At 71.9% G+C, this 54,502-nt stretch carries 56 protein-coding genes (2 of these 56 cut by a window edge); 26 read left to right on the top strand and 30 right to left on the bottom strand.

The window, feature by feature from the left end; all coding sequences use genetic code 11:
• On the bottom strand, positions 1-3,420 hold the 5' end (the start) of the coding sequence (locus ACZ6YG_RS33995) for an SDR family NAD(P)-dependent oxidoreductase (RefSeq protein ID WP_466020262.1). 4,083 nt of this gene lie to the left of the window's left edge; the window shows 3,420 of its 7,503 coding nt (coding positions 1-3,420); it begins with the start codon at positions 3,418-3,420; its stop codon lies off the left edge, out of view.
• A gap of 243 nt (positions 3,421-3,663) precedes the next feature.
• Here ACZ6YG_RS33995 and ACZ6YG_RS33990 point away from each other — a divergent pair, with 243 nt between their 5' ends.
• The gene (locus tag ACZ6YG_RS33990; RefSeq protein WP_148035249.1) at positions 3,664-4,266 is read left to right on the top strand and encodes a DUF6230 family protein; all 603 of its coding nucleotides are present in this window, start codon (positions 3,664-3,666) and stop codon (positions 4,264-4,266) included.
• Between the two features lie 2 nt (positions 4,267-4,268).
• Positions 4,269-5,081, top strand: coding sequence for a DUF6114 domain-containing protein (locus tag ACZ6YG_RS33985; RefSeq protein WP_466020261.1), 813 nt, complete (start codon positions 4,269-4,271; stop codon positions 5,079-5,081).
• Here ACZ6YG_RS33985 and ACZ6YG_RS33980 read toward each other — a convergent pair.
• The 3 genes from ACZ6YG_RS33980 to ACZ6YG_RS33970 all read right to left on the bottom strand — a co-directional run bounded on the left by ACZ6YG_RS33980 (position 5,074) and on the right by ACZ6YG_RS33970 (position 6,348).
• Complete coding sequence (locus ACZ6YG_RS33980) at positions 5,074-5,454, bottom strand: DMT family transporter (protein WP_148035247.1); 381 nt, start codon at positions 5,452-5,454, stop codon at positions 5,074-5,076. The two genes, ACZ6YG_RS33985 and ACZ6YG_RS33980, sit on opposite strands and share 8 nt — an antisense overlap.
• Before the next feature lie 44 nt (positions 5,455-5,498).
• The gene (locus ACZ6YG_RS33975; protein WP_148035246.1) at positions 5,499-5,819 is read right to left on the bottom strand and encodes a DMT family transporter; all 321 of its coding nucleotides are present in this window, start codon (positions 5,817-5,819) and stop codon (positions 5,499-5,501) included.
• Positions 5,820-5,892: 73 nt separating this feature from the next.
• A complete protein-coding gene (locus tag ACZ6YG_RS33970; RefSeq protein WP_246640452.1) occupies positions 5,893-6,348 on the bottom strand; it encodes a MarR family winged helix-turn-helix transcriptional regulator in 456 nt (151 codons plus the stop codon).
• Positions 6,349-6,691: 343 nt separating this feature from the next.
• Between ACZ6YG_RS33970 and ACZ6YG_RS33965 the strand changes: the two genes are divergently transcribed.
• On the top strand, positions 6,692-6,988 hold the full coding sequence (locus ACZ6YG_RS33965) for a hypothetical protein (RefSeq protein WP_466020260.1): 297 nt from the start codon (positions 6,692-6,694) through the stop codon (positions 6,986-6,988).
• 44 nt (positions 6,989-7,032) lie between these two features.
• Here the strand turns inward: ACZ6YG_RS33965 and ACZ6YG_RS33960 are convergent, their stop codons facing one another.
• The gene (locus tag ACZ6YG_RS33960) at positions 7,033-8,121 is read right to left on the bottom strand and encodes a CU044_5270 family protein (protein ID WP_466020336.1); all 1,089 of its coding nucleotides are present in this window, start codon (positions 8,119-8,121) and stop codon (positions 7,033-7,035) included.
• A gap of 5 nt (positions 8,122-8,126) precedes the next feature.
• Positions 8,127-8,492 (bottom strand): RNA polymerase sigma factor, encoded by a 366-nt coding sequence (locus ACZ6YG_RS33955; protein WP_466020259.1) that lies wholly within the window; start codon positions 8,490-8,492, stop codon positions 8,127-8,129.
• Between the two features lie 586 nt (positions 8,493-9,078).
• Between ACZ6YG_RS33955 and ACZ6YG_RS33950 the strand changes: the two genes are divergently transcribed.
• Positions 9,079-11,955: an SCO7613 C-terminal domain-containing membrane protein gene (locus ACZ6YG_RS33950; protein WP_466020258.1), complete on the top strand. Its 2,877-nt coding sequence runs from the start codon at positions 9,079-9,081 to the stop codon at positions 11,953-11,955.
• A gap of 1 nt (position 11,956) precedes the next feature.
• On the opposite strand, the gene ACZ6YG_RS33945 is transcribed toward ACZ6YG_RS33950, so the two are convergent.
• The 7 genes from ACZ6YG_RS33945 to ACZ6YG_RS33915 form a co-directional block, all read right to left on the bottom strand.
• Entirely contained in the window at positions 11,957-13,675 is a 1,719-nt protein-coding gene (locus ACZ6YG_RS33945; RefSeq protein WP_466020257.1) for a CocE/NonD family hydrolase, read from the bottom strand.
• Positions 13,676-13,683: 8 nt separating this feature from the next.
• Positions 13,684-14,604: an MBL fold metallo-hydrolase gene (locus tag ACZ6YG_RS33940; RefSeq protein WP_466020256.1), complete on the bottom strand. Its 921-nt coding sequence runs from the start codon at positions 14,602-14,604 to the stop codon at positions 13,684-13,686.
• Positions 14,601-15,506, bottom strand: coding sequence for an alpha/beta hydrolase (locus ACZ6YG_RS33935; protein WP_148035240.1), 906 nt, complete (start codon positions 15,504-15,506; stop codon positions 14,601-14,603). Before ACZ6YG_RS33935 ends, ACZ6YG_RS33940 begins: the two co-directional genes overlap by 4 nt.
• A 19-nt stretch (positions 15,507-15,525) precedes the next feature.
• Positions 15,526-16,644: an FAD-dependent monooxygenase gene (locus ACZ6YG_RS33930; RefSeq protein ID WP_466020255.1), complete on the bottom strand. Its 1,119-nt coding sequence runs from the start codon at positions 16,642-16,644 to the stop codon at positions 15,526-15,528.
• Between the two features lie 14 nt (positions 16,645-16,658).
• Positions 16,659-17,612, bottom strand: coding sequence for a phosphotriesterase family protein (locus ACZ6YG_RS33925; RefSeq protein ID WP_148035238.1), 954 nt, complete (start codon positions 17,610-17,612; stop codon positions 16,659-16,661).
• A 36-nt stretch (positions 17,613-17,648) separates the two neighbouring features.
• On the bottom strand, positions 17,649-18,623 hold the full coding sequence (locus ACZ6YG_RS33920; RefSeq protein ID WP_466020254.1) for a phosphotriesterase family protein: 975 nt from the start codon (positions 18,621-18,623) through the stop codon (positions 17,649-17,651).
• Between the two features lie 120 nt (positions 18,624-18,743).
• Positions 18,744-20,333, bottom strand: coding sequence for an MFS transporter (locus ACZ6YG_RS33915; RefSeq protein WP_148035236.1), 1,590 nt, complete (start codon positions 20,331-20,333; stop codon positions 18,744-18,746).
• Positions 20,334-20,523: 190 nt separating this feature from the next.
• On the opposite strand from ACZ6YG_RS33915, the gene ACZ6YG_RS33910 reads away from it, so the two are divergent.
• The 6 genes from ACZ6YG_RS33910 to ACZ6YG_RS33885 all read left to right on the top strand — a co-directional run bounded on the left by ACZ6YG_RS33910 (position 20,524) and on the right by ACZ6YG_RS33885 (position 23,561).
• Positions 20,524-21,138, top strand: coding sequence for a TetR/AcrR family transcriptional regulator (locus ACZ6YG_RS33910; RefSeq protein WP_466020253.1), 615 nt, complete (start codon positions 20,524-20,526; stop codon positions 21,136-21,138).
• 9 nt (positions 21,139-21,147) lie between these two features.
• A complete protein-coding gene (locus ACZ6YG_RS33905) occupies positions 21,148-21,516 on the top strand; it encodes a hypothetical protein (RefSeq protein WP_466020252.1) in 369 nt (122 codons plus the stop codon).
• A gap of 83 nt (positions 21,517-21,599) precedes the next feature.
• On the top strand, positions 21,600-22,043 hold the full coding sequence (locus ACZ6YG_RS33900) for an SRPBCC family protein (RefSeq protein WP_148035233.1): 444 nt from the start codon (positions 21,600-21,602) through the stop codon (positions 22,041-22,043).
• Positions 22,040-22,381, top strand: a complete 342-nt coding sequence (locus ACZ6YG_RS33895; RefSeq protein WP_148035232.1) for an ArsR/SmtB family transcription factor — start codon at positions 22,040-22,042, stop codon at positions 22,379-22,381. The genes ACZ6YG_RS33900 and ACZ6YG_RS33895 overlap by 4 nt, the downstream gene beginning before the upstream one ends.
• A gap of 19 nt (positions 22,382-22,400) precedes the next feature.
• A complete protein-coding gene (locus ACZ6YG_RS33890) occupies positions 22,401-22,832 on the top strand; it encodes an SRPBCC family protein (RefSeq protein WP_466020251.1) in 432 nt (143 codons plus the stop codon).
• Between the two features lie 168 nt (positions 22,833-23,000).
• Positions 23,001-23,561 (top strand): fasciclin domain-containing protein, encoded by a 561-nt coding sequence (locus tag ACZ6YG_RS33885; protein WP_466020250.1) that lies wholly within the window; start codon positions 23,001-23,003, stop codon positions 23,559-23,561.
• Between the two features lie 52 nt (positions 23,562-23,613).
• Here the strand turns inward: ACZ6YG_RS33885 and ACZ6YG_RS33880 are convergent, their stop codons facing one another.
• Entirely contained in the window at positions 23,614-24,267 is a 654-nt protein-coding gene (locus ACZ6YG_RS33880) for a DUF998 domain-containing protein (RefSeq protein WP_466020249.1), read from the bottom strand.
• Positions 24,268-24,553: 286 nt separating this feature from the next.
• On the opposite strand from ACZ6YG_RS33880, the gene helR reads away from it, so the two are divergent.
• From helR to ACZ6YG_RS33865, 3 genes are all read left to right on the top strand, one after another.
• Positions 24,554-26,722 (top strand): RNA polymerase recycling motor ATPase HelR, encoded by a 2,169-nt coding sequence (gene helR, locus ACZ6YG_RS33875; protein ID WP_466020248.1) that lies wholly within the window; start codon positions 24,554-24,556, stop codon positions 26,720-26,722.
• A gap of 134 nt (positions 26,723-26,856) precedes the next feature.
• Complete coding sequence (locus ACZ6YG_RS33870) at positions 26,857-27,411, top strand: dihydrofolate reductase family protein (RefSeq protein WP_219546733.1); 555 nt, start codon at positions 26,857-26,859, stop codon at positions 27,409-27,411.
• Positions 27,412-27,469: 58 nt separating this feature from the next.
• Complete coding sequence (locus ACZ6YG_RS33865; RefSeq protein ID WP_219546732.1) at positions 27,470-27,760, top strand: DUF3817 domain-containing protein; 291 nt, start codon at positions 27,470-27,472, stop codon at positions 27,758-27,760.
• 10 nt (positions 27,761-27,770) lie between these two features.
• Here ACZ6YG_RS33865 and ACZ6YG_RS33860 read toward each other — a convergent pair whose 3' ends face one another.
• The 6 genes from ACZ6YG_RS33860 to ACZ6YG_RS33835 form a co-directional block, all read right to left on the bottom strand.
• The gene (locus ACZ6YG_RS33860) at positions 27,771-29,630 is read right to left on the bottom strand and encodes a glucuronyl esterase domain-containing protein (protein WP_466020247.1); all 1,860 of its coding nucleotides are present in this window, start codon (positions 29,628-29,630) and stop codon (positions 27,771-27,773) included.
• A 141-nt stretch (positions 29,631-29,771) separates the two neighbouring features.
• Complete coding sequence (locus ACZ6YG_RS33855; RefSeq protein WP_271275654.1) at positions 29,772-30,455, bottom strand: ABC transporter ATP-binding protein; 684 nt, start codon at positions 30,453-30,455, stop codon at positions 29,772-29,774.
• Positions 30,439-31,167 (bottom strand): ABC transporter ATP-binding protein, encoded by a 729-nt coding sequence (locus tag ACZ6YG_RS33850; protein ID WP_219546762.1) that lies wholly within the window; start codon positions 31,165-31,167, stop codon positions 30,439-30,441. Before ACZ6YG_RS33850 ends, ACZ6YG_RS33855 begins: the two co-directional genes overlap by 17 nt.
• The gene (locus tag ACZ6YG_RS33845; protein ID WP_222709219.1) at positions 31,164-32,141 is read right to left on the bottom strand and encodes a branched-chain amino acid ABC transporter permease; all 978 of its coding nucleotides are present in this window, start codon (positions 32,139-32,141) and stop codon (positions 31,164-31,166) included. Before ACZ6YG_RS33845 ends, ACZ6YG_RS33850 begins: the two co-directional genes overlap by 4 nt.
• Positions 32,138-33,082, bottom strand: a complete 945-nt coding sequence (locus tag ACZ6YG_RS33840; protein ID WP_219546730.1) for a branched-chain amino acid ABC transporter permease — start codon at positions 33,080-33,082, stop codon at positions 32,138-32,140. Before ACZ6YG_RS33840 ends, ACZ6YG_RS33845 begins: the two co-directional genes overlap by 4 nt.
• Positions 33,079-34,311 (bottom strand): ABC transporter substrate-binding protein, encoded by a 1,233-nt coding sequence (locus ACZ6YG_RS33835; protein ID WP_271275658.1) that lies wholly within the window; start codon positions 34,309-34,311, stop codon positions 33,079-33,081. Before ACZ6YG_RS33835 ends, ACZ6YG_RS33840 begins: the two co-directional genes overlap by 4 nt.
• Before the next feature lie 275 nt (positions 34,312-34,586).
• Between ACZ6YG_RS33835 and ACZ6YG_RS33830 the strand changes: the two genes are divergently transcribed.
• Genes ACZ6YG_RS33830 through ACZ6YG_RS33820 form a run of 3 tightly spaced genes read left to right on the top strand, consistent with a single transcriptional unit; the run spans position 34,587 to position 37,026 of the window.
• Positions 34,587-35,750 (top strand): NAD-dependent epimerase/dehydratase family protein, encoded by a 1,164-nt coding sequence (locus tag ACZ6YG_RS33830; protein WP_466020246.1) that lies wholly within the window; start codon positions 34,587-34,589, stop codon positions 35,748-35,750.
• Positions 35,747-36,493 carry a class I SAM-dependent methyltransferase gene (locus tag ACZ6YG_RS33825; RefSeq protein WP_271275660.1) on the top strand — a complete coding sequence of 249 codons (747 nt, stop codon included), beginning with the start codon at positions 35,747-35,749 and terminating at the stop codon, positions 36,491-36,493. Before ACZ6YG_RS33830 ends, ACZ6YG_RS33825 begins: the two co-directional genes overlap by 4 nt.
• Positions 36,490-37,026, top strand: a complete 537-nt coding sequence (locus ACZ6YG_RS33820) for a GtrA family protein (protein ID WP_148035218.1) — start codon at positions 36,490-36,492, stop codon at positions 37,024-37,026. The genes ACZ6YG_RS33825 and ACZ6YG_RS33820 overlap by 4 nt, the downstream gene beginning before the upstream one ends.
• Here the strand turns inward: ACZ6YG_RS33820 and ACZ6YG_RS33815 are convergent.
• Both ACZ6YG_RS33815 and ACZ6YG_RS33810 read right to left on the bottom strand, forming a co-directional pair.
• Positions 36,909-37,748 carry a glycosyltransferase family 2 protein gene (locus ACZ6YG_RS33815; RefSeq protein WP_271275661.1) on the bottom strand — a complete coding sequence of 280 codons (840 nt, stop codon included), beginning with the start codon at positions 37,746-37,748 and terminating at the stop codon, positions 36,909-36,911. The genes ACZ6YG_RS33820 and ACZ6YG_RS33815 overlap by 118 nt on opposite strands.
• Positions 37,749-37,783: 35 nt before the next feature.
• A complete protein-coding gene (locus tag ACZ6YG_RS33810) occupies positions 37,784-38,701 on the bottom strand; it encodes an NAD-dependent epimerase/dehydratase family protein (RefSeq protein WP_364229706.1) in 918 nt (305 codons plus the stop codon).
• A gap of 172 nt (positions 38,702-38,873) precedes the next feature.
• Here ACZ6YG_RS33810 and ACZ6YG_RS33805 point away from each other — a divergent pair, with 172 nt between their 5' ends.
• Complete coding sequence (locus ACZ6YG_RS33805; RefSeq protein ID WP_364229708.1) at positions 38,874-40,097, top strand: hypothetical protein; 1,224 nt, start codon at positions 38,874-38,876, stop codon at positions 40,095-40,097.
• Between the two features lie 11 nt (positions 40,098-40,108).
• Here the strand turns inward: ACZ6YG_RS33805 and ACZ6YG_RS33800 are convergent, their stop codons facing one another.
• From ACZ6YG_RS33800 to ACZ6YG_RS33785, 4 genes are all read right to left on the bottom strand, one after another.
• The gene (locus ACZ6YG_RS33800) at positions 40,109-40,909 is read right to left on the bottom strand and encodes a hypothetical protein (RefSeq protein WP_466020245.1); all 801 of its coding nucleotides are present in this window, start codon (positions 40,907-40,909) and stop codon (positions 40,109-40,111) included.
• A gap of 108 nt (positions 40,910-41,017) precedes the next feature.
• Positions 41,018-41,998, bottom strand: coding sequence for a MarR family winged helix-turn-helix transcriptional regulator (locus ACZ6YG_RS33795; protein ID WP_466020244.1), 981 nt, complete (start codon positions 41,996-41,998; stop codon positions 41,018-41,020).
• A gap of 112 nt (positions 41,999-42,110) precedes the next feature.
• Positions 42,111-42,857, bottom strand: coding sequence for an SDR family oxidoreductase (locus ACZ6YG_RS33790; RefSeq protein WP_148035212.1), 747 nt, complete (start codon positions 42,855-42,857; stop codon positions 42,111-42,113).
• Positions 42,858-42,951: 94 nt separating this feature from the next.
• Positions 42,952-43,080: a hypothetical protein gene (locus tag ACZ6YG_RS33785; protein ID WP_466020243.1), complete on the bottom strand. Its 129-nt coding sequence runs from the start codon at positions 43,078-43,080 to the stop codon at positions 42,952-42,954.
• A 164-nt stretch (positions 43,081-43,244) separates the two neighbouring features.
• Here ACZ6YG_RS33785 and ACZ6YG_RS33780 point away from each other — a divergent pair, with 164 nt between their 5' ends.
• The 4 genes from ACZ6YG_RS33780 to ACZ6YG_RS33765 all read left to right on the top strand — a co-directional run bounded on the left by ACZ6YG_RS33780 (position 43,245) and on the right by ACZ6YG_RS33765 (position 47,041).
• Entirely contained in the window at positions 43,245-44,363 is a 1,119-nt protein-coding gene (locus tag ACZ6YG_RS33780; RefSeq protein WP_219546723.1) for a sensor histidine kinase, read from the top strand.
• Entirely contained in the window at positions 44,356-45,477 is a 1,122-nt protein-coding gene (locus tag ACZ6YG_RS33775) for a hypothetical protein (RefSeq protein WP_219546722.1), read from the top strand. The genes ACZ6YG_RS33780 and ACZ6YG_RS33775 overlap by 8 nt, the downstream gene beginning before the upstream one ends.
• Positions 45,447-46,148: a response regulator gene (locus tag ACZ6YG_RS33770; RefSeq protein WP_219546721.1), complete on the top strand. Its 702-nt coding sequence runs from the start codon at positions 45,447-45,449 to the stop codon at positions 46,146-46,148. The genes ACZ6YG_RS33775 and ACZ6YG_RS33770 overlap by 31 nt, the downstream gene beginning before the upstream one ends.
• Before the next feature lie 77 nt (positions 46,149-46,225).
• On the top strand, positions 46,226-47,041 hold the full coding sequence (locus ACZ6YG_RS33765; protein WP_148035208.1) for an AfsR/SARP family transcriptional regulator: 816 nt from the start codon (positions 46,226-46,228) through the stop codon (positions 47,039-47,041).
• A gap of 75 nt (positions 47,042-47,116) precedes the next feature.
• Here ACZ6YG_RS33765 and ACZ6YG_RS33760 read toward each other — a convergent pair whose 3' ends face one another.
• Both ACZ6YG_RS33760 and ACZ6YG_RS33755 read right to left on the bottom strand, forming a co-directional pair.
• The gene (locus ACZ6YG_RS33760; RefSeq protein ID WP_466020242.1) at positions 47,117-47,854 is read right to left on the bottom strand and encodes a class I SAM-dependent methyltransferase; all 738 of its coding nucleotides are present in this window, start codon (positions 47,852-47,854) and stop codon (positions 47,117-47,119) included.
• 44 nt (positions 47,855-47,898) lie between these two features.
• Positions 47,899-48,636: an SDR family oxidoreductase gene (locus tag ACZ6YG_RS33755; RefSeq protein ID WP_466020241.1), complete on the bottom strand. Its 738-nt coding sequence runs from the start codon at positions 48,634-48,636 to the stop codon at positions 47,899-47,901.
• Positions 48,637-48,705: 69 nt separating this feature from the next.
• Here ACZ6YG_RS33755 and sigJ point away from each other — a divergent pair, with 69 nt between their 5' ends.
• The 4 genes from sigJ (at position 48,706) to ACZ6YG_RS33735 (ending at position 53,269) form a co-directional block, all read left to right on the top strand.
• Positions 48,706-49,581: an RNA polymerase sigma factor SigJ gene (gene sigJ / locus ACZ6YG_RS33750; protein WP_466020240.1), complete on the top strand. Its 876-nt coding sequence runs from the start codon at positions 48,706-48,708 to the stop codon at positions 49,579-49,581.
• Between the two features lie 75 nt (positions 49,582-49,656).
• On the top strand, positions 49,657-50,700 hold the full coding sequence (locus ACZ6YG_RS33745; RefSeq protein ID WP_148035205.1) for an iron ABC transporter substrate-binding protein: 1,044 nt from the start codon (positions 49,657-49,659) through the stop codon (positions 50,698-50,700).
• A 2-nt stretch (positions 50,701-50,702) separates the two neighbouring features.
• The gene (locus tag ACZ6YG_RS33740) at positions 50,703-52,238 is read left to right on the top strand and encodes an ABC transporter permease (RefSeq protein ID WP_466020239.1); all 1,536 of its coding nucleotides are present in this window, start codon (positions 50,703-50,705) and stop codon (positions 52,236-52,238) included.
• Positions 52,235-53,269: an ABC transporter ATP-binding protein gene (locus tag ACZ6YG_RS33735; RefSeq protein WP_466020238.1), complete on the top strand. Its 1,035-nt coding sequence runs from the start codon at positions 52,235-52,237 to the stop codon at positions 53,267-53,269. The genes ACZ6YG_RS33740 and ACZ6YG_RS33735 overlap by 4 nt, the downstream gene beginning before the upstream one ends.
• Here the strand turns inward: ACZ6YG_RS33735 and ACZ6YG_RS33730 are convergent.
• Positions 53,254-53,730, bottom strand: a complete 477-nt coding sequence (locus ACZ6YG_RS33730; protein WP_219546713.1) for a hypothetical protein — start codon at positions 53,728-53,730, stop codon at positions 53,254-53,256. The two genes, ACZ6YG_RS33735 and ACZ6YG_RS33730, sit on opposite strands and share 16 nt — an antisense overlap.
• Positions 53,731-53,874: 144 nt before the next feature.
• Here ACZ6YG_RS33730 and ACZ6YG_RS33725 point away from each other — a divergent pair, with 144 nt between their 5' ends.
• A complete protein-coding gene (locus ACZ6YG_RS33725) occupies positions 53,875-54,456 on the top strand; it encodes a hypothetical protein (RefSeq protein ID WP_466020237.1) in 582 nt (193 codons plus the stop codon).
• Positions 54,457-54,487: 31 nt separating this feature from the next.
• On the opposite strand, the gene ACZ6YG_RS33720 is transcribed toward ACZ6YG_RS33725, so the two are convergent.
• Positions 54,488-54,502, bottom strand: partial view of a hypothetical protein gene (locus tag ACZ6YG_RS33720; RefSeq protein WP_466020236.1) — the final stretch only. Its footprint extends 330 nt past the window's final position; 15 of the gene's 345 nt are visible here — the last part of the coding sequence; its start codon lies off the right edge, out of view; the stop codon is at positions 54,488-54,490.

The raw sequence follows: 54,502 nt of genomic DNA, 5'->3' as shown, positions 1-54,502 counted from the left end.
GGAACGTTCCCGTACATGCAGGAAACCTTCCGGAGCCGGCCTGCCCCAGAGCCGGACCGACCCGATCGCGGCAGGCATATAACCCGTGCCACCGACCAGCGCGTCCACCAGCCACAGCACGCCCGCCTGAAGGGCGCTGTCGAACAGCACGGGATGCGCCTGGTAGCGCTCGTCCCGCTGGTCAGGGCACGTGTACGCGCCCAGCACCTCGCCCGGGGCCCGCCACAACCCCGTCAGCACCCGGAACGCCGGACCCCACACCATGCGCCCCTCGGCGGCCCGCGCGTAGTAGGCGGGCACGTCCACGGGCTCGGCGACGCGGGCGCGCAGCTCCGCCAGGTCGAGCGGCGCCGGGGCCGGGCGCAGCAGCGGCCGGACCCGCGCCCGGAAGTGCTCGCGCGGATGCTGCCCGCGCCGCGTCGTGCTCGCCACCGTGATCGTGCCCGTCTCGGCGGACAGCGACGTCTGCGCGCAGACCGGCTCCGCGCCCGGCCACGGCACCACCAGTGCGCGGGTGATGCTCACCCGGTCCACCTCGATCGCCTCGCCGGCGTCCGGGATCGCCTGCCGGCCCGCCGCCAGCGCCATCTCCACGTAGCCGGTCGCGGGCATCACGGCGGCCCCGCCCGCCCGGTGGTCGGTCACCCAGGGCACCCGGACCTGGTCGATCTCCCCGTACCAGGAAGGGTCGAGCGCGGGCAGCCGCTGGCCCAGCAACGGGTGCGTGATCTCGGGGTCGCCGATCGTGCGCACCCAGGTCAGCGGGCCGCCCAGCCAGTGCCGCTGCCGCTGCCACGGATACGCGGGCAGCGACCGTACGAGGCCCGGCCGCGGGAAGTAGCGGTCCCAGTCGACGTCACCCCCGGCCGCGACGACCGCCGCCACCGCCGAGCCGACGGCGGCGCTCGCGGCGGTCTCCTCCACAGCGCCACGCCGCAGCGTCGGCACCACGGCGGCGCGGACGCGGGCGGCGGCCGCGACGCGGCGCAGGTACGACTGCAGCACCGGGTGCGGGCCCACCTCCACCAGCACGTCGAACCCGTCGGCGAGCACCCGCTCGACCGCCGCCGAGAAGCGCACGGGCCGCCGCACGTTGCGCCACCAGTACGTCGCGTCGAGCTCCTCGCCGGTCAGCGGCTCGCCGGTCACGGTCGACACCATGGGGATCCGCGTCCGCGACGGCCTCAGGTCGGCCAGCGCCGCGCGGAGCGGCTCGCGCACCCCGTCCATGGCCGCGCCGTGGAACGGATAGTCCACGTCCAGCTCGCGGAAGAACACCTCGCGCGCCGCCAGATCCTCGCCCAGCCTTCCGAGCGCCGCCCCTGGCCCCGCGACCGTGACGTCGCGGTCGGAGTTGACCGCGGCCACCTCCACCCCGGGGTAACCGGCCAGGAGTTGCCGGGCCTCGGCCTCGGGCAGCCCGACCGCCGCCATCCGGCCCTGCCCACGCGTCGCGGCCTGCGCCAGGCCGCGCTCGGCGATCACCTGCGCGGCCTGGGCGGGCGACAGTGCCCCGGCGACGTATGCGGCGGCCACCTCGCCGACACTGTGACCGAGCACCGCCCCCGCCCGCACGCCCGCCGCCTCCAGCATCCCGGCGAGCCCGGCCTGGACGGCGAAGAGCAGCGGCTGGGCCCGCTCGGTCGCCGACAGCCGCCACCGGTCCGCGGGCAGCGTCAGCTCCTCCAGCACCGACCAGCCCAGCCGGGTCGCCAGCTCGTCGTCCACGGCCTCGACGGCCTTACGGAAGGCAGGATCACTCAACAGGCCGGCGCCCATCCCGGCCCACTGCGAGCCGTTGCCGCAGAACACCAGCGCCACCCGGCCCCGCTCCACCGCCTCCCCGATCACCGGCGACGAACCGTACAGACCGGACAGGCTGCCCGCCGCCTCCGCCGCGGACGCGGCGAGCACCACGGCGCGGTGCCGGTGCAGGCCGCGCCGCCGGGTGGCGGTGTAGGCCACGTCGTAGAAGTCACCCTCGTCCACCGACGCCAGGTGCGCGGCCGCCCGCGCGACGGCCTCCGGCAGCGCGCCCGCGGCCCGGGCCGACACGACGACAGGCACCGGCGCGGCCCCCGCCGGCCGCGCCGGTGCCGCTCGGAGGGGCGGTGCGGCCACCGCCACGTGCACGTTCGCGCCCCCGAACCCGAACGAGTTCACCCCCACCACCGCCCGGCCGCCCGTCTCGGGCAGCGGGCGCGGCCGGGTGACGACGCTCAGCCCGAGCCCGTCGAAGTCGATGGCCGGGTTGAGCGTCGAGGCGTGCAGCGACGCCGGGATCGTCCCGTGCCGCAGCACCAGCAGCGCCTTGAACAGCCCCGGCATGCCCGAGGCCGGCTCCAGGTGCCCCAGGTTCGTCTTCACCGAGCCGATCGGCAGCGGGCCGCCCGACCGCGCCGTGCCCAGCGCCCGCCCTAGCGCCCCGCACTCGGCCGGGTCGCCGGCCTGGGTGCCGGTGCCGTGCGCCTCCACGTACGCGACCTCGTCCGGGCTGATCCCGGCCTCCCGGTACACCTGCCGCAGCAGCGCCTCCTGCGCCTCGGTACGGGGCAGCGCCAGCCCCATCGTGCGGCCGTCGTTGTTGGCGGCGGCGCCCAAGATGACACCGTGGATCCGGTCGCTGTCGGCGAGCGCCTCCTCCAGCCGTTTGAGCACGACCACGCCGCCGCCCTCCGACCGGACGAACCCGTCGGCGTCGGCCGAGAAGGCCCGGCACCGCCCGGTCGGCGACAGCATCGACGCCTGGCTGAACCCGACGAACCCGGTCGGGCTCAGCAGCACGTTCACGCCCCCGGCCAGCGCCGTCCGCGTGGAGCCGTCGGCCAGCGCCCGGCAGGCGCGCTCCACCGCCTGCAGCGCCGACGAGCAGGCGGTGTCGATGCTCATGCTCGGCCCGCGCAGGTCGAAGGCGTACGAGAGCCGGTTGGCCGCGATCGACAACGCCATGCCCGACATCGAGTAGGGGCCGATCCCGCCGGGCTCCAGCGCCTGCAGCACCCCGTACGAAGGATCGGAGACGCCGACGAACACCCCCGTGTCGGTCCCCGCCAGGCGTGCCGGGTCGATGCCTGCGTCGTCGAGCGCCTCGGCGGCCATCTCCAGGAGCAGCCGCTGCTGCGGGTCCATCGAGGCCGCCTCCTTGGGCGAGATCCCGAAGTAGGCGGCGTCGAATCCGGTGAGGTCGTCGAGGAAGCCGCCCGCCCGCGTGTAGCTGCGGTCGGGGCGCGGGAGGGACTCGTCGACGTACCGCTCGGCCTCGAACCGGTCCGGCGGCACGGTGCCGACCAGGTCGTCACCGCGCAGCAGGGCCTGCCACAGTCCGTCGAGGTCGCGGATGCCGCCGGGAAGCCGGCAGCCCACGCCCACGATCGCCACCGCTCGCCCCGGCCACGTCCGCTCGTTCCCGCCTGCGCTCATATGCCACCTTTCCTGTTCGTCGGCGACACCCATGGCATCACAGCCGTACGTGGTCGAACAGCGACTGTTCGTGTTCCTTGCTGGTAAGCGTCATGCCTCCTGTTAAGGGATGGTGTGGTGCGCCGCGGAAACGTAAGGAATGTTGCCGAGAGTAGTCAACATTATGCAAAGAGTCCCTATACTGGGCCCGCCGGTTCACTCGTTCCGGCTTCCCCGTCCCGCGCCCGAGCGAAGGTGAGCGCCATGTCAGCCGAGACGCGGCTCGGCCGCACGCGGTGGCGGCGCTTCGCCGCGGTGCTCGTCCCCGCGCTGGCGGCGGCCGCGATACTCGTCGGCGTGACCGGCGAAGGGGGCGTCGCGGCGTCGTTCGCGCTGTCCGGCGAGCGGTTCAAGATCTCGGCCGACCGGCTCGTGGGCAAGGGATTCGCCCAGTACGGAGACGTGGCGTCGACCGCCGAGGGGCGGCGCCCGGTCCTCGTCTCGGTGATCGGCCGGGCGCGGATCACAGGCCTGTGCCAGTCGGCGCTCGTGCGCACCCCGGTCGGCCCGGTCACGTTCCTGGTCAGGGCGGGCGACGGGGAGCGGCCCGTGGAGGCCGCGAACCTCGTGATCGACCTCCACCAGCTCTCCGGCGACGTCACGTTCGGCGACATCGAGATCGGCCGCGACGCCGCCACCCTCGACGCCCCCGCCGGTCTGGGCGGCCGTCCGGGCGACATCGGCCAGCAGGCGGCCACCGTGCGCATCACCGGCCTGCGGCAGACCGCCTACGCCGTCAACGCCGGCACCTTCCGGCTCAACGGGCTGCGGCTCAGCTTCGAGCCCGGCGACCACGAGTGCTTCTGACCATGCCTGACACCCGATTCCGCCGGTGGCGGCGTACCCGTCCCTTCTGGGGCGGGCTGTGGGTGGCCGCCGGTGGGGCCGTCATCCTGCTGGCGCCGCTCGCGCCGCTCCCGCTCCTGGTCCGGCAGGGGGTCGCCGGGATCTCCGGCTATCTGGCGGGGCTGCTTCTCGTCGCGGCCGGCCTGCTGAGCTGGTGGCAGCACGGGCAGCGGGTGTTCCTCGGGGTCGCCGCCATCGCGCTGTCACTCGGCTCCTTCGTCACGTCCAACCTCGGCGGTCTCGGCCTCGGCATGCTCGCCGGGCTCACGGGTGGCGCGCTCCTGTGCGCCTGGAGCCCCGACGGCCGCCCCGCCCGCCGGCGGGAGGAACCGCTGCGCGCGATCGCGGCCGTCCCGGTGGCTCTCGTTCTCGCCCTGCCGGCCCCCCGCCCCTCCGGGCCCGCCGATTCCGGGCTCGAAGCCGCGCGGCTCACCCTGTGGGGCGGCCGGTTCGAAGGAGTGGTGAGCCGGCCCGCCGGTCCCCGTCTCAAGCTGTCCATGTCCGCCGTCGAGATCGAGGACGGCCTGCACCGGACGCGTGGTTCCGATGCGGCCGTCCACCAGCGGTTCTCCCGGCTGCGGCTGTCGGGCGGTGTCGTCATGTACGTGACCCGGCTGCGTGCCCGGGTCGGCGGCGTCGCCCTCACGTTCACTCCCGAGCTGCCGCCGCCCGCGCTGCCGCTGCCGTCCATGACCGTCACGGACGTCGAGGCCGACCGGCTCCTCGTCCGTGCGGCCCGCGCCCGGATCGAAGGGCTGACGCAGCGGGTCAGCTGACTCCGGCCGCCGTCTTCTCGGGCCTGTCCTCCAGGGCGGGACTGTCGGCGAGCTTGAGCCACACCACCCCGGCGATGATCACGGCCAGCCAGAAGGCGCGCGCCGGGGTCAGCACCTCGTCGAAGAACACCGGGCCCAGGAGCGCCGCGCCGACGGCCCCGATGCCGGCCCACACGGCGTAGCCGATGCCGACGTCGATGCCCTTCAGGGCGACGCTGAGGCAGAACAGGGTGAGAAGGAAGAACACGACGGCGACGACCGACCAGCCCGGACGGGTGAAGCCTTCGCTGCCGTTCACGGTGAGGGCGTAGCCGACCTCGAACACTCCTGCCAGGAGCAGGACGAGCCAGGAGACGGTCTTGCTGGGGGTCATGCGAGAAATCCTTCCGGGTGTGGTGTTGATGGGACGCGCGGAGGTCATGCGCCACCGCTGAGCTGCAGGCCGATGACACCGGCGATGACGACGACGATGCCCAGGAGCTTCTTCCAGGTCAGCTGCTGGCCGAGCAGCAGGGCGCCGACGATGACGATCCCGACCCCGGCGATCGACGTCCACAGGGCGTAGCCGACGCCGACGTCGAAGGTCAGCAGCGCGAGGCTGAGGAAGAACGTGGCGATCCCGCCGGTGACGAGCGTGGCGACGGTCCACCACAGGTCGGTGAATCCCTTCGCGTTGCTCGCGCTGATCGCGACCGCGATCTCGAAGACGATGGCGATCGCCAGATAGAGCCAGCTCATGATGTTCCTTATCTCTCTGCATGTACATACATATTTGTACGCGTGCGCATCTCGCCGCGCCGGGCGCCGTCGCTCACGGGGTGACGACGTCCGCGATCTGTCGTAGTGCGGTGCCGAGCAGGCGGACGTCCACGTGGGGCGCCTCCGCCGACGCGCTGGCCAGGAGTTCGCCGATGCGCTCGTCGTAGGACGCCCGCACCTCACGCGCGAGCGCCTCACCTTCCGGGGTGAGGACCGCATAGACCCCGCGGCCGTCGTCGGCGCAGACGTCGCGCCGTGCGACGCCCTTGCTCTCCAGCCGGCTGACCAGCCGGGTGGCCGAGCTCTGGTTCAGGCCGATCTTCTGCGCGAGATCGTTGACCCGCAGCTCCTTGTCCGGCGCCTGCGTGAGATGGGCCAGCGCCCGATACTCCGTCAGCCCGATCCGATGCACATCCACGAGCCACTTGCCCAGAGCCGTGTCGATCGCGGACGTGAACGCCGCGACCTGGGACCACTGCGACCCGAGACCATCTATCTGCATGTGCATGCACTTACCGTAGCGCGACACCTGGCGCCGGCGCAAGCCGCGTGTCCCCCGTGCGAGCTACCGGCGGATGTCCACCGAGCGGTGACGATTCCGGGGCCGGCGTTGCGGTGTCCGGCCGCTTCCCGCTCCACTTGCATCGCAGGGGCATCCGTGCTGACCGCACTCTGCGCCACCGTGGTCCGTGCGGGGCTCGCCGGCCGCGACAGCGACACGGTGGAGAACCGGGACCCGTTCGCCCCCGCCACCCAGACCGGCCCGCTCTCCGGAACCCAGAAGATCGAGGTCGCGGGCCGGTCGGTGTCCTGTTCGGGGGACCCGCGAGCTGCGCGCCCAGAACCTAGCGGTGTTCCAGGGCCAGAACCCGGAGAAGCTCGTCATCCCCGACGGGAAGGTCCGTCCAGCAGGGGTGGAGGTGATCGAGCACGGTCAGCCGTACTTCGCGGCCGTCCCCGAGTACGGGCCGCGCCTGGAGAAGGCGTGGGTCGCCGGACAACGCGAGTGGCTCACGCTGTCCGGCGACAGCAAGCTGACCACGGCCGAGAAGAGCGGACACCACATCTATGCCGACCGGCCTGATATCGCTGTACGGGCGATCGAGCGCGTCCCCTCCCAGGCCGCACGCGCGGCGAGCGGCGGGTGACCGCCACCCAGGACCGCCGTTCAGGCCGCTCGCGGCGTGGCGTACTACGGGTGTTCGTTCGTCCAGCCCGTCTCCAGGATGGTGTGGGTGCTCCAGACCGTTCCCGGCTCCAGTCCGGCCTGGAGGCCGCCCGGTTTGACGACCACGCTTTCGCGCGCCAGCGCGCGGCCGGACTTCTCGTCGATGATCAGCCGGACCTGCACCACGCCCTTGGCGGTGTCACCGGGCTTGCGCTGGGAGATGTCCGCGATGGCGATCGCGGTGCCCGGGCGCCCGGCGGCGTCGGTGACCCCGCCGAGTGAGGTGACCGACGGCAGGTCAGCAAGCATCCGGAAGGCCGCCGCGAGCACCTCCGGGCTCACCGGCATGTCGGTGATCAACCCTTCGGTCACCCGGAACAGCCAGGCGTCCTCCGCCATCGGAGCGCCGGACTCGGTGTCCTTGCCCTCGTAGAAACGGAGCAGGTCAGCCTTGAGCGCAGCCGGATCGGTCGGCAGGCTCCGCAGGTCGGCCATGGTGACGTTGCGGCCGAGCCAGAAGATCTCCTGGCCCCGCGTGTGACCGGTGCGCGGCCGCTCCGCGCTCTCCTGGATCGGGATCCGCTTGCGGCCCGCGAAGGTCAGCTCTCGCGGTGATCCCGCCTTCTCCCAGGCGGCCCGGTCGGCGTCGGTCGCGGGCTTGACGCCCAGGGCGCGGGTGGAGCCCCACTGTTCGTCCGCGCCCACCCAGCTCTCGGTCTCCTGCTCTATGGAGATCACGAAGCCTTCGTTGACCGGATGGAGACTGCGGGAGCGGCTGGAGACGTGCCAGTAGTCTCCGGCGGCGGCGGGCCGGCGCTCCGCGCTGGTCGCGGCCACGAGCAGCACCTCCCTCGCCGACAGCGTAACCGGCTGCGCCGCGACGTCCGGCGCTCCCGGAGACACGACCGGGGCCGAACCGACGGCCAGCGCGACCGCGGTCACGGCGGCCGCCGCCGCGCCCGCCAGGCCCAGGCCCCAGGTCAGCGACTTCCTGCCGCGGCGCGGCACCCGCGTGGGCTGGGCGAAGGCGTGGGCCAGCTCGGCCTGCCGGGTGCGCGGGTCCACCGGCCCGCCGGTCAGGTGGGCCGGGCGGGCGGCACGCAGCTCTTCCATCGGGTTCACGACAACTCCTCGACGAGCCGGGGCTGGGACAGCAGGGGGGATTCGAGCTCGGTGCGCAGGCGTTTTCTCGCCCGGTGCAGCCGGACCCGGAAGGCGGGCACCGAGCAGCCGAGCACCTTGGCGGCGTCTTTCGGACTCAGGCCCTGCCAGGCGACGAGAATGAGGATCTCGCGTTCGTCCTGGCTGAGTCTGGCCATGGCCTTGAGCACGCCCAGGCGTTCGGCCACGTGGTCGGCCACGTCGGCGGTGATCCACGCGCGCATCTCGCGCTGGATCCCCTCACGCCTGGCCTCGGCCCTGATGGTGTCGCGGAGCACGTTGCGCGCCACACCCAGCAGCCATGGCAGGGCGTTCCGCGGCATCTGGTCGAACTTGCGCCAGGCGATGCGAACGTCTCGCTCACCACCTCGTCGGCCACCTGCCGGCCGGCGCGGCTGACCACGTAGGCCCATACGCGTTGTCGGCATTCGTCGTAGATGGTGGTGAAGCGCTCTCGATCGCTCGTCACCGCCCCAACCCCTCACGTGTCCCGGAACTGTTCACAGGAGGAAGTGGTCCGAGACCATCAGAAATTACAAGCCGACCGGCGATCCCGTCAGATCCGGCCCTGGGCACCTTGGACGCGTGACAGTGGTTCGCAAGGAGGCCAGTGTGAGATATGGGTCATCTCGACACCCCTGAAGCGGAGTATCGGTGCATCAAAGCATGACATGTCCGGACTGTGGGGCACCGCTGCCCGGCTCCGGCTCCGGCTCCGGTTCCGGTTCCGGCTCCGGCTCCGGCTCCGGTTCCGGTTCCGGCTCCGGCTCCGGCTCCGGTTCCGGTTCCGGCTCCGGTTCCGGTTCCGGCTCCGGTTCCGGGTCCGGCTCCGGTTCCGGTTCCGGGTCCTGGTCCGCGTCCGGCTCCGGGCCCCAGAAGCCGGTGTCCAGGTCCAGGTCCCGGGAGCCGGTGTCCAGGTGCCCGAGGTGCGGCCTGACCCTTCAGGGACCCGCCGCGTACGAGCTCTGGCAGGTGGACCAGGCTCTCGCCGGGCTGCAGGACCAGCAGGCGCAGCTGCGGGCCCGCCGCACGGACCTGCTCGGCATCCTCCGCACCGGCGCAGGCAAAGGCACCGGCACCGGCACAGGCACCGGCACCGGCACAGGCACCGGCACCGGCACAGGCACAGGCACCGGCACCGGCACAGGCACAGGCACCGGCACCGGCACAGGTGCAGGTGCAGGCGCTGATGCTGGCGTGGCGGGTCAGGCCGTCGGGGACGCGGCGCCGCCGGCGTACGGCGGCGCGCCGCATGCTGGCGTGCTCCCGCCGCACGGCGGCACGCCGTACGTCGGAGTGCTCCCGCCGCACGCTGGCGCGCCGCACGCTGGCGTGGTCCCGCCGTACGGTGGTGTGCCGCATGCTGGTGTGGTCCCGCCGTACGGCGGTGCGCCGCGCGCTGGTGTGGTGTCGCCGTATCCGGCGGTGGGTTACGCGGGCGGGGGGCCTGGTGCTGCGCCGCGGGAGGTCTCGCAGGCTGCTGCGAAGAACGTCCTGCTCATTCTCGGGGGCCTGCTGCTGACGGTGGCGGCGGTGGTGTTCACCGTGGTGAGCTGGGGGTGGCTGGGGATCGGCGGGCGCGCGGCCGTGCTGGCCGGGTTCACCGCGTTGGTCATGGTCGCGCCGGTCGTGCTGATGCGGCGCGGGCTCACCGCGACGGCCGAGACCGTGGCCGGGTTCGCGGTCGCGTTGCTGCTGCTCGACGGGTACGCGGCCAGACAGGCGGGATTCCTCGGGGCCGACGCCCTCGACGCGTCGCATTACACGGCGGGGGTGCTCGGGGGCACCGCGCTCATCCTGGTGGCCTACGCCCGGGTCACCCGGCTGACTGGGTCGGGCCCGCGGAGCGGGGTGGCCTACGCGCGGGTCACCCGGCTCCGCGGGCCCGGTCCGGTTGCCGTGGTGCTGGCGCAGCCGGTGCTGACGCTGCTGGCCGGGAGCCTGCCGGGGACCTGGCTGGTCGCCGCGCTGGTGGCCACCGCGGCGCTGGACGCGGCCCTGGTCGGTCACGTCCGGGGAGCGGTGCGGGTGACGGCCGCCCTGGCCGGCAGCGGGGTCGCCGCGGTCGCCCTGCTGGGTGGTACGACGTACGCGCTGGGGGCTCCGTCCGTCGGTCAGGCTCTGGTGGGGGTGGGGCCGCTGGTGGCGCTGGCTCTGCTGGGCGGGTTCGTGATCTGGCTGCTGGCCAGGCAGGGCGACGTCGAGGGGGAGACCTGGGCCGCCGTGGTCACCGCCGGGACCGCGCTCACGCTGATCGCCGTGGTGGCCGCGCCCGCGCAGGCGGCGCTGGCCGGTCCGGGCGCGGGCTGGCGCTCCCTGGCCTATCTCGTGCCGGCGCTCGCGGTGGTGCTCGCCGCCACGTGGCTGCCCTGGCGGAGGGTACGGGTCGCGGGCATGACCACCGGTTGGCTGGTGGCGTTGCTGGTCACGCTGACGCTGCTGCCCCGGCTCGTGGCCACCCTGGGGTCGCCGCTCCCGTGGCTGGACGTGTTCTGGACGGGCACGTGGGGCGGACCGCAGTGGCAGCCGTTCGCGACGGCGTCGCCCGCGGACGTGGTGGTGCTGGGCACGGTGGCCGCCGCCCTCCTGGTCACGGCCGTGTGGGGCACGGGCGGCCAGCCGGTGATGGAGGTGCTTCCCGGCACTGCTGGGCGGGCGGTGCCTCGTGGCGAAAGCGAAAGCGAAAGCGAAAGCGAGGGCAAGGGCAAGGGCGAGGGCGAAGGCAAGGGCGAAGGCGAAGGCGAGGGCGAGGGCAAGGGCAAGGGCCAGGGCAAGGGCGAAGGCGAGGGTAGGGGCGGGGGCGAGTGGCCGGTGCGGGTGGCGGCGTGTGGGGCGCTGGTGGTCGGGGCGCTCATGGTCGCCGTCGCGCCCCAGGCCTTCGCGATGCCCTACCCGGCTGCGGTGGCGGTCCAGGTGGCGCTGGCCGTCGCGCTGGCGGTCGCCGCCACGCTGGGCCGGGCGCCGTGGTGGGCCGGGGCGTGCGCGCTCGTCGCCGGGGCGGCCTCGACGCGGGCGGCGGCGTACGCGTTCGGCAGCGAGCCGGCGACGCTGATCGTGCTGCCGGTCCTGGCGTCGGCGGCCGCCGTCATGGCGCTGGCGGGCAGGACGAAGGAGCTCCGGGTCTGGGCGCCGGCCTTCGCCGCGCTGTTCCTCGGGCTGGAGGCGGTGGCGGCGGGGCTTTCGCTGGGCGTGCGCGTCCTGGTCGCGGCGAGCATGGGATTCGCCGTGGCCGGTGTGCTGGCGCTGCTCTGGTCGCTGCGGGCGGGCCAGGGCGGCGCGCGCGGTCTCAGGTACACCGGCGCCGTCCTGCTGTTGCTGGCCTCGTGGCTGCGGCTGGGGGCGGACGAGGTCACCGTCGTCGAGGCGTACACGGTGCCGTGCTCGCTGGTCCTGCTGGGGTCCGGCTGGTGGCGGCGGCGTGGCGCACCGGTCGGGTCCTGGGCGGCGTACGGCGCGGGCCTCTCCTTCACGATGCTGCCCAGCCTGGTCGCGGTCTACGCGGACGCCGAATGGCGGCGCTCGCTGGCCCTCGGCGTGGTGGCGCTGGTGGTGCTGGTCGCCGGGGCCAGGTTCCGGTTGCGGGCGCCCACGGTGATCGGAGCCGTCGTGCTCGCCGGTGTCGCGGTGCGGGAGCTGGCACCGTACGTGTCGGAGATGCTCCTCGTGGTGCCGCGCTGGGCGCCGATCGCCGTGGGCGGGCTGCTGCTCGTGGTGGTCGGGGCGACGTACGAGGCCCGCATGCGGGACCTGCGCAAGGTGCGTGACACCTTGAGGGCGATGGACTGACCTACCCGTGCCGCTTGGTGAAAGGCAGGACGAGCCGGGACGGGTGGGCCGCGTCGCGGTAGATCTTGTGCGTGACGGGACGGCCCACCGGCAGGTGGAAGGCGTCCGGCGGCAGCAGCGCGTTGTGCGCGTCGGCCAGTGGTTCGTCGTTGGACAGCTCCACCAGCAGCCGGTGGCCGGGGCGGAACGTCGCCGCGAACGGGTAGAGCCGCAGGACGTACTCCTCGATCTCGCCGGGCTTCACGGGCACGGCGCGGGTGTGCGGGTGGTACGGGTTGCCCTCGGTGGTCCGGTCGTCCAGCTCACGGTGCGACGCCTTGAGGAAGCCCGTGGTGATCAGTTGCCGGCCGCCGTCCGGGGCGACGTCCCACAGCCGCATGATGAAGTTCGTGTCATCCTGGTCGATCTTGGCGAACAGGTGCGCCGCGCCGGTGCCGATGAGCTCCACGGGCTCCTCGAACGGCTCGGTGCTCCAGCTGACGATCTCCACCTTGTCGGTCACCGTGAGGGGCGCCTGGTAGAAGCCGTCCGGGGCGGCGTGCTCGGCGCCCATCAGCTCGGGCTCGGGGGAGAGCTTGTGGCGCGGGCGCAGGTAGAGCGGCCTGTAGTCGATCTCCTTCGGCGGCCACTGCGCCGCGGTGACCACCTCGCGCGAGCCCTCCACGAAGACGCTGACGGCGGGTTCGTCCATGATGCCGTTGTCGATGCCCTTGAGCCAGTAGTCGTACCACCGGAACATCTTGTCGTGCTCCTCGATCCAGGGGCGCGACTGCATCGGCGGGTAGGAGCCGATGTCGAGCTTCTTGGGGCCCTTCAGCACGTCGAACAGCTCGATGTGGCCGTCGACGGTCCAGCCGCGTCCCTGGTCGATCTGCAGGTAGACCGGGATGTCGATGTTCTCGGCCAGCTTGACGGGGTTGCGCTCCTCGTACCACTCGCCGTCGAGGTCGTTCATCACGATGTCGAACCAGAACTCGCGGTTCTTCGGGTATCTCAGCACGTGCACGAGGTTCGGCCACGCGGCGACGTCCGGGTCCCGCAGGCGCTCGTCCACGAGTGCCCTGAGCTCCTCGGGGGAGTGGACCTCCTGCATGCGGGACCGTACGTCGGTGTGGGCGATGCCGGAGTCGCCGCCGCGTCCCTCGCGGGCGGCCCTGGGCATGAACCACATGATGCCGCCGTGGTAGGTGGTCTCGTAGAAGTCGAAGTGGCCGCCGCTGACGAAGATCGCCTTCAGGTGCGGCGGTCGCTCGGCCGCGGCGTACACCTGCATCGACCCGAAGTACGAGATGCCGATCATGCCGACGTTCCCGTCGCACCACGGCTGCGCGGCGACCCATTCGACGACGTCGTACAGGTCCTGGCCCTGGGGGACGCCGCCGGCGTTGTAGTTGCCGATCATCACGCCGCCGGAGTCGCCGGTGCCGCGCATGTCGCCGATGACGTGGACGTAGTCCTCCTTGACGACGCGCGCGATGTCGCCGGCCTCGATGCAGCCGTCCCACATCGGGCTGGGGCGGCGCTGCGGCGGCGTGGTGAGCGCGAGGGCCTGCAGCTCCTTGCCGTAGGCGCTCATCGCGATCAGGGCAGGGCGCGGCCGGTCCTCCGTGCCGTGGTAGGCGTCGGCGGCGAGGGTGACCCCGTCGCGCATCGGCACCCGCAGGTCCTTGCGTACGGCGATCGCCTGCCCGCCTGCGTGGATCGTCTGGAAGTCAGCCATGAGATGTCCTAGTCCTGGTCGAGGTGCGTGCGGTAGCCGTGCATCGACGTGAAGAACGGCGACGGCTCCAGCGCCGGGTCGCCGGTGTAGCCGAGGCTCTCGGCGACGGGCGCGAACGGCGAGTACGGCGAGTCCGTCTCCCGCGGGCCGTCCAGGAGGCAGCGGCGGGCCGCCTCACCCACCCGCGCCTCGATGTCCAGGCTCTGCTGGAGCGCCTCTCGGGCCTGCCCTTCGTCGAGCTCGACGCCGTACGGGGTGCCGTCCGCGCGCCGGTACGGGTGACCGAGGTAGAGGTGGCGCGGCCGGATCTCGTCGCGCAGGAAGCGCAGGCTCTCGCGGTACGCGGCCGGGTCCGTGAAGCCGGGGAAGCCGTTGGCGGCCCCGTGGACCTGGACGGCGTCGCCGACGAACACCCGGCCGCCGGCCTCGTAGGCCACCGATCCGGGCGTGTGGCCGGGGATCGCGTGGACGGAGACGGTGACGTCGCCGCCGAGCGAGAGGGTTTCACCACCCTGGACCAGCACGTGCGGCTCCAGTTCGCCGGAGATGACCGCGTCGGCGGCGGCCGTCACCTTGGCCTCGCCCTCCGGGTCGTTCAGGTAGCGGCCCCGGCCCCGGAGGTACTCGTCCACGTGCGCCCGGCGCGCGCGCAGCATCGGGGCGTCGGCCTCGTGGATGACCACCCGCGCGCGGCGGCCGGTCAGCTCCCACAGGGCGTGGGCGCCGCCGACGTGGTCGATGTGCCCGTGGGTCAGCAGGATCCAGCGCACGTCCTCGATGCGCCGCCCGATGGCGGCCAGCGCGGGGGCCATGCCCTCGGCGGGCGAGGAGGCGATCCCGGTGTCGACGACGGCCGGCTCGGGCGCGTCGAGGAAGAAGCTGTACAGCCCGAACCGGCCCCACGGCGAGACCAGGGGATGGACGTTCATGACGTGCCTCTCAGGAAGGCGGCCGTCTCCTCGAAGACCCGGTGGTACTCCGGGATCCAGGAGAAATGCTGGACGAATCCGTGGCCGGCGCCCGGATAGCGGCTCACCGTCGCCGCCACGCCTGCCTCCTTGAGCCGCCGGCCGTAGAGCTCACCCTCGTCGCGCATCGGGTCGTACTCCGCGGTCACGATCAGCGCCGGCGGCAGCCCGGTGAGGTCGGCGCGTTTGATCGGCGAGACCCGCGGATCGGCGGGGTCGGCGCCGCTGTCGAGGTAGAAGGCGTTGAACGGCTTCAGCCCCGCCGTCTCCAGGCCGTAGCCGACGGCGTTCTCGCGCAGCGAGGCGTAGCGGTCCACGTCGAAGTCGAGATCGAGCGATGGGTAGAACATCACCTGGTGGGTGATCCGGTCGAAGCCGTCGTCGCGCGCCAGACCGGCGACCGCGGCGGCGAACGTGCCGCCTGAGCTGTCACCGGCGACGGCCAGCGTCGCGCCCTCCCGGCCGAGGTTCCCGGCGGCCCAGCGGACCGCGGCGTAGCAGTCGTCGAGCCCGGCGGGGAAGGCGTGCTCGGGCGCTCGCCGGTAGCCGACGGAGACGACCTTGAGCCCGGTCTCCTTCGCCAGCGACCTTGCGACGTGGTCGTGGGTGTCCAGGCTGCCGAGGAAGAACGCGCCGCCGTGGAAATAGACGAGCAGGCCGTACGCGTCCGCCTCGTGCGGTGTGTAGACCCGCACCGGGACCTGTCCAGCGGTGAGGTCCTCGACGGAGTGGAGCGGCAGCCGGTCGGCCACGGGCGGGACCTGGGCCTCCTCGGCGGCGCGCATCGCCGCAGGGTCCAGCGGGCCGGGAGGAGGCGCCGGCAGGCCGGCGAGGACGCGGGCGATGTCAGGGTGCAGTGGCATGTCAGACCTTCGGGATGTACTACGACGCGGGCGTCTGGGACGCGGGCTTCTGGCCGGGGAAGACGTCGCTGATCTCGTCCTCGGTCCAGCCCTGGCGCGAGATCCGCTGAAGCTCGTCGGTCACCGGCTTGCGGACGGCCTGGTAGCTCGCCAGCGCCTCCTTGACGGAGCCGGCGTCCTTGAGCGCGTCGGCGAGGGCGCCGGCGTCCAGGATCGCCGAGTTGGCGCCCTGGCCCTGGTGGTGCAGCATCGAGTGGGCCGCGTCGCCCACGAGCACGACGGAGCCGGAGTGCCACGTGCCGACCGGGTCGATGTCGTAGACCGCGCGGCAGTTGACGGCGTCCATGTCGAGGCCGCGGGTGATGTCCACGATCCGCTCGTCGAAGCCCTCGACACACTTCAGCAGGTCGTCCTTGGTGACCTTGGGCGCCCAGGTGCTGTCGGGGCACAGGGCGGTGATGTCGAACGAGACCTGGTCGCGGTGGCGCAGCGGCAGGAAGTAGACCTTCGTGCCCCGGCCGATGTACATCCGGAAGTTGTCGTCGACGGCCATCCCGTGGGCGTCGCCGACGGGGATCACGACGCGGTAGGCGTGCTCGCCGGAGAACACCGGCCGGTTGTCGCCGAACAGCCGCGCGCGCACGACCGACTTGATGCCGTCGGCGCCCACCACCAGGTCGGCGGTGGCCGACGCGCCGTTGGCGAAGGTCAGCGTCGCCCTGTCGCCCTCGTCCTGGATGCCCTCCAGCTTGTGGCAGAGGTGGACCATGCCCTCGGGGAGCACGCTCAGGAGGGCCTCGATGAAGTCGCAGCGGTGGATCAGCCGGGTCTTCTCGCCGAAGGTGTCGATCTCCGGCCAGGCCTCCTTGATGATCGGCTCGGCGGTGGCGGTGAGGATCTCGAAGTAGTCGCTCGGCGAGCTCACCTTCGCGATCGCGTCGAAGATGCCCCACTGGCGGAACCGGTCCATGGTGGACGGCCGCAGGCCGATGCCGGCGCCGACCTCGTGGATCCGGCTCGCCTGCTCGTAGACGTCGACGGTGGCGCCGAGGAGGCTCAGAGCCTTGGCCGCGGCGGCGCCGGCGTACCCCGCGCCGACGACGGCGATCTTCAGGTTCTTCAGGTCTGAGGGCTGCATGCTTGTGGTCCTTGTCAGTTCTGGATCGTCAGGAAGTCGGCGGGGTTGTCGACGAAGATGGTGGTGATCGTGGCCTCGTCGAGGCCGGCGGCACGCAGGTCCGGGATGAGGTCCTCGAAGATGTAGTTGACCGTGTGGCCCTTCACGCCCGGCCAGCCCAGCGGGCTGCAGTTGGCGTCGGCCGAGGCGAGCACCTTGCCCAGGTGCCCCTGACTGATGAAGCGCAGGAAGTGGTCCAGCCGCTCCTTGCGCGGACGGGCCCAGAAGGGCGGGTCCTCCAGCTCGGTCTCGTAGCCGAAGGTGTCGAACCCGATCCGGCCGCCCTGCTCCGCGATCCAGGTGTCACGGGTCTTGTCGGCGTTCACCCCGTCGTCGACGTGCCCGAACAGGACGCGGTCGAGCGGGAGGCCCTCCTCTGTGAAGATGGCGATGGCGTTCTCGGCGTCGATCGCCAGGTGGGTCAGGATGGGCACGCCGGTGGCCAGGGCCGCGCGGGCGGCGGCGCGGTAGATGCGCTTGTCCAGGTCCGTCATGCGGCCGCCGCGGCTCACGCCGACCTTGATGATGCCGGCGCGGCCGCCGGTGTCGCCGATGCCCACGGTGATCTCGTGGACGAAGTGCTCGGTCAGGTAGCCGACGCTCGCCCGGGCGAAGAACGGCAGCGCGGTGTCGCCGCCGACGAAGCCGGTGCTCGCCACGATGTGCACGCCGGTCTTGGCCGACAGCGACCTGTAGTAGTCGACGTCGCGGCCGTTGCAGATGCCGGTCGCGTCGACGAAGGTGCCGCCGCCGTACTCGTGGAACCGGCGCAGCTTCGGGACGGTCTCCTCGTACCGCTGCTCGGGGGTCTTCCACCACTTCGTGTCCAGCTCGGAGCCCGGCATGCCGTACCCGATGTGCTCGTGGACGGCCACGAGACCGAGTTCCTCGGCCGGGATCGGCCCCAGGACGGTGTTCACTCTCGACACAACACTCACCTTCGAAGCTCTTGCGGGCTGTCGCGCTCAGCGCACCGACAGCAGGTCGCGGGGGTTGTCCACGAGGATCCGCCGGACGTCCTCGTCGCCGAGGCCCCGTGTCCTGAGGAGGGGGACGAACGTGGTGAGGACGTGGCTGTAGCGCACGTCGTTGGCGGGGTGTCCCTTGGCGACGCCGGTCGCGTTGCTGGAGAGCAGGATCCGGTCGCGGTGGCCGGCCTCGATCAGCTCGGCGACCAGGGCGGCGCGTCCGGCGTCGGTGACGTGGGCGTCGTCCTCGGTGCCCACGTGGTCGAGGGCGACGTAGGCGCCGCGGGCCGCCACCGCGAGCGGCGCGCCGGCCGCGACGGCGTTCCTGCGGTCGAGCCCGCCGACGACGACGCGCCCGGCGGGCAGCTTCTCGTCCAGGACGACCTCGAGATCGTGTACGGCGTCGCCGCCATAACGGATGGACACCGGGACGCCGGTGGCGAGGGCGGCCCTGGCCGCGCCGCGGAACAGGCTCTCGTCGGTCGCGGTCATGCCCGAGGAGGTCGCGGCGGTGGCCATGAGACCGGCGGCGCCGCGCCGTTCGACCCGGGGCACCACCATGCCCTCGGTGACCTCCTTGGCGAAGAGGTCGGCGAACTTCTCGGCCGGCCAGGGCGTCGGCGGGTTGGTCTGCGGCGTCAGGAAGTAACCGCCGAGCAGCTCCTCGGGGCCCTGGCCCGTCGACGCGACGATGTGCACGCCGGTGGCGCGCGAGAGGGTCTCGTAGAGCCGCACGTCGCGCCCGTGGAACATGCCGGTGCTGTCGACGATCGTGCCGCCTCCATGGCGGCGGAAATCCGTCAGCTTCGCGGCCAGGGTCTCGAAGATCTCGGCGCGGTCGAGGGTGACGTCGAACGCGTGCTCCGCTCCCGGGAACACCGACAGCAGGGCCTCGTGCACCGCGACGACACCCAGCTCCCGCGCGGGAACCGGGCCGAGGACGGTGTTGACGGTGTCGGTCTGGTCGCCCATCACTGCCACTCCTTTCGGGTTTCAGCTCGGGTCTCAGCGAGTGACCGCGTCACCCCGCACTGTGAATCGTGGCATCTGGTTTTACATTGTGTCAAGCAAATGTCCGCCACGTAAATTTACCTATCCATTCGTACTGGACAGGTCGGCGTCGTGCTTCGCGCCGAAGAGCCCGAACAGCGTCAGGGCCGCGGCGGCGGCGGCGCAGAGGGCGGCGACCAGGAACGCGAGGCTGTAGGCGCTGCCGAGCGACTCGAGCGCGAGCGTGCGCAGGCTCTCGGGCATCGGCACCGGCGGCGTGTCCGGGCCGGCGCCGGGTACGACCGGCATCGAGTTGATCGCCATGGCGCCGCTCCCGTTCGCGATCCCTCCGGCGACGTCGGTGTACGGCGGCTGGAGGCCGGACGCGCCGAGTGCCCCGCCGAAACCGGCGCTCATGTCGCTGTTCGCCCGGCTGACCGCGAACGCGGCGATGAGCACCGGGCCGAGGGCGAAGCCGAAGTCGCGGAGCAGGTTGGTGGTGGCGCTGGCCATGCCTGCGAGCCGCAGCGGAACGGTGTTGATCGCGACCGCCGTGATCGAGCCGACGGTGAGCGCGAAGCCGACGCCGAGCGCCAGCATCGGGGCGATGAACCGCGTCCAGTCCATGTCGTGGACGTCGAAGGTCGAGCACCAGACGCCGCTGACGGCGATGAGGGAGAAGCCGGCGGTGAGCACCCAGCGGGGCGAGAAGTTCCTGATCAGGTGGGAGACGATCGGCACCAGCACGAAGGCCGGGCCCTGGATGAACAGGAACAGCACGCCGATCTTCAGGGCGCTCTGGTGCTGGATCGCGCCGAGCCAGATGCTCATCGAGTAGCAGGTCGCGAGGAACGCGAACATGCCGACCACCGTGGCGATCGCGACGACCGCGTAGGAACGGTTGGCGAAGATGCCGAGGTGCAGCAGCGGCACCTCGGTGCGCAACTCGATGACGACGAAGGCGCCGAGGAGCGCGACGCCCAGGACGAAGGCGCCGATGATCTCGGGGCGGGCGAACCCGGCTTCGGAGCCCTGCGTGGCGGCGAAGAGGATGGCGATCAGGCCGAGGGCCAGCGTGACCTGGCCGGGGACGTCCAGCTTGCGGCCCTCAGGCGCCGAGGAGTCGGCGGCGAACCGGGTGATCACGATCGAGATGACCGCGGCGGCGACCACGACGAGGTACGACGCCCGCCAGTCGCCCTGCTCGGCCAGCCATCCGCCCATCAGCGGGGAGATCGCCGCACCGATCGAGAGGAAGCCGGCCCACACGGCGATGGCCTTGGACCGGGCCTCCTGCGACGGGCTGGCCGCGGCCAGCATGGCCAGCGAGATCGGGTAGAGGATCGCGGCCCCGAAGCCCGCCACGGCCTGCCCGATCCACAGGGCCTGGACGGTCTCGGCGACGTAGCTGACGAGCGAGCCGGCCACGGTCAGCAGAGCGCCCGTCTGCAGCAGCCGCTTGCGGCCGAACAGGTCGCCGAGCACGCCGGTGGTCAGCTCGAAGACGACCATGGGGATGGCGAAGGCGGCCGTGACCCAGGTCAGTTGGGCGCCGGTGGTCTGGAACTCCTGGTGGAAGGTGCCGTTGAGGGCGCCGGGCAGTGAGTACGCCACCTGCGCGAGGAGGACGGCGAAGCAGCCGGCGATCACCGTGGCGGTGTGGCCCTGCTTGCGCGCAGCGGTCTGCGTCATCGCGGTTCTTTCTTGTCCACAGGCCGGACCGGTTCCGGCCGCGCTCGGGATCGGCCACCCGTGTGAGCCCGATCACCTCATTGGCGTGCAATGTGTCATATGACTTGACACTCCATCAAGTGTTTGAGCGGTACGTATTGAGAACGATCAGTGAGAGTGGAAGGCGGCCGGGGTGCTCTATGCTGGCCGCATGGCGACGCTCCGTGCGGCACAGAAGGAGATGACGCGCAAGCTCCTGCTCGACGCGGGTCTCGACCTGTTCGGGTCCAAGGGCTACGCGACGACGACGGTCGACGACATCGCGTCGGCGGCGGGGACGACGCGGGTGACCTTCTACGCGTACTTCCCGTCCAAGGTCGAGCTGATGAAGGCCCTCATCTCGGAGCGGCTCAACGCCGCGCTCGACCGGACCCCGTCCACCGAGCGCGGGTCCACCGAGCGCGAGCTGGTCGACGTGGTCGAGGACGGCTCGCGCGAGCGGATCCGCGCGTGGCTGGCGTCCACCTCAGAACGGTGGGACGTGATCCGCCCCTACACCACGGCCGCCTTCGAGGCCGCCGCCGTCGACCCCGACATCCGCGCGCTCCTCGACGAGTGGCTGAACGAGGCCACCGGCGACATCAAGGAGGGGCTCGACCGCGCCGGCCGGTTCTCCGCCGGCACCCGCCACTTCCGCGGCGTCGTCGCCATCACCGAGCTCGATCATGTCGCGCGCCACTGGAAGCCGGGCACCTGGGGCGTCGAGCGCGACGAGATGCTGGACGTCCTCACGGAGAGCTGGTTCGGCACGATCGGACGCCACTAGCCTGCCCCCATGAGCCGAACGCCGGGCCCCGCGTTACGCGGCGCCGCCTATCTGGGAGCGGTGCTGGTGTCCGCCGCCCTCCTGCTGGTCGCGCTCGTGGCCCTGGCTCCCACGGAGGACGACCGCTTCACCGGCTCGGTCGCCGGCATGGAGGCGGTCGCCCGCTCGCTGGCCGAGGGTGAGGAGCTCGGTGAGCGGACCGTCGGCGGTCTCACGTTCGAGAGGGTCTTCCGCGAGAACGGCCTGGTCTACTTCGAGCTGGGCCGGGGGTGGCTGGGGGACCGCGCCCACGGCTATGTCAGGAGCCCCCGAGGGCGGCCGGACGACGCCGATCACGTGACGGGCCCGTGGTACCGATACCGGGATGCCGAGGGCTGACGCAACCGATGGTTGCGTGTCGGGGGGTTCGGCTGCTAGCTTGATGTGCAACCAAAGGTTGCGCGTCTAGGGGGAGCGGGCGTATGGAGTACGGCAGCATCGAACGGGAGATCCACGTCGACGCCTCGCCCGAGGTGGTCTTCGAGGTCGTCAGCCGTCCCGAGCACATCGCGCAGTGGTGGACGGACGACGCCGACTTCGAGGCGGCTCCCGGTGCCGTCGGGGAGTTCGTCTGGGGTGACAGGGCGGTCGTCTCCCCGATGACCGTGGTCCAGGTGGAGCCGCCCCGGCTGTTCTCGTTCCGCTGGTGCTATCCCGACGGCAAGGCTGCCGAATCCCTGCTGGTCACCTTCGAGCTCACCCCGTCGGGCACGGGCACGAGGATCCGGCTCACCGAGACCGGGTTCCGGGAGATGGGCTGGGAGGCTGCCAAGCTGGCTCAGATGTACCGCGAGCACGTCGAGGGCTGGGACACCTTCGTTCCCCGGCTCGGCGCGTACGCGGCGCGCCTGGTGTCGGCTCCATGACCGCCGCCGTCGACGACGACCTGTGGTCCGCGGTCGGTGACCCGACCCGTCGGCGGATGCTCGACCTGCTCCTGGCCGACGGCAGCGGCACCGCCACCAGTCTCAGCGAGCGGCTGCCCGTTACGCGGCAGGCCATCGCGAAACACCTCGTCGTCCTCGACCGCGCCGGCCTCGTCCACGCGGCGCCCGCCGGGCGGGAGAAGAGATACCGGGTGGACGAGGCGCAGCTCGCCCGCGCCGTGGCCCAGCTGTCCTCGGTGGGGGCGGCGTGGGACGCCAGGCTCCGGCGCATCAAGCGGATCGCCGAGACGATCCAGCGCGAAAAAGATCACCAGTGAATCGATGGAAGGACCGGCAATGGCAGACATCTTGCACAGAGTGGGGATCAAGGCGCCGGCGGCCGACGTCTATGAGGCCCTGACCACCGTCGAAGGGCTCGCCGGCTGGTGGACGGCCGACACCCGGGGCGAGGGCGACGTGCTCCGGTTCAGGTTCGGGACCGACGGGTTCGACATGAAGGTCCTCGACGCCCGCCCCGGCGAGCGCGTGCTGTGGGAGGTGGTCGGCGGGCCCGAGGAGTGGATCGGCACGCACGTCGGCTGGGACCTCGATCGGGCCGGCGACTACACCGTCATCCTCTTCAAGCACGCGGGCTGGAAGGAGCCGGTGGAGTTCATGCACCACTGCAGCACCAAGTGGGCGGTCTTCCTCATGAGCCTGAAGTCGCTGGTCGAAACCGGGAAGGGCGCCCCCGCCCCCGACGACGTGAAGATCGACAACTGGAACTGACTGCCAAAAGGGAGTAACGCCCCTTTTGTCCCCGTTTGAGCGCTATGTGACTTGGCCGTGGCCGGAGCTCCTCAACACTGGAGATCAGGGAATCCGTGGTCCGGAATCTCGGGCACGCCATACGGGCTCCGCCGTCGGGCGGGTCCCAAGGATCTCAGGGGGACCATCGTGAAGCACTTGCTCATCGCCGCGGCCATGACACTGGCCGCCACCGTGACGGGTACCGCCGGCGCGTCCGTCACCTCGCCCGCGCCCCAGCCCACGAACGGAGGCAGCCCGTCAGGCCCGGGGTGCGCGGCCATCGAGGGCAGCCTCAAGGACATCGCCGACAAGCCGGTCGGGACCGCACTCACCCAGGTGCCGGAGCTCTCCACGCTGGCCAAGGCGGTCGAGGAGGCCGGCCTGACAGAGAAGCTGAACTCCGCCGAGGAGATCACCGTGTTCGCGCCCACCAACGAGGCGTTCCAGGCTGTCCCGAAGGAGCAGCTGGACCAGCTCATGGCGAACAAGGAAGAGCTCACCAAGGTTCTCCAGTACCACGTCGTCCAAGGGAAGCACATGGCCGCCGACCTGGAGGGCGCGCCGCTCACCACCCTTCAGGGCGGGGACCTGACGGCGAAGGCCTCCGGTGAGGAGATCACGGTCAACGACGCGAAGGTGGTCTGCGCCGACGTGCCCACGCGTAACGCCACCGTCCAGGTCATCGACAAGGTCCTGATGCCCCAGTAGGGCAGGACAGACGCCCACGGCGCACGCGGCGCGGTCTCGCGCCGCGTGCGCCTCATCTTCCGGTCGGCATCGACCTCAGGCACAGCGCGGCCGCCCAGGTCCAGATGGCCGCGCCGCCGACGACCATCAGGCGGAAGTCCTGCGCGGGGAACGCGGCGAACCCCAGGACGAGGTAGGCCACCGGTGCCAGGACGCTGTAGAGAGCCCAGCCACGTTGACCGGCGCGGGCGAACCGGCGGGCGAACACCAGGCACGCCACGCTCAGCGCGAGGCCCATCCCGACCGGGGCGAGATTGTGCAGCATGCCGTGCCAGCTGACCTCGCCGGGGCCGTCAGGGGTTCCGACGGGATATCCCTCGGCCGGGTCGGTGGGGAAGACGCCGGCCCAGATCAGGCTCGCGCCGTAGACCCCGATGAGCCAGGTGCCCCAGGCGCGGCCCGGCGTCCCGGGCCGGAGCGTACGGCGCAGACCGGCGACGGACGCCAGCACCAGCAGCCCGCAGAGCACGAAGGTGAACGTCTGGATCCAGCCGTAATCACCCAGGCTGAGCATGCTGAGCGGGTGGCGCCGGGCGTCGAACCCGTCGCGGGTCATGGCCTGCGCCACGATCAGCAGGACGAACAGCGGCCCCGCGGCCACTCCGCAGGCGAGCAGGGCGCGGGTCGTGCGCAGGGGTGGCCGGTCAACGGCGGTGTCGGAGGACATGGTCGATCTCCATCGGTCGGTGGCTGATTGCAAAAATGAGCTTGTACGTAAAAATATCCTTTGTCAACAAGGTCGGCAGAAGGACGTCGATCAGCCGTGAGCAGTGATAGGTATGGCCCTGCGAGGGCCCGAGACAGCCGCCTCAGGCGGCGGACGAGGGGAAAGGGGAAGATCCGCGCCTTTCCACTTCCAACCTATAGCGCACCCCAGGGCTTGCGGCAAGACCCGGGTCGTGCCGCAGAATCGTCGGCCGGGGCCAGAACCTGCGGAAACTTGGGGGGCGCACGTGCGTTTCGGAGCTGTTGACACGAACCCGCTGACCACCAGCGCGTTCGACCTACCCGGCAACCTCGCGCCCAAGGCGGACCCGGCCTTGATCGCCGGCGACGAGCGGCACTTCGCGGCCATCGCGGAGAGCCTCCGGCAGACGATCGCCGAACTGTCCGACCGGCTCGACGCCACGCGGAAGGCGCCCGGCGGCAAGGGCCGGGCGGCGCTGGACCGGGACCTGGAGGTCCACCGGCTGTCCGCCCGCCTGCGCGCGCTGCGCCGGTTCGGTCTCGACCTGTGCCTCGGGCGGATGGTCGGCGCGGACGACCCCGAGCCCGTGTACGTCGGACGGCTCGGCCTGACGGACGGCGAGGGTCGCCGGCTGCTGCTCGACTGGCGCTCACCGGCGGCCGAGCCGTTCTTCGGAGCCACCCACGCCAACCCGATGGGCCTGGCGAGCCGCCGCAGGTACCGCTGGACGCGTGGCCGGATCAGCGACTACTGGGACGAGGTCTTCACCTCCGACGGGTTCGACGGGCACGCCGCGCTCGACGACCAGTCGGCCTTCATCGCCAGCCTCGGCGGCAACCGGTCGAGCCGGATGCGCGACGTGCTCGGCACCATCCAGGCCGACCAGGACGCCGTCATCCGCGCCGGATCCCGTGGCGCCCTCGTCGTCGACGGCGGTCCCGGCACGGGGAAGACCGTCGTCGCGCTGCACCGTTCCGCCTACCTCCTCTACTCCGACCCCCGGCTCGGCCACCGCAGGGGCGGCGTGCTGTTCGTCGGCCCGCACCAGCCCTACCTGGCCTACGTGTCCGACGTCCTGCCCAGTCTCGGCGAGGAGGGCGTGCAGACCTGCACCCTGCGCGACCTCGTCGCCGAGGGTGCCGCCGCCGGGGTCGAGACCGACCCGGAGGTGGCCCGACTGAAGGCGTCCGCGGACCTGGTGAAGGCGATCGAGCCGGCCGTCAGGTTCTACGAGAACCCGCCCACCGAGGAGATGACGGTCACCACCGACTGGGACGAGGTCCGGTTGAGCGCCGACGACTGGGCCGAGGCGTTCGAGGCGCCGGAGCCCGGCACCCCGCACAACGAGGCACGCGACCGGATCTGGGAGGAACTCCTCACGATCCTGGTGGACAGGCACGAGGTCGAGGCCCCGGCCGACCTGATCCGAAGGTCGCTGCTGCGCAACCGGAGGCTGCTCACGACCTTCAACCGCGCGTGGCCGATCATCGAAGCCGCCGACCTCGTCGGAGACCTGTGGACCGTGCCCGCCTACCTGCGGATGTGCGCCCCCTGGCTCAGCCCCGACGAGGTGCGGAAGCTGCGGCGCGCGGACGCCCAGGCCTGGACGGTGTCCGACCTGCCGCTGCTGGACGCGGCCCGGCAGCGGCTCGGCGACCCGGAGGCGTCACGCCACAGGCGCCGCCAGGAAGCCACCCTCGCCGCCGAGCGCGAGCGGATGTCCGCGGTCGTCGACCACATGATCGAGGCCGACGACGACGGTGAGGGCTCGGTGATGATGCTGCACGGACAGGACATCAAGGACGCCCTGGTCGACGAGAGCATGCTGCCCGGCGTCGAACCGGACCGGCTCGCCGGCCCGTTCGCGCACGTCGTCGTGGACGAGGCCCAGGAGCTGACCGACGCGGAGTGGCAGATGCTGCTGCTCCGCTGCCCGTCCAGGAGCTTCACCATCGTCGGGGACCGCGCCCAGGCCAGGCACGGGTTCACCGAGTCGTGGCAGGAGCGGCTGGAGCGGGTCGGGCTCGACCGGGTCAGCCTGGCCTCGCTGACCATCAACTACCGGACGCCGGAGGAGATCATGGCGGAGGCCGAGCCGGTCATCAGGGCCGCGCTCCCGGACGCCAACGTGCCGACCTCCATCCGGAGCGGCGGCGTCCCCGTCGCGCACGGGTCCGCGGGTGAGCTGGACTCGATCCTGGACGGCTGGCTCGCCGCGAACGCCGACGGGACCGCCTGCGTCATCGGCGATCCCGCGTTCCGGGCGACGTCCCGGGTCCGGTCGCTGACCCCGGAGCTGGCGAAGGGGCTCGAGTTCGACCTGGTCGTCCTGGTCGACCCGGAGGCGTTCGGCGAGGGCGTCGAAGGAGCGGTCGACCGCTATGTCGCGATGACCAGGGCGACCCGGCAACTGGTCGTCCTCACGACACCCTAAAGCAACCCCCCTTCCGATCTCCTGACGGCCGGGCCGCAGGACGCCTTAAGGGATCCGTAAGCAGGTCCGGCGAAGCTGTCGGTACGACAGAACGGCGCGGCCGGACAGCCCCGCCCCTTCCCCGGAGGACCGTCATGAGGACGATCACCGCAAGCCTGTTCATCTCCCTCGACGGCGTCATCGACGAGCCGGCGGAGTGGCACTTCCCGTACTTCAACGAGGAGATGGGCGCCGCCGTGACGGAGGGCATGGCCGACACCGTGCTCGTGGGCCGCAAGACCTACGACAGCTTCGTGGGCGCGTGGCCGGAGCGGGAGGCGGCGGGCGGCGAGGACGCCGACTTCGCCAAGACCCTCGGCGACGCGCGGAAGATCGTGGTGTCGCGCCAGTCGCTGGAGTTCACCTGGCGCAACTCCGAGCAGCTGCGGGGCGACCTGATCGAGGGCGTGACCGCGCTGAAGAACGAGCCGGGCGGCCGGATCGCCATGAGCGGCTCGGTCTCGGTGGTCCGCCAGCTGCTGGCCGCCGGGCTGCTGGACGAGCTGCACCTGCTGGTGCACCCGATCGCCGTGCGCAAGGGTGAGCGGCTGTTCGACGAGGGCGGCGACGCCATCCCGCTGGAGCTGGTCAAGTCGCAGACGTTCACGACCGGGGTGCTGTCCCTGGTCTACAAGCCCGAGGGCGCCTGACCACGGCCAGCTCTACAGCCTGTAGAGTGAGCGCTTCCTCCAGGTGAAAGGGTGCGGCATGCTGCGCTGGTTCAGGATCGTTGCGGTGGCCGAGGCGTGCTCGTGGGCAGGGCTGCTGATCGGCATGTTCTTCAAGTGGGTGACGGAGACCACCGAGCTCGGGGTGAAGATCTTCGGGCCGGTCCACGGAGCGCTGTTCGTGCTGTACGCGGCCGGGGTGGTGCTCGCGGCGCGTGAGGCCGGCTGGAGCCGCGGCACGGTGGTGCTGGGCCTGGCGTGCGCCGTGCCGCCGTTCACCTCGCTGTGGTTCGAGCGCCGCATGGCGTCGCGCATGGTGACGCAGTCCTGATCCGAGCCCTTCAGTCGCAGGTGTAGCCGGACGGCAGGGCGTCGCCGCTCGGGCGGCTCACCTGGAAGCCGACGCTGGTGGTGCGGGCTCCGGCGGCGAGGGTGCCGTTGTGGGCGACGTTCCTGATGGTCACGGTCTGCCCGCTGGTGGTGACGGTGCCGTTCCACGAGCCGGTCAGCGTGTGGCCGGCCGGGAGCGTGAAGGTCACCGTCCATCCGGTGATCGTCGAGCTGCTCGTGTTGGTGATGGTCAGCGGCTGCACGACGTAGCCGGTGCTCCACTGGGTCTGCACGGTCGGGACGGCCGTGCAGGTCCCGCCGGACGGGCCGGGCTGCGTGGTGACCTGGGCGGTGTTCGATACCGGCGAGGTGTTGCCGGCGGCGTCGCGTGCCCTGACCTGGTAGCGGTAGGTGGTGTCCGGCGTCAGGCCCGTGTCGGCGTACGAGGTCGTGGCCGAGGTGCCGACCTGGGTGAACGTGCCGCCGCTCGGCCCGGGCGCGCGCAGGACGTCGTAGCCGGCCAGGCCGGTGTCGTCGGTCGAGGCCGTCCAGCTCAGGCTCGTGCCCGTGGCCGTGGTGCCCGAGGCGGCGAGGCCGGTGGGGGCGGTCGGCGGGGTGGTGTCGCCGGAGCCGCCGAGCGCCGGGGTCTGCCAGTCACGCCACTCGGCGAGGTTTCCCCGCTTGCTGGGGGAGATCCGCATCGAGCCCGTGTGGCCGCCCGTGTTCCGCAGGAACTTCTGGATGGTCTGCTGCAGCGGGGTGCGCCATTCGGACCGGGTGGCGCAGTGGTTGCCGTCCTGGACGTCGGACCAGTAGGTGATGTTCGCCTCCGCGCCGAGGGCCTTGTAGACCTCCGCCCCGCCGAGGGCGCCGACGCTCGCCGACCTGGCGGCCAGCCAGTCGATGTGCGGGTTGTCCATGACGAACAGGCCGCGCGGCGCGATCATCGCCACGACCGAGTGCGTGTCGACCGGCAGCCTGGCCGGGTTGCCGGTGAAGGACCCGAACGCGTCGCCCAGCCACGGCTGCTCCCCGTAGGCGCTGCTCAGCGGCTGGGCGCCGCTCTCGCCGGGGATCGCGCGGAAGGCCGCGAGACCGCCGCTGCCCGGCTCGATCGGCATGGTCAGGGCGATGCGCTGGTCGAAGGCGCCGGCCACGAAGGCGCCCTTGCCGTACCGCGAGCAGCCCGTGACGCCGGTCGCGTCGGCGGTGAGCACGCTGCCGCCCGACTGCTCGATGACGTCGATGATCCGGCTCACGCCCCACGCCCAGGCGGCCAGCAGTCCCGTACCGCTGGAGGAGCCGTAGACGTTGTAGAACGCGCCCTGCTTGCTGGAGCGCGGCGTGCCCTCGCGCCCCACCGCGAGGGGGTCGTAGGTCACGACGGCCGCGCCGGCCGCCTTGATCGTGGCCGTGTCCGCGCCGAGCCCGCCCAGGACGATGACGGCGGGGAACGGGCCGGAACCGCTCGGCAGGTCGACGCCCGCCGAGAAGCTCGCGCTCCTGCCGTTGTGCGACACGTTCACGGTGATGCCGGTGCGTGACACCGTCCCCGTCACCCCGGACGGCTTCGCGGGCTTCTCGCCGTAGACGAACCTCTCCGCCAGCGCCTTGATCTCCGCCCGGCGGCACCGCCACTCGGACCTGGCGGAGACGCGGGTGCCGTTCAGCTTCATGAACGGGTCGGGAAGCCGGGAGACGGTGGGCAGGGACCCCTCGCCGGGCAGGCCGGACACCGCGCAGTCGGCGCCCTCGTCCTCGACCCCGGCGGCCGCGACGGCCTCGGCGGAGGTCAGCGCCACGGCCCCGGCGGCCGCGAGCGTCACGGCCGCCGCCAGCGCGACGGCTCTCGTACGGATCCCGATGATCACCGGAGCTCTCCCTTGCGGTGAGGGGTCGGTGATCAGTCTGAGAATCCTCCCGAAACATGTCAATCAAGAGCCGAAATTTTCGGTCGATACGATCACGCAATCCATCCATGAGCTGGCGATATGCCTCTGGCTGAAACGAGTTCAGAGGCCCAGGTAGGCGCGGCGCACCCGTTCGTCGCCCGCCAGGTCGTCGCCCGACAGGGTGATGACCCCGCTCTCGATGACGTAGGCGCGGTCCGCGAGCGCCAGCGCCTGGGCCGCGTTCTGCTCCACCAGCAGGATCGCGACGCCGCTCTCGCGGATGCGCCCGAGCGCGGCGAAGACGGCGCGGACCATGAGGGGGGCCAGCCCGACCGACGGCTCGTCCAGCATGAGCAGTCTGGGCCGGGTCATCAGCGCGCGCCCGATGGCCAGCATCTGCTGCTCGCCGCCGCTCATCGTGTCGGCCCGCTGGTCCAGCCGTTCGGCGAGCCTCGGGAACAGCTCCAGCACCCGGTCGGCGGGCTCGCCCGTGTGGTAGGCGCCCATCGCCAGGTTCTCCGCGACGGTGAGCGGGCCGAACAGCGCGCGGCCCTCCGGGACCTGGACGAGCCCGCGCCGCACCACCGCGTGGACCGGCAGCCCGGACAGCTCCTCCCCGTCGAACACCACCCGGCCGGCGGTCGGCCTGAGCAGCCCCGAGGCGACCCGCAGCGTCGTGGACTTGCCCGCGCCGTTGGCCCCGACCAGCGCGACGATCTCCCCGGCCGCCACCTCCAGCGACAGGCCGTGCAGGACCCGCAGGCCGCCGTATCCGGCGTCGACGCCGTCAAGCGAGAGCATCATCGGAGTCCTCTCCCAGATAGGCGGTCACGACGCGGGGATCGCGGGCGATCGCCGCGGGCTCCCCCTCGGCGAGCACGCTCCCGCGATCCAGCACCAGCACCCGGTCGGCCAGCCGCATCACCGCCGGCATCACATGCTCGACCAGGACCAGCGTCATGCCCTCCGCGCGCAGCTCGCCCAGCAGGGTGATCATCGGCTCCCGCTCCGCCGGGGTGAGCCCGGCCAGCACCTCGTCCAGCAGCAGCACCTTCGGCCGGAGCGCCAGCGCCCTGGCCAGCTCCAGCTGCTTGCGCGCGGCGGCCGGCAGCTCCCCGGCGGGCCGCGACAGGTAGGCGCCGAGCCCGATCCTCTCGATCGTCCCGGTCGCGGCGGCGACGGCCTCCTTCCTGGTGCGGAGGTGCGCGCCGGCGGCCACGGTCACGTTGTCGAGGACGGACAGGGCGGGGAAGGGCCGGGTGAGCTGGAACGTGCGGACCAGGCCGGCTCTGGCGCGCAGATGGGCGGGCCGGGCGGTGACGTCCTGGCCGTCGAACAGGATCCGGCCGCTCTCCGGCCGCTGCTCGCCGGAGATCACCGAGAACAGCGTGGTCTTGCCCGCGCCGTTGGGCCCGATGACCGCGTGGATGGTGCCCCGCTCGACCTCGAACGTCACCGCGTCCAGCGCGCGCAGGCCGCCGAACGCCTTGCTCACCCCCTCCATGCGCAGGATCATCGCGACCTCCTGGCGAAGCCGCCGTACAGACCGCGTGGCATGGCCAGGACCACGACGATCAGGAGCACGGCGTACATGATCACGTCGAGCCCGCTGCGGCCCTGGAGGAAGGAGAGGAACTCGGGCGGCGTGCGGACCACCGTCGCGGCCACGTCCGACAGCGGGGCCAGCACCGCCGCGCCGATCAGCGGCCCCCACACCGTGCCGACGCCGCCGATCACCGCGGGCAGGATGGCCTGGATCGACACCGACGGCCCGAAGGCGAGGTCCGGGCTGACGAACAGGTAGTAGACGGCGTAGAAGCCGCCGGCGACCGAGGTGAGCGCGGCGGAGACGCCGATCGCCAGGATCTTGTGGCGGACCACCGCGACCCCGGCGGCCGCGGCGGCCGTCTCGTCCTCGCGCACGGCCACCAGGTTCAGCCCCGCCCTGCTGCCGAGCAGCACGATCACCGTCGCCACGCACGCGAGCGTGAGCAGCAGCGCGACCCAGAAGTACGCGGGGTCGCCGACGTCGAACCGGAGCGTCCACCACCCCTGCTCGCCGGTGACGGGCAGGGTGAGTCCGACCGCGCCGCCCACGAGCTCGGAGTTCAGCGCCGCCAGCCTGAGCATCTCCGCGAAGGCGAAGGTGGCCAGCGCGAAGTAGGCGCCCTTCAGCCGGTAGCGGACCGCCAGATAGCCGGTGACGACGCCGAACAGGCCGGCCACCGCCATCCCGGCGAGCAGCCCGAGCCACGGCGAGAGCCCCAGCTCGACGGTCAGCAGCGCCGTGGTGTAGGCGCCCAGCCCGAAGTAGGCGGCGTGCCCGAAGCTGAACAGGCCGCCGAACCCGCTCATCAGGTTCCAGGCCACGGCCATCATCGCGAACATCAGCGCGCGGACGGCGACCGCCTCCTGCGCGGGCGGCAGCAGCAGGGGCAGCGGGGCGAGGGCCACGCCGATCGCCGCGAGCACGACGAGCCTTCTGATCACGCGGGCCTCCCGAACAGGCCCTGCGGGCGCCAGAGCAGGACGAGCACGAACACCGCGAACACCGCCAGCAGCGGGCTCTGCCCCGGCAGGTAGATGCCGCCGAGCTGCTCGGTCAGGCCGACGATCAGCCCGCCCGCCACCGCACCGGGAACGCTGCCCAGACCGCCGAGCACCACGACGACGAACCCGATGATGTTGAACAGCTCACCGGCGGTCGGCTCGACGGTGACGAGCGGCGTCACGAGCGTCCCCGCGGCCCCGGCGCAGGCCGTGCCGGCGGCGAACGTCAGCGCGTGCAGCCGCCGCACGTCGAGCCCCACCAGCGAGGCGCCCTCCGGGTTGGCGGCCACCGCCCGGATCGCGGTGCCCAGCCTGGTCCTCGTCAGCAGCAGCCACACCGCCCCGGCCAGCCCCATCGCGCCGGCGAACGCCAGCACCCTGCTGAGGTCGGCCACCGCGCCGAGGACGCGCAGCGGGGTGTCGAAGGAGACCGCGACCGTCCTGGTGTCGCCGGAGAAGGCCAGCAGCAGGGCGTTCTCCAGCAGCATCGCGATGCCCAGGGTCAGCAGGAGCTGCGCGGCGAGCGAGCCGCCCATCGTCCGGCTCACCAGGTGGCGCTGCACGGCGTAGCCGAGACCGAACAGCAGCGGCACGCTCACCAGCAGCGACAGGTAGGGGTTCAGCCCGGCGCCGGTCGCGAGCAACGCGGTGGCGTACATCCCCAGCGTCATGAAGGCGCCGTGCGCGAAGTTGACGATGTCGAGCACCCCGAAGATCAGCGTCAGGCCCATCGCGACCAGCGCGTAGACCCCGCCGAGCAGCAGACCGGTCAGCACCGCCTGGGCGGTGACCGATCCGCTGCCCGAGCGGGCCCACGCGCCCGCGACCACGGCCACCGCCACGAGGATGCCCAGGCCGGCGCGCGAGATCAGGTGGTTCACTCCGCGGCGGGCCTCGGCTCGGCCACGGCCTTGGCCGCGGGATGCACCGGGACGACCTTGCCGTCCTGGACTTGCAGGACGATCGGGGTGGCGTTCTCGTTCTGCCCGGACTCGTCGAACTGGACAGGGCCGTCGAACGCCATCAGCGTGTCGAAGGAGATCCCGGCGAGCGCCTCACGGATCTTCGCCGGGTCCCGGCTGGCCGCCTTCTCCAGGGCCGCGGCCACGAGCCTGACGCACTCGTACGAGGTGAAGGGGATGAAACGCAGTTCCTCGCCGTACTCGGCCTGGAAGGCGTCGAGGATCGCCTTCGACTCCGGCTTGGTGGCGTCGTAGTTGAAGTTGGAGTCGTAGACGCCCTCCGCGGCTGCGCCCCCGTCGCGCGGGAAGACCGGCGAGCTGAAGGCGCCGTGCGAGACGCCGAGCACGATCTTCACGCCGGGCTGGACCGACGCGATGGCCTTGGCGGTGAGCAGGCCGTCGCGGTAGTAGCCGGTGACCGCGAGCGCGTCCACCCCGGCGGCCTTGACCTTGGTGAGCTCGGTGGTCAGGTCGGCGGCCTTGAGCGCGTCGTAGGTGATCCGCGGGCCGACCTGGAGGCCGAGCTTGGCCGCCTCGTCGGTGAACGACTCGTACGTCGAGGATCCGTAGTCGGTCTGCTCGTGTAAGTAGGCGACCTTGGTGATCTGCTGCCCGGTGCGGTCGGCCAGGTCCTTGAGGTAGCGCGCGCCGTACCTGCCGAGGGTGTCGGAGGAGGGCTGGAGCCGGAAGGTATAGGTGTAACCCTGCTTGAGTATGTCGTCGGCGGAGGCGACGTCGATGACGAACGGCACCTTGTTCCGCTCGGCCACCGTGGCGACCTGCGCGGCGACCGCGCTCTGGTAGGGCCCGACGAGCGCCACGGCGCCCGCCTGGGTGAGGCGCTGCGCCTCGCTCTGGCCGATCTCGGGCTTGCCCTGGCTGTCGGCGTCCAGGATCTCCAGCTTCGCGCCGCCGAGCGACTTGATGCCGCCGGAGTCGTTGATCGCCTTGGCGGCGAGTTTGATCGCCTTGGACATCTGCTGGCCGTCGAAGGCCAGGGCGCCGGTGAGGGGGTGGATGGAGCCGATCTTGATGGTGCCCGACGCGTCCGGCGAGGCCGGGGCGGCCCCGCCGGGAGCCGAGCCGCCGCAGGCCGTCAGGGAGAGAGTCAGGAGCGTGCCGATGGCGATACAGGACTTGATACGCATGGCGTCGTCCTCGGGGGGTTGCCTCGGTTCCATCTTCTGGAACGCTGTTTCGCTGATGTTGGCAGCAGGCGCGCGCCGCGGTCAAGCGACTTGTCCCGTTGATCCAGCGCCTGTCAACCTGCTGTGAAGTGGCGCAAGACGGGAAGGTTAGGACCGGTGATGTGGTACGAGTGTGATGGATACAGCAGGGGGAACACTCTGACATCTAGGTGTGATACACCCCCATAGGCGTATTAATGTCCCCGAACTTGTCGCACAGTGAGAAAGTCAGGTCAATGCGGATTCTGGTCCTCGGTGGTGACGGCTATCTTGGCTGGCCCACCGCCCTCCACCTCTCTCAGACCGGGCACGAGGTCGCCGTCGCCGATAACTTCGCCCGGCGGCAGTACGACTTCGAGCTCGGCGTGGAAAGCCTGGTGCCGATCGAATCCCTGCAAACCAGGATTTCCACCTGGCACCGGCTGACCGGCAAGACCATCCAGGCGTACATCGGCGACCTGATGGAGGCGGACTTCACCTACGACATGATCCGCGGCTTCCGTCCGGACGCCGTGGTCCACTTCGCCGAGCAGCGGGCCGCCCCCTACTCGATGATCGACCGCAAGCATGCCGTCTACACGCAGGTCAACAACGTGGCGGGCACGCTGAACGTGCTCTACGCCATCGCCGAGATCGACCCCGAGATCCACCTGGTCAAGCTCGGCACCATGGGCGAGTACGGCACCCCCAACATCGACATCGAGGAAGGCTGGCTGGAGGTCGAGCACAAGGGGCGCAAGGACCGGGTGCTCTACCCCAAGCGGCCGGGGTCGTTCTACCACCTGTCCAAGGTGCACGACAGCCACAACATGGAGTTCGCCTGCCGGATCTGGGGCCTGCGCGCGACCGACCTCAACCAGGGCGTCGTGTACGGCCAGCAGACCCCGGAGACCGCGCTCGACGACCGGCTCGCCACCCGGTTCGACTACGACGCGGTGTTCGGCACGGTCCTCAACAGGTTCGTCGTCCAGGCGGTGCTCGGCCACCCCCTCACCGTCTACGGCAAGGGCGGCCAGACGCGGGGCATCATCGACATCCGCGACACCGTCCGCTGCATCCAGCTCGCCTGCGAGAACCCGGCCGACCGCGGCGAGTTCCGCGTGTTCAACCAGATGACCGAGTCCATGTCGGTCGCCGACATCGCCGAGACCGTCGCGCGGAGCTTCCCCGACGAGGTGACGATCAACAACCTCGACAACCCCAGGGTCGAGAAGGAGGAGCACTACTACAAGGTCGTCCACAGCGGCCTGGTGGAGCTCGGCCTCGAACCCCACCTGCTCTCCGACACGCTGATCACCTCGCTGTTCGACGTGACCAAGCGCTACGCCGAGCGGGTCGACCTCGACGCCATGCAGCCGCGGGTCGACTGGCGCGGCGCCCTGGGCGGAGAGAGGCGGTGAGCGCTGAGGAAGGCGCGTTCGCCCGGGCCACGGGCCGCACCGCGGAGCGGGAGGAAGGCGGCCACGACAAGCCGCGCTACCGCCGCTACCAGTTCGACCTGATCGCCCCCCACTGCGGGCGCAGCGTGCTGGAGGTGGGGGCCGGGCTGGGCGAGTTCGCCAGCCAGTTCACCGGCCTGGACCGGCTCGTGGTCACCGACGTCGACCCCGACGCGGTCAAGGTGATGAAGGCCCGCTTCGCCGGCCGCGGCGAGGTGGAGGCGGCCCAGTTCGACCTCGCCTGCGGAGCCAGCCTGGACCGCCCGGTCGAGACCGCGATCGCCATCAACGTGCTGGAGCACTTCGAGGACGACGCCGCCCTCCTCACCCTCCTCGGCCGCTCGGTCACCCCGGGCGGCACGCTCGTGCTCTGGGTGCCCGCCTACCAGAGCCTGTACGGCGACTTCGACCGCAAGGTCGGTCACTTCCGCCGCTACACCCCGGCCACGCTCAGGGACGCCGCGGTGCGCGCCGGGCTGGAGGTGGAGCTGTCCCGCCCGGTCAACCTGCTGGGCGGGATCGCCTGGTGGGCCGCGGTGCGGCTGGGCAAGGCGGGCTCGCCCAAGGCGGGCGCCGTCGGCCTGTACGACAAGGTCCTGGTCCCGGTCACCCGGGTGCTCGACCGGGTTCTGCCGATCCCGTTCGGCCAGTCGATCCTCGGCGTCTTCCGGGTGCCCGGCGACCGGGGGCACGCGGCGTCGTGATCCAGGTTCGTCGTCTTCTGCGGGGAGCTCTCCCGCGCATCTTCGGGCGCTACGCGATCGGTTCGGTGGTGGCGGGCGTGGTCAGCGAGATCACGCTGCTGACGGTCTACGGGCTGGAGCTTCTCGGCCCGTCGGCCGCCTCCGTGGTCGCGTGGGGGCTCGGCGCCGTCGTCAACTACGTGCTCAACCGGTGGTGGGCCTGGAAGCTGCGCGGCCGGCCCAAGCCGCTGCGCGAGCTGCTCCCGTACTGGCTGACCGCGGTGGTGGGGCTGGTCATCGCGTCATGGGGCACCGGGGTCGCCGACCGGGTGGGACACCAGATCTTCGACACCGACGGCCCCCGGGTGATCTTCGTGGGGGCCGTTTTCCTGGGGATCTACGGGCTGCTGTTCGTGGCGAAGTTCTTCCTGTTCCACTACTTCGTCTTCGCCGACACCCGCTCGGGTGAGGAGGGCGCCGAGCCCGCAGAGGAGGGCGACGAAGCCGGCCGGCGGCGCTCACGGAGCCAGGTCCCGAGCACGACCCGCGAGTAGCGGTAGCCGTAGACGAGGTTGCCGCCCTTCTTGGTGGTGCCGGCCGCGCGCAGTCGCATGGTGGCCGGCACCTCCACGACCCGGAACCCCCGCGAGATCACGCCGATCAGCAGCTCGGACGACTGGTACTGCGGCTGGGTGAGCGTGACCGCCCCGGTCACCTCCGCCCGCATCGCCCGCAGGCCGAACGAGGTGTCGGTGATCCGCTGGCCGGTGAACCGGCTGATCAGGAACGCGAACACGTGCACGCCGAGGCGGCGGACCCTGTCGTGGGTCTCCTGCCGCCCCAGCACGCGGGAACCGGTCGCGAAGTCGGCCTCCCCGCGCAGCACCGGGGCGAGCACCCGCTTGATGTCGGCCGGGTCGTACTGCCCGTCGGCGTCGGTGGTCACGATGTAGCGGGCGCCGCTCTCGCGGGCCAGACGGTAGCCGAGCCGCAGCGCGGCGCCCTGCCCGCGGTTCGCGGGGACGTCGCAGACCATGGCCCCGGCCTTGCGCGCCTCGGCCGCCGTGCGGTCGGTGGAGCCGTCGACGACCACGATGGTCGCGGTCTCCATCCCGTCGATGACCGCCGGGATGCCGTTCACCGTGGCGCCGATGCTGCGCTCTTCGTTGTACGCGGCGATGACGATCGCGATGGGAGGCAGATCCGAGCCGTATTCCGAGGTGAACTCCGCCATCGCGGCGGCGTCGATGTCCACCGGTGTCTCCGGGCTCGTCATGCGTCTTCCTCCGGTTTGTCGCTTTTAGCCGCAGATCATTCTGCTGCAGATGGCGTGAAGTCCGGCCATACTGTGGCCATTCCCGAGGTCAAATCGTGGCGAGGCTGATATCCGAGAGCCTTCGCCGCCGAGATGTCGAGCACGACCGCCGGCATCTCCCCCTGCTTCGCGGGGACGTGCTCGACCGGGATGGGCGCACCGGTGACCGTCCGCGCCGCGTCGATCAGGTCGTGCACGCTCACCGACGTGCCGGACCCGACGATCAGGGGACCGTCGTGGTCCTCGCGCCAGGCGAGCAGGATCGCCTGCACGACGTCGTCGACGTGGACGTAGTCGCGGAGCTGGGCGCCGTCGCCGTACACCTGGACCCCCCTACCCTCGGCGGCGGCCCGCATCAGCCTCGGGACGAAGCTGTCCTTGTGGAGCATCCCCGGGCCGTACACGTTGGCGAAGCGCAGCGCGCTCGTGCGCATGCCGTAGACGCCGGAATAGGCGCTGAGCAGCATCTCGCCCGCGGCCTTGGTCGCGCCGTACGGCGTGAGCGGGCGCAGCGCCAGGCTCTCGCTGATCCGGACGCCGCCCACGTCGCCGGTGACGGCGTTGGTGGACGCCAGCAGGAACCGCGGCACCCCGCGCTCCCTGGCGAGCTCCAGCAGCCCCGCCGTGGCCTCGACGTTGGTCTGGTATGTCCCGGCCGGGTCTTCCACCGAGCGGAGCACCGACGTGACGGCGGCGAGGTGGACCACCGCGTCGAGCCCGGCCGTCACCGCCCGCTCGCGCACCCCGGGATCGCGCAGGTCGCCCACGACGGACAGCACGCCGGGATCCGGGTGCGGGTCGAGGTCGACGACCGTCACCTCGGCCTTCTCGGCGAGCAGCGCCGCCACCAACCGCTTTCCGATGAACCCCGCTCCGCCCGTGACGAGCACGCGGGCCCCGGCCACCTCCGGCATCTCCTGGCATTCCTTTCCCTCAGGTCCCAGCGACGATACCGGCATCCGGAGGGTGGACCCGCATCGGTTCTGGCGATGTGCAGGGCATTCCCAGCAAACGCTTGGACTCCCTGCGTAGGCTACGGTCTTTGTCGTCCTGTCGACCGACCGCGAGGCAGTTGGAGGAGTGTACGTGAGCCCAGCTCTGGTGGTGGGCCCTCCCCTTGTGGCCGGCCTGGTCCTGGCACTGGCCGCGCAACGGCGCGGCTGGGCGCCGCCGCTGTGGGCGGCGCTGGCGGTCGGGGCCGTGCTCCGGATCATCGCGATGGCCTGGGCCGCGCAGGACCCCGCCCAGCCGTACGACTTCGCCAACGACTTCTCGATGGCGGCCGCCGAGGTGCTCGAAGGCCGCAACCCGACCACCCACATGCGCGACGGCGGCTGGCACTTCCTGCCGTTCCTCGCCTACGTGCTGGCGGGCCAGAAGGAGCTGGGCGACCTCATCGGGCTCTCCTGGAACTGGTCGGGCCGGATCGTCCCCGTGCTGGCCGACCTCGCGCTGATCCCGCTGGTGGCCAAGCTCGCCGGCGAGCGCGGGGCGCTGCGGGGCTTCCAGTACGCGTGCGTGCCGCTCGGCATCATGGTGAGCGGCATCCACGGCCAGTTCCCGCCGCTCACCCTGGTCTTCGGGGTGGCCGCGCTGGTCGCCGCCCGCGCCGGGCGCGCCCACTGGGCCGGCGTGCTCATCGGCCTGTCGGTGGCCTGCACCAACTGGTCGGTGCTGCTCGTGCCGGGAGTGGTGCTCGCCGTCGCGGGGTCGCGCCGCCTGGTGGTGCTCGGCTGGACCGCGGCCGTTCCCGGGCTGTGGCTGCTCAGCAGCGCGGTGTTCCTGGACACGCCGGTCACCGGGCTCGTCGACCTGGGCAAGGCCATCATGTCGACGCGCCCGGTGGTGGGCGACTGGGGCTGGACCGCCCTGGTCACGGGCGGCGACCAGGACGTCTCGTCCGTCCTCGGCAGGATCGGCACGCTCGTGCTGGTCGCGGGGCTGCTCGCGGCCGGGTGGTGGTGGCGCGGGGCCGACCCGGTCGACCTGACCCTGGTCCTGCTGCTCGTCTTCCTCATCCTGACCTACCGGCTCGGCGCCCAGTACCTGATGTGGCCGGTGCCCTACCTCCTGGCCCGCGCCGGCCGCGCCACCTGGCCGGTGATCACGGTGACCAGCGCCTGGGCGGCGGCCGGCTACCTGCGCGTCCAGATGTTCACCGGGATGGGCTGGTGGCAGTTCCACAGCGTGTGGGCCCTGTCCTCGCTCGTGGTCATCCCCTTCCTGATCGCCGCACTGCCGCCCAGAAACCCGCCCCGTCCCGGCCCCGCCGAGCCCGTCCGGCCGACGGGAGCCATGTCAGAGCCGTAGCCGCCCCCGCGTCAGCGGCCGGTGCGCGTGGACCAGAGCGCCTTGCCGCCCGACCTGACGTAGATCACCACGTTGCCGTCGTTCTGCACGGCCAGGAAGGCACCGGGCGTGGTCGTGCGGCTGTGCCACACGGCCTTCCCGGCGGCGTCGTAGACGACGAAGTTGCCGTCGGTCTGCATGGTCGCGAACGCGCCCTTGCGGGAGCCGGTGGTCCTGGTGCTCCATAGCGCCTTGTCCGCGCTGGTGTAGAGGACGAGGTTCCCGTCGCGCTGCATCTCCAGCCGGTAGCGGCGGTCGGTGGACCGCCGCAGCTGACCGGGCCGGAGCGTGTCGCCGGGGCGCAGCAGGTTGTCCAGGCCGGACATGCGGTCCCACACGGCGTCGCCCGCCTTGCTGTAGACGACCAGGTTGTCGTCGTTCTGCACGGCCAGGAACGAGCCCGGCCTGGTGGTGCCGCTGTGCCACACGGCCTTGCCGGCGGCGTCGTAGACGACGAAGTTGCCGTCGGTCTGCATGGTCGCGAACGCGCCCTTGCGGGAGCCGGTCGTCCTGGTGCTCCACAGGCCCTTGCCGGTTCCGCGCCGGTAAAGGACGAGGTTGCCGTCCTCCTGCATGACCAGCAGGTAGCGGCCGTCGGGGGAGCGCCGGGACTGGCCGGCTTTGAGGGTCTCGCCGGCCCGCAGCAGCTCGCCGGCGGCGGAGACGGTCGTGGCGGAGGTGGACGCCGTGGCGGCGACGGCGACAGTCGCCGGGGTGAGCGTCAGCGCGCCGCCGAGCGCCACGACGGCCACCGTCTTCATGGATGTACGCATGGGTGTGCCCCTTGGGGAGAGTGGTGTCACGACCGGTACGCACCGGTCGATGGCACAACCTAGGGAAGAGGCACGGGGTATTCGATCCTTTCGATACCCGCCTAACAGTCAGCTCATCAAATCGACCAGGGCCTCGCCCCGTGAGGTCAGTCCGATGCGCACGTGGCGGCCGTGCCGCTCGCGCTCCAGGAGGCCCGCCGCCTGCAACTGGTCGCAGTGGTAGCTGGCCGTGGCCGGGGTGCAGCTCAGGAGGCCGGCCAGCTCGCCCATGGTGAGCGGCACCCGGCCCGCCCTCAGTATCGTGGCGCGCACCCGGCCGACCGTCAGGGCCAGGCTGTCCTTCTCGTCGCTCTCCGCCTCGTGGCCGGACCAGAGCAGGCCCACGGCGGGCACGGGGTAGCCGATCCACGCCAGCCCCGGCCGGTCGAAGGAGAACAGGCACGCGCCGTGACCGGAGACGACCGGCACGAACGTCAGCTTCCTGCCGCCCAGGTCGAACCGCCGGCCCTGCTGGTCCGGCAGCCTGATGGAGGTGCCGCCGAACCTGAACCTGCTGTTCAGGCCGGTGAGCACGGCCTCCAGAGCGCGGGTGACCGCCGCGACGCCCACCCGCTCGCGCTCCTTGCCGAGCAGCCCGCCGGCGCGGTGCCACGTCGGCGCGAAGTCCTCCCACAGCCTGCGCATCAGCCGCGCGTAGACGCGGAGCCACGCCCGCGGGCGGTCCACGACGGGCTGCCAGTGGACCGGCGCCCCGGCCCCGAACTCCGCCTCCAGCTCCCTGATCAGGGTCGCCGGGTCCAGGTCCTCAAGCATCTCCAGGTAGGTCTCGACGTCGCCCTCGACCATCGTGGCCGTCGCCGTCAGGCAGTCGGGGATGATCGAGCAGTACGGGTCGAACAGCGGCTTCAGCGCGGCCGCGTCCTCGCCGATCACGCCGGCCACCCCGCGCCGCCAGTGACCGGGCACACCGTGCGGCCGGCCGCCCACGCTGCCCGCCGCCAGCGACAGCAGGCTGACGCCGGGGTGCAGCGCCACCGTCGCCCTGACCTCGTCCAGCGGTCCGAGTTGCAGTTCCGAGTACCCGTTCATCGTCCCCCAGCCGCCGGTCGAGCCCGGCCGATGGCTATTGTGCACAGAGCCTGGGGGACGCGGTCATCCGCCCGCAATCATTAAGAGAATCCTCGAAACGAGGGCCGACGGGCTACACGCGGCCCGGCCAGTCGGCGTAGCGGATCTCGCCGAGCACCGCGCCCTCGCCCGGCACCAGCGAACGCTCGTGCAGCTCGGCCCCGAAATAGCGCGCGTCCGGGTCGGTGACCACCTGGCGGGGGTCACCCCAGGCGGCGAGCGCGTCGCGGAAGAACTCGTCCATCCTGAACTGCTCCGGCCCGGCGACCTCGACCCTGCCGTTCAGCGGCGACCCCACCGCGGTCCTGCCGACCTCCTTGGCGACCTCGTCGCCCGCGATGGGCTGGTAGAGCACCGGCGCGATCCGTACGGTGCGGCCGTCGGTGGAGGCGGCGTCGGCGATCGTCCGGGTGAACTCGAAGAACTGGGTCGCGTGCACGAGCGAGAACGGGATCCCCGCCTTCTCGATCAGCCGCTCCTGGGCGAGCTTGGCCTGGAAGTAGCCGCTGTCCGGCAGCCGCTCGGTGCCCACCACCGACAGCGCGACGTGATGCCCGACGCCGGCTTCGGACTCCGCGGCGAGCAGGTTGCGCGTGGAGGTCTCGAAGAACTGCATGACGGCGCTCTCCTCGAACGACGGGGAGTTCGACACGTCGATCACCACGGCCGCGCCGGACAGGACCTCGGCGAGCCCTTCGCCCGTGAGGGTGTCGACCCCGGTGTTCCGCGCCGCCGCCACCGCTTCGTGCCCGTACTCGCCGAGCCTGGTCACGAGCTTCGACCCGATCAGGCCCGTCCCGCCGATTACCACGATCTTCATGACAACGCCTTCCTTGTCCCCCGGTGAACCAGGGTTCCCGCCCCTGGGACAAGGCAAGCCCGCAGTCCGTGCCAACTCCGGGGAAATTGTGCGGTCAGCCGGGAAGGCGGTAGACCGACACGTGCGAACGCGACTCGGCGGTGAAGGCGGCGCCGGACCAGTCGGCATGCCTGCTCTCCAGCTCGAACCCGGCCAGCTGCGCCATGCGAGCGACGAAGGCCATGTCGGAGCCGTAGCGATCACGACGAGATCTTCCGGACGTCCCCCGAGATCATGCCGGGCTCGTGAACCGGCGCCCTTGTCGATCGACGTGTTCCGGCCGGGCAGGCCGAGTCATTAGGCTGCCTCACGACGAGGGTCCCGTGCGGTGGGGGCGAGGTGACCGGTGTGGCGGAGGAAGCGGCACGGCTGCTGGTGCGGTTCGGCCGCCGTTACGCGGCCGCCGTGCGCCTGGCGACGCTGGTGCCGATCTGCGCTGTCGCCCTGTTCAGGGCGTCCCCGGAGCACTTCGCGGCCACCGCCTCGATGGTCGCCGTCGCGGCGGTGTGGACGTGCGGCTACGTATGGTGGCTGCGCCGGGGCCGGGGGGATGCGCTGCTCGCCCCCGACGTGATCGTCCTGCTGACCCTGACTGCGAGCGTCACCTGGACCGGCGCCCTTGAGGACACCAATTTCGGATGGTCACGGCTCCTGGTCACCTTCGCGTGCGTGACGTGGCAGTGGCACACCTCGCTGCCCGTGGGAGCCGCCGTGGCTCTGGTGGCCGGAGGCGGGGCGGCCGTCATCGTCGCCATGGCGGTGCCGGACCCGAGTGTGATCAGAGGCAACCTCTGGGCGGTGCCGGCGGCCGCGCTGTCCAGAGCCGCCTGGACCCTCCTGCGGCAGGCCGCAGACAGGGCCGACCGGATGGCGGCCGAGGCCGCCCGGGCGCGTGCCGCCGCGCAGGCGGCGGCGGCCGTCCGCGCCGAGGAACGCGAGCTCGCCAACGCCCTGCACGACACGGCCGCGACGACCCTCCTGATGGTCGGCACCGGGCAGGTGCGCTCCGACTCCGCCTGGCTCGGCCCGCAGGCCCGCCGCGACCTCGACAGGCTGCGTTCCGACAGCAGGCGGACGCCCCGCCCGGCCGACCTCGTCGACCTGCTCAGGGCCGACCTCGACGCCGCCCAGCTCTCCGTGGAGTTCGACCTGCCGGCACGCTTACCACTCCCGGCGGGGGTCGCGGCGCCCATCGCCGACGCGGCGCGCGAGGCGCTCACCAACGTGCGACGCCACTCGGGCACGACACGGGCGACCGTCCGCCTGCGCGGGGACTCCCGGTCGCTGCGGCTCGACATCATCGACGAGGGAAAGGGATTCTCCCTGGAAGACGTCCCGGGCCACCGCCGCGGCATCCGCGAGTCCGTGCGCGGCAGGATGACCCGCATCGGAGGCACGGCCACCGTCGTCTCCGCCGAGGGCGAGGGCACCCGAGTGCGGCTCGAATGGCCGGCCGGCCATGACTGACGCCGCCGGGGAGCGGACCGGGGCCCAGCTCAAACGCGGCCTCCGGATAGCGACGCTGCTCGTCGCCGTGGCGATAGCCGGCGGGCTCGGCGGCGCCAACCTGATGCGCCACTGGGACGTGTACGAGTGGCCGGTCGCCCAGGTCGTGGCTCTCGCGATGCTGGCGGCCGTGCTCGCCTGCGAGGCCGTGCTGCTGGTCCGGCGGCGCCCGTGGAACCGGCTGCGCTGGGCCGCCGTCGCCGTGGTGCTCGCCGCGTCCGCTCTCTCGTACGCGACGCTGCCGGACGGGCGGACGTCCACCACCACCGACTGGATCTTCGGCGCGGCGAACTGGGCGGGCTTCACCGTGCTGCTCGACCGCCCGTTGCGGACCTCGGCGGGGTTCCTGGCCGCTCACGAGCTCGTCGCCCTGCTCCACCTGTTCCTGTTCGACGAGCCCGACCGGCAGGCCCTGGCCCGGTTCGCCACCGGCTCGGTGACCGTGATCGGCTTTCCGCTCTGCGTGGCCGTGGGCGCGGCCGTGCTCCGCGGCCTCAGCGCGGCGGCGACCACCGCCCAGCGGGAGCTCGAACGGGTGCGCGTGGTGGAAGCCGTCGCGGCGGCGTCGCACCGCCGCAGGCAGCAGCGGTTCACCGAGCTATCGGCGAGCACGATCCCGCTGCTGGAGGGGTTCGCCGACAACTCGCTCCGGCCGGACGATCCTGCCGTCCAGCGGCTGTGCGCCATCGAGGCGGCCCGGATGCGGCGGCTGTTCGCCGAGACCGACACCGTCGCCGACCCCCTGGTACACGAGCTGCGCCACTGCGCCGACGTCGCCGACCGCAAGGGCGTCGAGGTGGAGCTGGACACGCGCGGGCAGTGGCCGACGCCCCCCGTGGCCGTCCGGCGCGATCTCACCGAGCCGGTGCTGACCGTGCTCGCCACCGCCGCCTCCCGGGCCAGGGTCACCGTCGTGGGCAGCGCGGACCTGGTGTCGGTGAGCGTCGTCGCCGACAGCGGCGAGGTGGACGTGCCGGATCCGGCGACGCCGGGAGTGCTGGTCGAGACGCTGCGCAATGACGAAACGGTATGGATGGAGGTCCGATGGCAGCCCACCGCGCCGGCGACGAGGTGATCACCGCGGTGATCGTCGATGATCACGCGGCCATCTCCGCGGGCGTCAGCGCCTGGTGCGCCGAGGCCGCGCCGCCGATCGACCTCATCGACGCGGGGGAGCGACTCGCCGACGTGTGGACCGGGCCGGGCGCCGCCGCCGACGTGGTGATCTTCGATCTGGAGCTGGTCCCCGGCAGGCCGGACTTCGGCGAGCTGCGCAGGCTGGTCCACAGCGGCAGGCGCGTGGTCGTCTACTCCCAGCACACCGACGACGCCACCGCGATCAAGTGCGTCGACCTCGGCGCGCTCGCCTACCTGACCAAGCGGGAGGGTCCCGAGCACCTGGTGACGGCCATCAGGGCCGCGGCGCGGGGAGAGCCCTACACCGCGCCGTCGCTGTCCGGGGCGCTCGCCGCGGACCAGTCCCCGGACCGGCCGCGCCTGTCCCAGCGCGAGACCGAGGTGCTGCGGGCGTGGTTCGTCTCCTCGTCCAAGGACCTCGTCGCCGCGAAGCTCAACATCACCGTCAAGACCGTCGAGACCTACATCGCGCGCGTACGCGTCAAGTACGCCAACGTCGGCAGGGCCGCCCGCACCAAGAGCGACCTCGTCACCCGCGCCATCGACGACGGCGTCATCACGCTCGCCGAGCTCAACCAGACGCTCGACCACACGGAGGCCACGCTGTAGGGCGTTCGCCGGACACCGGCCCGCCGCCCGCCTCCCTAGAGTTGCGATCAAGCTGCGGCCGACACAGGGGGGCCCGGATGGCACTGAAAATCAAGATCCTCGGACCATGGGAGGTCACGGCGGATGACGAACCGGTCAAGGTGGCCGGTGAGCGGCGGGTCGGCTTGCTGGCCCGGCTGGCGCTGAGCGCCGGCCACGTGGTTCCCGCCGAACAGCTGCTGGCAGACGTCTGGGGGCAGAGCACGGCGGCGACGGCGGCCAAGCAACTGCACATCGTCGTGTCGAAGATCCGCGACCTGCTCTCCAGGCACCAGGAGAACGAGGTCATCACGACCGTCGCCGGCGGATACCGGCTGAACGTGGAGCGGGAGAACGTCGACGCCCATCTGTTCACGCTGCTGAGCGGCCGGGCGGGCGCCGCGCGGGCCCGGGGCGAGGCGGCGACTGCCGACAGGCTGTTCCAGCACGCTCTGGCGCTCTGGCGGGGCGGCGCGCTGACCGGCATCACCGCTCCGTGGGCCCAGGTCGAGGCCGCACGCCTGGAAGAGGAGCGCCTCATGGCGCTGGAGGACCACGCCGACCTCCGCCTCGCCGCCGGTGACCACCGCGCGCTGGTGCCGATGCTCACCGCCCACACCCTGTCCCACCCGCTGCGGGAACGGCCCCGGGCCCAGCTCATGCTGGCGCTGTACCGGGCGTCCCGGGCGTCGGAGGCTCTCGCGGTCTACCGGGACACCCGGTCTGTCATGGTCGGCGACCTGGGCATCGAGCCGGGGCCGGGGCTGCGCCGGATGCAGGAGGCGGTGCTCCGCCGCGACCCGGCGCTGGACCTCGCCTCCCCGGCCATGCTCATGACGCTCACCGAGCGCGTCATCACCACCGCCCGGCGCTGACCGGTCAGCGGTCGGGGATTCCGTCCCGGGCCGGGCGTGACGGCTCCGGCGAGATCGTCCGGAACGGAGCCGCGGTCAGCCGGGAAGGCGGTAGACCGACACGTGCGAACGCGACTCGGCGGTGAAGGCGGCGCCGGACCAGTCGGCATGCCTGCTCTCCAGCTCGAACCCGGCCAGCTGCGCCATGAGGTCGAGCTCGGCGGGCCAGATGTAGCGGTGCGGGCTGCGGAACAGCCGGGCCTGCCTGCCGTCGTCGAACTCGAAGTGGTGCGAGACGACGTGCTGCGCCGGCACGTCGTAGGTGTCGAGACCGATGTAGCCGGCCTCGCTGTGGAAGACCGTGGCCCGCTGCCCCGGCGGGAGCTTGCGCAGCTCGGGCACCCAGAGCTCGATGACGAACCGGCCGCCGGGCGCGAGGTGACGGGCGGCGTTGCGGAAGCACGCGACCTGCCCGGCCTGCGTGAGCAGGTTGGAGATGGTGTTGTAGACGAGGTAGACCAGCGTGTACGTGCCCGGGGCGACGGCCGTCGTCATGTCGCCGGCGATCACGGGGATGGTCTCCTCGTCCGCTTTCGTCCGCAGTTGGTCGATCATCGGAAGGGAGAGCTCGATGCCGGTGACGCTCACCCCCCGCTCGGCCAGCGGCACGGCGACGCGGCCGGTCCCGATGGCGAACTCGAGCGCCCGGCCGCCGCCCGCGAGCTCGGCCAGGCGTCCGACCGTCGGCTCCAGCACCTCGGGCGCGAACATGCCGGTGCCCGGCGTGTCGTAGCGCCGGGCGGTCTCGGCGTCCCAGATGTCCTCCTGTCGCATGCGGCCCACGATCTCCCGCTCGTCCGCGCGCTGTCCAACGATTTCTAGCGCACCCGCTCGGCCAGGAACTCCTCCCACGTGCGCTTGCCCAGCTCGGCCTCCAGCGACAGGTTGTCGCCCGCCCGGTAGGCGCGGCCCGCCTTGCCCGGCATCCGGACCCGCAGCATCGGCCGCCGCTTGCCCCTGGCCGCCAGGTAGCCGCGCACCAGCTCGCCCATCCCGTACACCTTCGGCCCGGCGAGATCCGGCACCAGGTCGGACGGCGGGCCGACGGTCAGGTCCGCGAGGCGGGCAGCGACGTCGCGGGCGTCCACCGGCTGGAACCTGAGCCCGCCGGGGACCGGGACCACGGGGAGCTTGGCCATCGGCGTCACCGCCTTGAGCACGAGGTCGTGGAACTGGGCGGCGCGCAGCATCGTCCAGGGGACACCCGAGTCCATCACGGCCCGCTCGGCGTCCCGCTGGTAGCGGAACCAGGCCAGCGGCACGCGGTCGGCGCCGATCACCGAGATGTGCACCAGGTGCCGCACCTCCGCGCGCACGGCGGCCTGGACCAGGTTGCGGGTCAGCACGTCGTCGTTCTTGGGGCCGCCCGCCAGGTGCAGGACGGTGTCGGCGCCGTCCACGGCGGGCTGGAGGCCCTCGCCGGTGAACAGGTCGGCGGTCACGTCGCCGCCGCGCCGGCCGAGGACGCGCACCTGGTGGCCGGCGGACCGCAGGAGCGGTACGACGAGGCGGCCGAGCGTACCGGTGCCGCCGGTGACCAGAATCAGGGATGTCATGGTTTGCTCCAGTAGTCCATCGGGTGGGGTCTGCAACGCCGACACCGCGCGGGGAAGGAATGTGACACGGTGAACGAGCGCGAGCTGATGACGGCGTGTTTCGAGGAGGAACGCGGCCGTCTGCGCGCGGTGGCCTACCGGATGCTGGGCTCGCTGAGCGAGGCGGACGACGCCGTCCAGGAGACCTGGCTGCGGGCGAGCCGCGCCGGCACCGGCGAGGTGGCGAACCTGGCGGCGTGGCTGACCACGGTGGTGGGCCGCGTGTGTCTCAACGTGCTGCGTTCGCGGCGGCGACGAGACGAGGAGCCGCTCGGCGCGGGCATCCCCGATCCGGTCATCAGCCCGGAGTCGGGCGTGGACCCCGAGCACGAGGCGCTGCTGGCGGACTCGGTCGGGCTGGCGCTGCTGGTGGTGCTGGACACGCTGTCGCCGGCCGAGCGGCTGGCGTTCGTGCTGCACGACATGTTCGCGGTGTCGTTCGAGGAGATCGCGCCGCTGCTCGACCGGTCACCGGCGGCGGCCCGCCAGCTCGCCAGCCGCGCGCGGCGCCGGGTGCGCGGGCAGGCCCCGGTGCCGGACCCGGATCCGGCCCGCCAGCGCGACGTGGTGAACGCGTTCTTCGCCGCAGCCCGTGACGGCGACTTCGACGCGCTCGTCTCCGTACTCGACCCCGAGGTCGTGCTGCGTTCCGACGGCGGCGTGGCGCGGGCCCGTCACACGGTCGTCTTCCACGGCGCGAAAACGGTCGCGGAGCAGGCGGTCACGTTCGGGCGGCTCTCGCCGTTCGCCCGCCCGGCGCTCGTCAACGGTACGGCCGGCGTGGTCGTCGTGGCGAAGGACCGGCCGCTGTCCATCATGGCGTTCACCGTCACGGACGGCCGGATCGCGGCCATCGACGTGATCGCCGACCCCGAGCGCTTGGCGCGGCTGATCCCCGGCGTCTGACCCCAGGTCACGCGGGGGTTTCAGGTGCCACCCGCCCATCGACAAGAAAATTAGGTGAGGCTAAGCTAACGCCTCATGAGACGTCCCCTCACTCTGACCGTGCTGCTCGCGAGCGCGTTGGTGCTCGGGCCGGCCGCCTGTGGTGGCGCGCCCGAGAGCGACTCCGCCTCCGGTGGAGACAAGAAGATCACCGTTTACAGCGGGCGCAGCGAGTCGCTGGTCAAGCCGCTTCTGGAACGTTTCAGCCAAGAGAGTGGCATCACCGTCGAGGCCAGGTACGGCAACACCGCCGCCATGGCCGGCCAGCTCCTGGAGGAGGGAGACCGCTCGCCCGCCGACGCGTTCTTCGCCCAGGACGCGGGTGCGCTGGGCGCGGTGGCCAAGCAGGGCATGTTCGCCCCGCTGCCCGACGACCTGACCGGCAAGGTGCCCGAGACGTACCGGGCCGGCAGCAAGGAGTGGGTCGGCGTCACCGCCCGCTCGCGGGTCCTGGTCTACAACCCCGACCTCGTACAAGAGGCGGACCTGCCCGCGTCGGTCTTCGACCTCACCGAACCGGAGTGGAAGGGCAAGGTCGGCGTGGCCCCGACCAACGCCTCCTTCCAGGCGTTCGTGACCGCGATCCGGGTCCAGCACGGCGAGGAGAAGGCCAAGGAGTTCCTGACCGGGCTCCAGGCCAACGAACCGCAGATCCGCGAGGGCAACGGCCCGATCCTGGAGGAGGTCGACGAAGGCAAGATCGCCATCGGCCTCATCAACCACTACTACCTGGGCGAGCTGGCCAAGGAGCGCGGCACCACGCCGGACACGCTCAAGGCCAAGCTGCACTTCTTCCCCGGCGGCGACACCGGCGCGCTGGTGAACGTGGCCGGGGTGGGCGTGCTCAAGAAGGCCGCCGAGGACCCCGACGTGCGGGCGTTCGTCACGTACCTGCTCGGCGCGGACGCGCAGAAGTACTTCGCCGAGCAGACGTACGAGTACCCGGTCGTGGACGGCGTGGCCCCGCCCGCGTTCGTGCCGCCGCTCGACCAGCTGACCGCGCCCGACGTGGACCTCAACGACCTCGACGAGCTGGAGGCCACGATCGCGCTGATCAAGGAATCGGGGCTCGTCCCGTAGTGATGCGCACGCGCACGCGCCGGCCGCTGCTGCTCGCCCTCTCGGTGGTGACGGTGGCGGTCGCGCTCGTCCCGGTGGCCTACCTGACGGTCAGGACGGCCGAGGCCGGATGGGCGCGGATCGCGGAGGAGGTGCTCACCGTCCGAACGGCCCGGCTGGCCGTCCTGACCGTGGGCCTGGCGGCCGTCGTGACCGTGGCCTGCACCGTCCTGGGCGTGGCGTCGGCGTTCCTCGTCGTACGCACCGACCTGCCGGGCAGGCGGCTGTTCGCGGTGCTGGCGGCGCTGCCGCTGGCCGTGCCCACCTACATCGCCGCGTTCGCCTGGCGGTCGTCGGTGGACGGGTTCGAGGGCTTCTGGGCGGCCGCGCTCGTGCTGACCCTCTGCTCGTACCCGTACGTCTTCCTGCCCGTCGCGGCGGCGCTCGTCAACGCGGACCCGTCGCAGCAGGAGGTGTCGCGCTCGCTCGGCAGGAGCGCGTGGCGCACGTTCACCGGCGTGACGCTGCGGCAGATCAGGCCCGCCTACGCCGGCGGGGCGCTGCTGGTGGCGCTGTACGTGCTTTCGGACTTCGGCGCGGTGTCGATCGTGCGCGCCGACACCTTCACCCGGGCCGTGTTCGTCGCCTTCGACCTGGGCTTCGACCGCACCGGCGCGCTGGTGCTGTCCACCGTGCTGGTGGTGCTGACCATGCTGGTGCTCGCGGGGGAGACCGTCACCCGCCGTCGCGGCGCCCGGTACGCGCACCTCGGCGGCACCCGCAGGACCGCGGCCAGGCAGCGGCTCGGGCGGGCCCGCTGGCCCGCCGCCGCCGCGCTGGCCGTGCTGGCGGGGCTCGCGCTCGGCGTCACCGCGCTCAGCCTCGGCCTCCGGATGCTCCAGGGCGTCTCCCGTCCGGGCGCCTGGGCGGAGGTGGCCGCCGCCATGGGCAACTCGCTCTGGCTGTCACTGGCCGGGGCCGCGCTCACCATGGCGCTCGCGCTGCCGCTCGGCCTGCTGACGGCCAAGGCTCCTGGACCTGTCGCGACCCTGCTCGACCGGCTCGCCTACGTCAGCCACGCGCTGCCGGGCGTGGTGATCGGGCTGTCGCTGGTGTCGTTCGGGGTCACGCTCGCGTACCCGCTCTACCAGACGACCTGGCTGCTGGCGCTCGGCTACGCCGCCCTGTTCCTGCCGCTCGCCCTCGCCGCCGTCGCCGGGGCCGCCGCGCAGGCGCCGCCGGTGCTGGAGGACGTGGCCCGCTCGCTCGGGCGCGGGCCGGTGGCCGTGCTGCGCACGGTGACGCTGCCCCTCGTCCTGCCCGGCATCGGCGCGGGCGCCGCGCTGGTCTTCCTGACCTGCATGAAGGAGCTGCCCGCCACGCTGCTGCTGCGGCCGACGGGCGTCGACACCCTGGCCACCGAGCTGTGGACGCACACCACCGTGGCCGCGTACGCGGCGGCGGCCCCTTACGCGGCGCTGCTCGTGCTGCTGTCATCGGTGCCCGCGTGGCTGCTCACCGCGCGCACCGGCATACTCACCGCGGAGACCTCACGATGAGCCAGTTGGACCTGCGGGGACTCGTCAAGCGCTACGGCGCGGTGACCGCGCTCGGCGGTGCGGACCTCGCCGTGCCCGGCGGCACCCTCACCGCCGTGCTCGGCCCGTCCGGCTGCGGTAAGACCACGCTGCTGCGGTGCGTGGCGGGCTTCGAACGGCTCGACGCCGGCGAGATCTCCGTCGACGGCCGCGTGGTCGCCGGGCCGGGCACGCACACGCCGCCCGAGCGGCGGCACGTCGTCACGGTCCCGCAGGAGGGCGCGCTCTTCCCCCATCTGTCCGTACGGGACAACGTCGCGTACGGGCTGACCCGCGAGGAGCGCCGCTCAGGCCGGGCCGAGGAGGTGCTCGACCTGGTCGGCCTGGCCGGGTACGGCGACCGGATGCCGCACCACCTGTCCGGAGGCCAGCAGCAGCGGGTCGCCGTGGCCCGCGCCCTGGCGCCGCGGCCCTCGGTCATCCTGCTCGACGAGCCGTTCAGCGCGCTCGACGCCGGACTCCGCGCCGACCTGCGCAGGGACGTGCGGGCCGCGCTGCGGGCCGACAAGGCGACCGGCATCCTGGTCACCCACGACCAGAACGAGGCGCTGTCCGTCGCCGACCAGGTGGCGGTGATGCGCGACGGCCGCGTCCTGCAGAGCGGTCCTCCCGTCGAGCTCTACCGCGAGCCGGCCGACCCGTGGGTGGCGGCCTTCGTGGGCGAGGCCGTGTTCCTCCCGGCGACCGCCCCCGACCTGCTGACGCCGCTCGGCCCGGTCGCCGCGGACCGGGTCCCCGGCGGTACGGGCGAGCTGACGGTCATGGTGCGGCCCGAGCAGATCGTGCTCACGGAAGGGCCCGGCGTGTCGGCCACCGTGACCGGCCACGACTTCCACGGCCACGACGCCACCGTCGCGCTCCTGCTGGCGGACGGCACCCGCGTCACCGCCCGCGTGCCCGGCCACGCCGTCCCTGTCGCCGCCGGCTCGGCGGTGTCGGTGCGGGTCGAGGGGGCGTGCCGGGTGTGGCGCGCGGGTCACTTGGACAGGTAGAGGGTCTTCCAGGTGCCGGCGTACAGGCAGTTGAGTGACGGCTTGGACCGCTTGCCCTCGGCGCAGACCTTGAGCTCGACCTGGTAGACGTCGCTGTCGGTGAACGAGAAGCTCTTGGCCGTCCGGTACGTGCAGTCGCGGACGCTGCGGTGCTTGTGCGGCAGCTGGTTCCCGTCCCGGTAGGTGATGCGGAACACGGCCCAGCCGCAGACCTTGGACGAGGCGGCGTAGTCGTAGACCTTGCCGGTGATCTTCACGGTGTCGGCGGTGGGAAGGTCCGCGTGGTCCTCGCCCTTGGCGGTCAGCGTGCCGACGGCCTTGGCCTTCTGGCCGGGAGCGTAACGCGGGCCCCACGGGGCGGCGGCTTCGGTGGTGGCGGTCGCGGCCTGGGCGGCGGGGGCGATTGCGAGAAGGGTGCCTGCGGCGAGGGCGAGAACGGCGACGGGGCGGGAGAGCGACATCGGTGCGGTCCTTTCTCAAGTTTTCCTGACCGCACTGTGCGCCGCCCCGCTTTCAACCCCCTTGCCGGGTGGAATCCGCCGCTTTCAACATTCTTGCCCCCCGCAGCGGCCATCTCCGTTGATCAGGTCCGGTAGCGTCCACCCATGCTGAAGACGATCGCGTTGGTGGTGGCCGGTGCGCTGATGGCGCCCGCGCAGGCGCCCGCCATCCCGAAGGACTTCCTGCTGTACGAGAAGCAGGCGCGGCAGGACGACGAGCACTGGATCCACGGCCTGGACGGGGCGGAGGACGTGTGGAACATCCAGTGCAGCCCCGTGATGCTCTCCGGGTGGAAGGAGAGCCGGGAGGTCTCGTACGACACGAAGATCGGCGGCGGTGAGCGCACCGACCGCAGGCGCGGCGAGCAGCTGTTCGTGTTCGCCAGTGCCAAGGGCGCGGGGAAGATGATGGACCGGATGCGCGCCCTGCTCAGGCAGTGCGGCAAGACGGTCAAGGTGGGCAAGCCGCGCATCGGCGACGAGGCGCTGCAGGCGGCGCGGACGATCCGGCCCACGAAGAAGGCGCCGATCCCGCAGACGCAGAAGTTCGTCGCCGTGCGCGAGGGCTCCGCCGTGGCGATCTACTGGGACATGCACAACGACGCCAAGCCGCTGCGCACCCTGGCCAGACACCGGGCGGACGCCGCGAAGATGGCCGCCAAGATGGCCCGCTACTGGTCGAGGTAGGCCCTGCTGTCGTGACGGAAGAGGTGGACGATCACCCCGATCGCCA

This window comes from Nonomuraea sp. NPDC054003 (genome assembly GCF_055585125.1).
Note: the sequence above shows the minus strand (reverse complement) of the source record. Positions and strands in the feature narration are given on the sequence as shown.

Coding starts and splice junctions, on each gene's coding strand:
- ACZ6YG_RS33910 (WP_466020253.1), top strand. CDS start 20,524: ATGGCGACGCTCCGTGCGGCACAGAAGGAGATGACGCGCAAGCTCCTG.
- ACZ6YG_RS33980 (WP_148035247.1), bottom strand. CDS start 5,454: ATGACCCCCAGCAAGACCGTCTCCTGGCTCGTCCTGCTCCTGGCAGGA.
- ACZ6YG_RS33735 (WP_466020238.1), top strand. CDS start 52,235: ATGAGCCAGTTGGACCTGCGGGGACTCGTCAAGCGCTACGGCGCGGTG.
- ACZ6YG_RS33985 (WP_466020261.1), top strand. CDS start 4,269: ATGCCTGACACCCGATTCCGCCGGTGGCGGCGTACCCGTCCCTTCTGG.
- ACZ6YG_RS33960 (WP_466020336.1), bottom strand. CDS start 8,121: ATGGAAGAGCTGCGTGCCGCCCGCCCGGCCCACCTGACCGGCGGGCCG.
- ACZ6YG_RS33775 (WP_219546722.1), top strand. CDS start 44,356: ATGACTGACGCCGCCGGGGAGCGGACCGGGGCCCAGCTCAAACGCGGC.
- ACZ6YG_RS33830 (WP_466020246.1), top strand. CDS start 34,587: ATGCGGATTCTGGTCCTCGGTGGTGACGGCTATCTTGGCTGGCCCACC.
- ACZ6YG_RS33810 (WP_364229706.1), bottom strand. CDS start 38,701: ATGCCGGAGGTGGCCGGGGCCCGCGTGCTCGTCACGGGCGGAGCGGGG.
- ACZ6YG_RS33790 (WP_148035212.1), bottom strand. CDS start 42,857: ATGAAGATCGTGGTAATCGGCGGGACGGGCCTGATCGGGTCGAAGCTC.
- ACZ6YG_RS33760 (WP_466020242.1), bottom strand. CDS start 47,854: ATGCGACAGGAGGACATCTGGGACGCCGAGACCGCCCGGCGCTACGAC.
- ACZ6YG_RS33990 (WP_148035249.1), top strand. CDS start 3,664: ATGTCAGCCGAGACGCGGCTCGGCCGCACGCGGTGGCGGCGCTTCGCC.
- ACZ6YG_RS33725 (WP_466020237.1), top strand. CDS start 53,875: ATGCTGAAGACGATCGCGTTGGTGGTGGCCGGTGCGCTGATGGCGCCC.
- ACZ6YG_RS33895 (WP_148035232.1), top strand. CDS start 22,040: ATGACCGCCGCCGTCGACGACGACCTGTGGTCCGCGGTCGGTGACCCG.
- ACZ6YG_RS33815 (WP_271275661.1), bottom strand. CDS start 37,748: ATGACGAGCCCGGAGACACCGGTGGACATCGACGCCGCCGCGATGGCG.
- ACZ6YG_RS33970 (WP_246640452.1), bottom strand. CDS start 6,348: ATGCACATGCAGATAGATGGTCTCGGGTCGCAGTGGTCCCAGGTCGCG.
- ACZ6YG_RS33800 (WP_466020245.1), bottom strand. CDS start 40,909: ATGCGTACATCCATGAAGACGGTGGCCGTCGTGGCGCTCGGCGGCGCG.
- ACZ6YG_RS33755 (WP_466020241.1), bottom strand. CDS start 48,636: ATGACATCCCTGATTCTGGTCACCGGCGGCACCGGTACGCTCGGCCGC.
- ACZ6YG_RS33915 (WP_148035236.1), bottom strand. CDS start 20,333: ATGACGCAGACCGCTGCGCGCAAGCAGGGCCACACCGCCACGGTGATC.
- ACZ6YG_RS33940 (WP_466020256.1), bottom strand. CDS start 14,604: ATGAACGTCCATCCCCTGGTCTCGCCGTGGGGCCGGTTCGGGCTGTAC.
- ACZ6YG_RS33745 (WP_148035205.1), top strand. CDS start 49,657: ATGAGACGTCCCCTCACTCTGACCGTGCTGCTCGCGAGCGCGTTGGTG.
- ACZ6YG_RS33765 (WP_148035208.1), top strand. CDS start 46,226: ATGGCACTGAAAATCAAGATCCTCGGACCATGGGAGGTCACGGCGGAT.
- ACZ6YG_RS33795 (WP_466020244.1), bottom strand. CDS start 41,998: ATGAACGGGTACTCGGAACTGCAACTCGGACCGCTGGACGAGGTCAGG.
- ACZ6YG_RS33905 (WP_466020252.1), top strand. CDS start 21,148: ATGAGCCGAACGCCGGGCCCCGCGTTACGCGGCGCCGCCTATCTGGGA.
- ACZ6YG_RS33770 (WP_219546721.1), top strand. CDS start 45,447: ATGGCAGCCCACCGCGCCGGCGACGAGGTGATCACCGCGGTGATCGTC.
- ACZ6YG_RS33880 (WP_466020249.1), bottom strand. CDS start 24,267: ATGTCCTCCGACACCGCCGTTGACCGGCCACCCCTGCGCACGACCCGC.
- ACZ6YG_RS33855 (WP_271275654.1), bottom strand. CDS start 30,455: ATGATGCTCTCGCTTGACGGCGTCGACGCCGGATACGGCGGCCTGCGG.
- ACZ6YG_RS33945 (WP_466020257.1), bottom strand. CDS start 13,675: ATGGCTGACTTCCAGACGATCCACGCAGGCGGGCAGGCGATCGCCGTA.
- ACZ6YG_RS33865 (WP_219546732.1), top strand. CDS start 27,470: ATGCTGCGCTGGTTCAGGATCGTTGCGGTGGCCGAGGCGTGCTCGTGG.
- ACZ6YG_RS33900 (WP_148035233.1), top strand. CDS start 21,600: ATGGAGTACGGCAGCATCGAACGGGAGATCCACGTCGACGCCTCGCCC.
- ACZ6YG_RS33850 (WP_219546762.1), bottom strand. CDS start 31,167: ATGATCCTGCGCATGGAGGGGGTGAGCAAGGCGTTCGGCGGCCTGCGC.
- ACZ6YG_RS33730 (WP_219546713.1), bottom strand. CDS start 53,730: ATGTCGCTCTCCCGCCCCGTCGCCGTTCTCGCCCTCGCCGCAGGCACC.
- ACZ6YG_RS33935 (WP_148035240.1), bottom strand. CDS start 15,506: ATGCCACTGCACCCTGACATCGCCCGCGTCCTCGCCGGCCTGCCGGCG.
- ACZ6YG_RS33890 (WP_466020251.1), top strand. CDS start 22,401: ATGGCAGACATCTTGCACAGAGTGGGGATCAAGGCGCCGGCGGCCGAC.
- ACZ6YG_RS33870 (WP_219546733.1), top strand. CDS start 26,857: ATGAGGACGATCACCGCAAGCCTGTTCATCTCCCTCGACGGCGTCATC.
- ACZ6YG_RS33740 (WP_466020239.1), top strand. CDS start 50,703: ATGCGCACGCGCACGCGCCGGCCGCTGCTGCTCGCCCTCTCGGTGGTG.
- ACZ6YG_RS33930 (WP_466020255.1), bottom strand. CDS start 16,644: ATGCAGCCCTCAGACCTGAAGAACCTGAAGATCGCCGTCGTCGGCGCG.
- ACZ6YG_RS33785 (WP_466020243.1), bottom strand. CDS start 43,080: ATGGCCTTCGTCGCTCGCATGGCGCAGCTGGCCGGGTTCGAGCTGGAG.
- ACZ6YG_RS33920 (WP_466020254.1), bottom strand. CDS start 18,623: ATGGGCGACCAGACCGACACCGTCAACACCGTCCTCGGCCCGGTTCCC.
- ACZ6YG_RS33955 (WP_466020259.1), bottom strand. CDS start 8,492: ATGCCGCGGAACGCCCTGCCATGGCTGCTGGGTGTGGCGCGCAACGTG.
- ACZ6YG_RS33975 (WP_148035246.1), bottom strand. CDS start 5,819: ATGAGCTGGCTCTATCTGGCGATCGCCATCGTCTTCGAGATCGCGGTC.
- ACZ6YG_RS33835 (WP_271275658.1), bottom strand. CDS start 34,311: ATGCGTATCAAGTCCTGTATCGCCATCGGCACGCTCCTGACTCTCTCC.